At 56.6% G+C, this 57363-nt stretch carries 60 protein-coding genes and 1 pseudogene (1 of these 61 only partly in view); 56 read left to right on the top strand and 5 right to left on the bottom strand.

Going from position 1 to position 57363, the window contains the following annotated elements:
• From flhB to dut, 40 genes are all read left to right on the top strand, one after another.
• A protein-coding gene (gene flhB, locus C230_RS0113330) for a flagellar biosynthesis protein FlhB (protein WP_018132545.1) crosses the window boundary here: on the top strand, positions 1–432 show its final stretch. Its footprint begins 645 nt before the window's first position; the window shows 432 of its 1077 coding nt (coding positions 646–1077); its start codon lies beyond the left edge, outside the window; its stop codon occupies positions 430–432.
• A gap of 30 nt (positions 433–462) precedes the next feature.
• The gene (gene flhA / locus C230_RS0113325) at positions 463–2505 is read left to right on the top strand and encodes a flagellar biosynthesis protein FlhA (RefSeq protein WP_018132544.1); all 2043 of its coding nucleotides are present in this window, start codon (positions 463–465) and stop codon (positions 2503–2505) included.
• Positions 2502–3737: a flagellar biosynthesis protein FlhF gene (gene flhF, locus C230_RS0113320; protein ID WP_018132543.1), complete on the top strand. Its 1236-nt coding sequence runs from the start codon at positions 2502–2504 to the stop codon at positions 3735–3737. Before flhA ends, flhF begins: the two co-directional genes overlap by 4 nt.
• Positions 3730–4605 carry a MinD/ParA family protein gene (locus tag C230_RS0113315; RefSeq protein ID WP_018132542.1) on the top strand — a complete coding sequence of 292 codons (876 nt, stop codon included), beginning with the start codon at positions 3730–3732 and terminating at the stop codon, positions 4603–4605. The genes flhF and C230_RS0113315 overlap by 8 nt, the downstream gene beginning before the upstream one ends.
• 16 nt (positions 4606–4621) lie before the next feature.
• On the top strand, positions 4622–5686 hold the full coding sequence (locus C230_RS0113310; RefSeq protein ID WP_018132541.1) for a protein-glutamate methylesterase/protein-glutamine glutaminase: 1065 nt from the start codon (positions 4622–4624) through the stop codon (positions 5684–5686).
• 13 nt (positions 5687–5699) lie between these two features.
• Positions 5700–7757, top strand: a complete 2058-nt coding sequence (locus tag C230_RS0113305) for a chemotaxis protein CheA (protein ID WP_018132540.1) — start codon at positions 5700–5702, stop codon at positions 7755–7757.
• A 13-nt stretch (positions 7758–7770) separates the two neighbouring features.
• Complete coding sequence (locus tag C230_RS0113300; RefSeq protein ID WP_018132539.1) at positions 7771–8256, top strand: chemotaxis protein CheW; 486 nt, start codon at positions 7771–7773, stop codon at positions 8254–8256.
• Between the two features lies 1 nt (position 8257).
• Positions 8258–8878, top strand: a complete 621-nt coding sequence (locus C230_RS0113295; RefSeq protein WP_018132538.1) for a chemotaxis protein CheC — start codon at positions 8258–8260, stop codon at positions 8876–8878.
• Positions 8875–9354, top strand: a complete 480-nt coding sequence (locus C230_RS0113290; RefSeq protein WP_018132537.1) for a chemotaxis protein CheD — start codon at positions 8875–8877, stop codon at positions 9352–9354. Before C230_RS0113295 ends, C230_RS0113290 begins: the two co-directional genes overlap by 4 nt.
• Positions 9351–9731, top strand: coding sequence for a hypothetical protein (locus tag C230_RS0113285; protein WP_018132536.1), 381 nt, complete (start codon positions 9351–9353; stop codon positions 9729–9731). Before C230_RS0113290 ends, C230_RS0113285 begins: the two co-directional genes overlap by 4 nt.
• A gap of 15 nt (positions 9732–9746) precedes the next feature.
• On the top strand, positions 9747–10454 hold the full coding sequence (locus C230_RS20440; RefSeq protein ID WP_018132535.1) for a FliA/WhiG family RNA polymerase sigma factor: 708 nt from the start codon (positions 9747–9749) through the stop codon (positions 10452–10454).
• Positions 10455–10470: 16 nt separating this feature from the next.
• Positions 10471–11892 (top strand): DUF342 domain-containing protein, encoded by a 1422-nt coding sequence (locus C230_RS20435; protein WP_018132534.1) that lies wholly within the window; start codon positions 10471–10473, stop codon positions 11890–11892.
• Between the two features lie 113 nt (positions 11893–12005).
• On the top strand, positions 12006–12470 hold the full coding sequence (locus C230_RS0113270) for a hypothetical protein (protein ID WP_018132533.1): 465 nt from the start codon (positions 12006–12008) through the stop codon (positions 12468–12470).
• Entirely contained in the window at positions 12467–12925 is a 459-nt protein-coding gene (locus C230_RS20430) for an MltG/YceG/YrrL family protein (RefSeq protein WP_018132532.1), read from the top strand. Before C230_RS0113270 ends, C230_RS20430 begins: the two co-directional genes overlap by 4 nt.
• 188 nt (positions 12926–13113) lie before the next feature.
• Positions 13114–13815 carry a 30S ribosomal protein S2 gene (rpsB, locus tag C230_RS0113260; protein WP_026174312.1) on the top strand — a complete coding sequence of 234 codons (702 nt, stop codon included), beginning with the start codon at positions 13114–13116 and terminating at the stop codon, positions 13813–13815.
• Positions 13816–13918: 103 nt separating this feature from the next.
• Positions 13919–14569 (top strand): translation elongation factor Ts, encoded by a 651-nt coding sequence (gene tsf / locus C230_RS0113255; protein ID WP_018132530.1) that lies wholly within the window; start codon positions 13919–13921, stop codon positions 14567–14569.
• Positions 14570–14694: 125 nt separating this feature from the next.
• Positions 14695–15423 (top strand): UMP kinase, encoded by a 729-nt coding sequence (pyrH, locus tag C230_RS0113250; protein WP_018132529.1) that lies wholly within the window; start codon positions 14695–14697, stop codon positions 15421–15423.
• The gene (gene frr / locus C230_RS0113245) at positions 15420–15977 is read left to right on the top strand and encodes a ribosome recycling factor (RefSeq protein ID WP_018132528.1); all 558 of its coding nucleotides are present in this window, start codon (positions 15420–15422) and stop codon (positions 15975–15977) included. The genes pyrH and frr overlap by 4 nt, the downstream gene beginning before the upstream one ends.
• Positions 15978–16037: 60 nt before the next feature.
• Positions 16038–16799: an isoprenyl transferase gene (locus tag C230_RS0113240; protein WP_018132527.1), complete on the top strand. Its 762-nt coding sequence runs from the start codon at positions 16038–16040 to the stop codon at positions 16797–16799.
• 13 nt (positions 16800–16812) lie between these two features.
• The gene (locus tag C230_RS0113235; RefSeq protein ID WP_018132526.1) at positions 16813–17601 is read left to right on the top strand and encodes a phosphatidate cytidylyltransferase; all 789 of its coding nucleotides are present in this window, start codon (positions 16813–16815) and stop codon (positions 17599–17601) included.
• Positions 17602–17610: 9 nt separating this feature from the next.
• Positions 17611–18762 carry a 1-deoxy-D-xylulose-5-phosphate reductoisomerase gene (locus C230_RS0113230; protein WP_018132525.1) on the top strand — a complete coding sequence of 384 codons (1152 nt, stop codon included), beginning with the start codon at positions 17611–17613 and terminating at the stop codon, positions 18760–18762.
• Between the two features lie 57 nt (positions 18763–18819).
• On the top strand, positions 18820–20529 hold the full coding sequence (locus C230_RS0113225; protein ID WP_018132524.1) for a proline--tRNA ligase: 1710 nt from the start codon (positions 18820–18822) through the stop codon (positions 20527–20529).
• A 104-nt stretch (positions 20530–20633) separates the two neighbouring features.
• Positions 20634–21257 (top strand): glycosyltransferase family 2 protein, encoded by a 624-nt coding sequence (locus C230_RS0113220; RefSeq protein WP_018132523.1) that lies wholly within the window; start codon positions 20634–20636, stop codon positions 21255–21257.
• A gap of 236 nt (positions 21258–21493) precedes the next feature.
• The gene (locus C230_RS0113215) at positions 21494–25819 is read left to right on the top strand and encodes a PolC-type DNA polymerase III (protein WP_018132522.1); all 4326 of its coding nucleotides are present in this window, start codon (positions 21494–21496) and stop codon (positions 25817–25819) included.
• A gap of 145 nt (positions 25820–25964) precedes the next feature.
• On the top strand, positions 25965–26438 hold the full coding sequence (gene rimP / locus C230_RS0113210) for a ribosome maturation factor RimP (RefSeq protein ID WP_018132521.1): 474 nt from the start codon (positions 25965–25967) through the stop codon (positions 26436–26438).
• A 122-nt stretch (positions 26439–26560) separates the two neighbouring features.
• A complete protein-coding gene (gene nusA, locus C230_RS0113205; RefSeq protein ID WP_018132520.1) occupies positions 26561–27643 on the top strand; it encodes a transcription termination factor NusA in 1083 nt (360 codons plus the stop codon).
• A gap of 17 nt (positions 27644–27660) precedes the next feature.
• A complete protein-coding gene (gene rnpM, locus C230_RS0113200; RefSeq protein WP_018132519.1) occupies positions 27661–27939 on the top strand; it encodes an RNase P modulator RnpM in 279 nt (92 codons plus the stop codon).
• Positions 27932–28258, top strand: coding sequence for a L7Ae/L30e/S12e/Gadd45 family ribosomal protein (locus C230_RS0113195; RefSeq protein ID WP_018132518.1), 327 nt, complete (start codon positions 27932–27934; stop codon positions 28256–28258). Before rnpM ends, C230_RS0113195 begins: the two co-directional genes overlap by 8 nt.
• Positions 28251–30695: a translation initiation factor IF-2 gene (infB, locus tag C230_RS0113190; protein ID WP_018132517.1), complete on the top strand. Its 2445-nt coding sequence runs from the start codon at positions 28251–28253 to the stop codon at positions 30693–30695. The genes C230_RS0113195 and infB overlap by 8 nt, the downstream gene beginning before the upstream one ends.
• A gap of 118 nt (positions 30696–30813) precedes the next feature.
• Positions 30814–31170 (top strand): 30S ribosome-binding factor RbfA, encoded by a 357-nt coding sequence (rbfA, locus tag C230_RS0113185; RefSeq protein WP_018132516.1) that lies wholly within the window; start codon positions 30814–30816, stop codon positions 31168–31170.
• Between the two features lie 8 nt (positions 31171–31178).
• A complete protein-coding gene (locus C230_RS0113180; protein WP_040393601.1) occupies positions 31179–32144 on the top strand; it encodes a DHH family phosphoesterase in 966 nt (321 codons plus the stop codon).
• Positions 32141–33055, top strand: a complete 915-nt coding sequence (gene truB, locus C230_RS0113175; RefSeq protein ID WP_018132514.1) for a tRNA pseudouridine(55) synthase TruB — start codon at positions 32141–32143, stop codon at positions 33053–33055. Before C230_RS0113180 ends, truB begins: the two co-directional genes overlap by 4 nt.
• 32 nt (positions 33056–33087) lie before the next feature.
• Entirely contained in the window at positions 33088–34041 is a 954-nt protein-coding gene (locus C230_RS20425; RefSeq protein WP_018132513.1) for a bifunctional riboflavin kinase/FAD synthetase, read from the top strand.
• Positions 34042–34245: 204 nt separating this feature from the next.
• Positions 34246–34476: a hypothetical protein gene (locus C230_RS20420; RefSeq protein ID WP_018132512.1), complete on the top strand. Its 231-nt coding sequence runs from the start codon at positions 34246–34248 to the stop codon at positions 34474–34476.
• Positions 34448–34699 carry a hypothetical protein gene (locus C230_RS0113160; RefSeq protein ID WP_211208031.1) on the top strand — a complete coding sequence of 84 codons (252 nt, stop codon included), beginning with the start codon at positions 34448–34450 and terminating at the stop codon, positions 34697–34699. Before C230_RS20420 ends, C230_RS0113160 begins: the two co-directional genes overlap by 29 nt.
• Before the next feature lie 74 nt (positions 34700–34773).
• Positions 34774–35043 (top strand): 30S ribosomal protein S15, encoded by a 270-nt coding sequence (rpsO, locus tag C230_RS0113155; RefSeq protein WP_018132510.1) that lies wholly within the window; start codon positions 34774–34776, stop codon positions 35041–35043.
• Between the two features lie 144 nt (positions 35044–35187).
• Entirely contained in the window at positions 35188–37413 is a 2226-nt protein-coding gene (gene pnp / locus C230_RS20415) for a polyribonucleotide nucleotidyltransferase (RefSeq protein WP_018132509.1), read from the top strand.
• A gap of 89 nt (positions 37414–37502) precedes the next feature.
• Complete coding sequence (locus C230_RS0113145; protein ID WP_018132508.1) at positions 37503–38441, top strand: polysaccharide deacetylase family protein; 939 nt, start codon at positions 37503–37505, stop codon at positions 38439–38441.
• Positions 38442–38538: 97 nt separating this feature from the next.
• A complete protein-coding gene (locus tag C230_RS0113140; protein WP_018132507.1) occupies positions 38539–39744 on the top strand; it encodes a M16 family metallopeptidase in 1206 nt (401 codons plus the stop codon).
• Positions 39745–39837: 93 nt separating this feature from the next.
• Positions 39838–40299: a dUTP diphosphatase gene (gene dut, locus C230_RS0113135; RefSeq protein ID WP_018132506.1), complete on the top strand. Its 462-nt coding sequence runs from the start codon at positions 39838–39840 to the stop codon at positions 40297–40299.
• A 231-nt stretch (positions 40300–40530) separates the two neighbouring features.
• Here the strand turns inward: dut and C230_RS23405 are convergent, their stop codons facing one another.
• A complete protein-coding gene (locus C230_RS23405) occupies positions 40531–40614 on the bottom strand; it encodes a putative holin-like toxin (RefSeq protein ID WP_281168952.1) in 84 nt (27 codons plus the stop codon).
• Between the two features lie 289 nt (positions 40615–40903).
• Here C230_RS23405 and C230_RS0113125 point away from each other — a divergent pair, with 289 nt between their 5' ends.
• The 11 genes from C230_RS0113125 to C230_RS22630 all read left to right on the top strand — a co-directional run bounded on the left by C230_RS0113125 (position 40904) and on the right by C230_RS22630 (position 52175).
• Positions 40904–41161 (top strand): YlmC/YmxH family sporulation protein, encoded by a 258-nt coding sequence (locus C230_RS0113125; RefSeq protein WP_018132505.1) that lies wholly within the window; start codon positions 40904–40906, stop codon positions 41159–41161.
• Positions 41162–41330: 169 nt separating this feature from the next.
• Positions 41331–42209, top strand: coding sequence for a dipicolinate synthase subunit DpsA (dpsA, locus tag C230_RS0113120; RefSeq protein ID WP_018132504.1), 879 nt, complete (start codon positions 41331–41333; stop codon positions 42207–42209).
• Positions 42210–42224: 15 nt separating this feature from the next.
• Positions 42225–42818, top strand: a complete 594-nt coding sequence (locus C230_RS0113115) for a dipicolinate synthase subunit B (protein ID WP_018132503.1) — start codon at positions 42225–42227, stop codon at positions 42816–42818.
• Positions 42819–43003: 185 nt separating this feature from the next.
• Positions 43004–44041, top strand: a complete 1038-nt coding sequence (locus C230_RS0113110) for an aspartate-semialdehyde dehydrogenase (RefSeq protein WP_026174308.1) — start codon at positions 43004–43006, stop codon at positions 44039–44041.
• A 12-nt stretch (positions 44042–44053) separates the two neighbouring features.
• Entirely contained in the window at positions 44054–45268 is a 1215-nt protein-coding gene (dapG, locus tag C230_RS0113105; protein ID WP_018132501.1) for an aspartate kinase, read from the top strand.
• Between the two features lie 111 nt (positions 45269–45379).
• Positions 45380–46270: a 4-hydroxy-tetrahydrodipicolinate synthase gene (gene dapA / locus C230_RS20410; protein WP_018132500.1), complete on the top strand. Its 891-nt coding sequence runs from the start codon at positions 45380–45382 to the stop codon at positions 46268–46270.
• A gap of 243 nt (positions 46271–46513) precedes the next feature.
• Positions 46514–48181, top strand: a complete 1668-nt coding sequence (locus C230_RS0113095) for a ribonuclease J (RefSeq protein ID WP_018132499.1) — start codon at positions 46514–46516, stop codon at positions 48179–48181.
• Between the two features lie 103 nt (positions 48182–48284).
• Positions 48285–49070 carry a ClpP family protease gene (locus C230_RS0113090; RefSeq protein ID WP_018132498.1) on the top strand — a complete coding sequence of 262 codons (786 nt, stop codon included), beginning with the start codon at positions 48285–48287 and terminating at the stop codon, positions 49068–49070.
• Complete coding sequence (locus C230_RS0113085) at positions 49070–49312, top strand: YlzJ-like family protein (RefSeq protein ID WP_018132497.1); 243 nt, start codon at positions 49070–49072, stop codon at positions 49310–49312. Before C230_RS0113090 ends, C230_RS0113085 begins: the two co-directional genes overlap by 1 nt.
• Positions 49313–49455: 143 nt before the next feature.
• The gene (locus tag C230_RS0113080; RefSeq protein WP_018132496.1) at positions 49456–51831 is read left to right on the top strand and encodes an FtsK/SpoIIIE family DNA translocase; all 2376 of its coding nucleotides are present in this window, start codon (positions 49456–49458) and stop codon (positions 51829–51831) included.
• 62 nt (positions 51832–51893) lie between these two features.
• Entirely contained in the window at positions 51894–52175 is a 282-nt protein-coding gene (locus C230_RS22630) for a hypothetical protein (protein WP_156807459.1), read from the top strand.
• A 159-nt stretch (positions 52176–52334) separates the two neighbouring features.
• Here the strand turns inward: C230_RS22630 and C230_RS0113065 are convergent, their stop codons facing one another.
• A complete protein-coding gene (locus C230_RS0113065) occupies positions 52335–52673 on the bottom strand; it encodes a hypothetical protein (protein ID WP_018132493.1) in 339 nt (112 codons plus the stop codon).
• Between the two features lie 289 nt (positions 52674–52962).
• On the opposite strand from C230_RS0113065, the gene nth reads away from it, so the two are divergent.
• Complete coding sequence (nth, locus tag C230_RS0113060; protein WP_018132492.1) at positions 52963–53613, top strand: endonuclease III; 651 nt, start codon at positions 52963–52965, stop codon at positions 53611–53613.
• A gap of 151 nt (positions 53614–53764) precedes the next feature.
• On the opposite strand, the gene C230_RS0113055 is transcribed toward nth, so the two are convergent.
• On the bottom strand, positions 53765–54316 hold the full coding sequence (locus C230_RS0113055; RefSeq protein WP_018132491.1) for a hypothetical protein: 552 nt from the start codon (positions 54314–54316) through the stop codon (positions 53765–53767).
• Between the two features lie 119 nt (positions 54317–54435).
• Here C230_RS0113055 and C230_RS0113050 point away from each other — a divergent pair, with 119 nt between their 5' ends.
• Positions 54436–54810: a Lin0512 family protein gene (locus C230_RS0113050; protein ID WP_018132490.1), complete on the top strand. Its 375-nt coding sequence runs from the start codon at positions 54436–54438 to the stop codon at positions 54808–54810.
• Complete coding sequence (locus C230_RS0113045) at positions 54807–55592, top strand: SDR family NAD(P)-dependent oxidoreductase (RefSeq protein WP_018132489.1); 786 nt, start codon at positions 54807–54809, stop codon at positions 55590–55592. Before C230_RS0113050 ends, C230_RS0113045 begins: the two co-directional genes overlap by 4 nt.
• 45 nt (positions 55593–55637) lie before the next feature.
• Here the strand turns inward: C230_RS0113045 and C230_RS0113040 are convergent, their stop codons facing one another.
• Both C230_RS0113040 and C230_RS0113035 read right to left on the bottom strand, forming a co-directional pair.
• Entirely contained in the window at positions 55638–56021 is a 384-nt protein-coding gene (locus tag C230_RS0113040) for a hypothetical protein (protein ID WP_018132488.1), read from the bottom strand.
• The gene (locus C230_RS0113035) at positions 56011–56619 is read right to left on the bottom strand and encodes a DsbA family oxidoreductase (protein ID WP_018132487.1); all 609 of its coding nucleotides are present in this window, start codon (positions 56617–56619) and stop codon (positions 56011–56013) included. Before C230_RS0113035 ends, C230_RS0113040 begins: the two co-directional genes overlap by 11 nt.
• A 101-nt stretch (positions 56620–56720) precedes the next feature.
• On the opposite strand from C230_RS0113035, the gene C230_RS0113030 reads away from it, so the two are divergent.
• Complete coding sequence (locus C230_RS0113030; RefSeq protein WP_018132486.1) at positions 56721–56918, top strand: cold shock domain-containing protein; 198 nt, start codon at positions 56721–56723, stop codon at positions 56916–56918.
• Positions 56919–57190: 272 nt separating this feature from the next.
• Positions 57191–57363 (top strand): annotated as a pseudogene (locus C230_RS23400) (IS110 family transposase); the annotation flags it as partial.

Genomic DNA, 57363 nt, shown 5'->3' with positions numbered 1-57363 from the left:
CAGCGCTATGAGCACGAGCGCAGTTTGCGCATGAGCAAGCAGGAACTGAAAGAGGAGTTCAAAAAGACGGAGGGGAACCCGACGATCAAAAGCAAAATCAAGGAGCGGCAGCGGGCGCTGGCGATGCGGCGGATGATGCATGACGTGCCGAAAGCGGATGTAGTGATCACCAACCCGACCCATTTTGCCGTGGCGATTCAATATGACGGAGAGCGAATGGAAGCGCCGGTCGTGCTGGCCAAGGGAACCGATGAACTGGCACAGCGGATCAAACAGGTGGCGCGGGAAAACGGCGTCACGCTGGTGGAGAACAAGCCGCTTGCGCAGACGCTCTACAAAACGGTCGAGATTGGCGAAATGATTCCGCAAGAGTTGTTTCAGGCGGTGGCCGAAGTGCTGGCATACGTGTACCGATTGAAGCGAAAGGTTTAACGACCGACGCAGGAAAGGAGGGAAAATCGGATGAGACCGTCCGATCTGGGAGTGATCCTGGGGATTCTGGGAATCGTCGTGATGCTGGTGATTCCGCTGCCGACATGGCTGCTCGATTTTCTGCTGATCATCAACCTCAGCCTGTCCCTGACCATTTTGCTGGTGGCGATGAATACGAAGGAGCCGCTGCAGTTTGCCGTGTTTCCGTCGCTTTTGCTGATCACCACCCTGTTCCGGCTGGGGCTCAACGTATCGTCCACCCGCCTGATCCTCAGCCGCGGGGAAGCGGGCAATGTGATCCACACGTTCGGCGATTTTGTGATCGGGGGCAATGCGGTTGTCGGCTTTATCGTATTTTTGATTCTGGTTGTCATTCAATTTATCGTGATTACGAAAGGCGCCGAGCGGGTGGCGGAGGTGGCAGCCCGGTTTACGCTCGATGCGATGCCGGGCAAACAGATCAGCATCGACGCTGACCTGAACTCCGGCCTGATCACGGAAAAAGAGGCCCGCGAGCGGCGGCAGACGATCGAGCGGGAAGCCGATTTTTACGGAGCGATGGACGGGGCCAGCAAGTTTGTCAAAGGGGACGCGATCGCTTCGATCATCATCGTCATCATCAACATCATCGGCGGTTTTGTGATCGGGATGACAATGAACAACAAAGGAATGGACTTTACGCAGGTGATGCAGCACTACACCCTGCTGTCGGTTGGGGACGGTCTGGTGTCGCAAATTCCCGCCCTGCTGATTTCGACAGCCACCGGTCTGGTCGTTACCCGGGCTGCATCGGACAGCAATCTGAGCCAGGACGTGATGCGGCAGATGCTGGCCTATCCGAAAATGCTGTACGTGGTTGCCGGCCTGCTTGTATTGTTGGGATTGCTTACGCCGATCAGTCCGCTGACGACCTTGCCGATTGCCGTGTTGGTGGCTTTTGGCGGATACCGCATCCAACAGACGAAGACGGCGGAGGAGAACAAGCGGCAGGAGCAGGTGGCGGAAGCGGAGCAGGCGGAAGTGCGGAGTCCGGAAAGTGTCGTCAACTTGACGCACGTCGATCCGATCGAATTCGAATTCGGCTATGCGCTGATTCCGCTGGCCGACGCGAACCAGGGCGGCGATCTGCTCGACCGGGTGATCATGATCCGCCGGCAACTGGCACTGGAGCTCGGCGTCGTCATCCCGGTGATCCGGATTCGCGACAACATCCAGCTTCGCCCGAACGAATATGTCATCAAAATCAAAGGCAACGAAGTGGCGAAAGGGGAGCTTTTGCTCGATCATTATCTGGCGATGAGTCCGGGGATCGACGATCCGAATGTGTTCGGCATCGAAACGAAAGAACCGGCGTTCGGCTTGCCCGCTTTGTGGATCACCGACGAGGTGAGGGAAATCGCGGAAATGTCCGGCTATACGGTGGTCGATCCGGCGTCGGTGGTGGCAACTCACCTGACGGAAGTGCTGAAGCGGCATGCGCATGAGTTGTTGGGACGCCAGGAGACGAAGCAACTGATCGATTCGCTGAAAAACAATTATCCGGCGCTGGTGGAAGAGGTGGTGCCGAACGTTTTTGCGATCGGCGACATCCAAAAAGTGCTGGCCAACCTGTTGCGGGAAAAAGTCTCGATCCGCGACCTGGTCACCATCCTCGAGACGATGGCGGATGCGGCGTCGTACACGAAAGATCCCGATTTGCTGACCGAGTATGTCAGGGCTGCTCTCGCAAGGCAGATCACGCACCAATACCGGACGCCCGGTCAGCCGTTGACGGTCATCAGCCTGTCGCCGTCGGTGGAAAAGCTGATTCTCGACCACATCCAGCACTCGGAACACGGTTCCTATCTGGTTCTGGATCCGAGCGTATCGCAGAAAATCTACCAATCGCTAAACGAGCAAATTCAATACTTGACTGCAACCGGCAACACGCCGATCGTCCTGACATCGCCGAATGTCCGCATGCATTTCCGGCGGCTGGTGGAACGGGTGCTGCCCGACTTGCCGGTGCTGTCCTACAATGAACTGGAACCATCGGTTGAAGTGAAAAGCGGAGGGACGGTGAACATCGGATGATTGTCAAACGGTATGTAGTGAAGGATATGCCGGAGGCGCTGGCGAAGATCCGGCAGGATCTGGGGCATGACGCAGTGATCCTCAGCTCAAAGAAAATCAGGCAGCGAGGGTGGCTAGGCCTTTTTTTCACAACGCAGCTGGAAGTGGTGGCGGCCGTTAACGATGCTCCGCCCGTTGCCCCGCAGAAGCGGAAAGCAGCGGAAGCGAACGGCCAATCGCCGCAAGTGGACAAAAAGCATGTCGTCGGCGGGCATATGCCTGTCCAGCATCCCATTGCCGGACATACCGTTGCCGGTGCAAATCCGCCGCATCCGGCGGCGCCGTCGCTGCTCTTGAACGGGCGGCAGGCAGCCGGCGGGGAATCCGAAATTTTGCAGGAAGTGCAGGAACTGCGGATGATCCTGGGCAAATTTTTGCAGCAAAATTCCGGGCTGCTGCCCGCCCCGCTTGAAAAAATCCGCTCTGAGTTGCTGGCCAACGATGTGTCGTCCGAGTTCGCCGAGCGGTTGATTTTCAATTTGCTGAAAGAAAATGATCCGGTTGACCGGCTTCCGGAACAAGAATTTCGCCGTCACCTGACGAAATTAATCAGTAAGGAATTTAATGATGGGCTGCTGCCCGCACCGCTCTCCCCTGCTTCTCGGGTGGTGGCGTTCGTCGGCCCGACCGGTGTCGGCAAGACGACGACGATCGCCAAAATTGCAGCCGAGGAGTTGTTGAAGAACAAACGGAAAGTCGGCTTCATTACAACCGACACTTTCCGCATCGCAGCGGTCGATCAACTGAAAACGTATGCGAATATTTTGCAAATCCCGGTCGAGGTGGTGTTTTCCGCCGGCGAGATCGGGCAGGCGATCGGCAGGTTGCAGGACCGCGACCTGATCCTGATCGACACCGCCGGCAGAAATTATGGAGATCCGGCATGGGTGGAGCAACTGAACGAATTGCTGAACGCAGCGCAGCCCGATGAAACTTGCCTGGTCCTCTCGCTGACGACGAAAGCGGTCGATTTGGAGCAGATTGTCGGCAATTTCCAGGCCGTGGAGATCGACAAGTTCATTTTCACCAAACTGGATGAAACCCAAAGTTACGGTGCGATTTACAATCTGACACAACGCTACAAAAAACCGCTGGCCTATCTGACAACCGGCCAGAATGTGCCCGACGACATCGAAGTGGCGACGCCCGAACGAATTGCCGGATTGGTGGCAGGGGAGAAGCAGTATGTATGACCAAGCGGAGCGTCTTCGGCGACTTTTGCAGCCCGACCGCAGCTCGTTACGGCCGGCGACTCGCGTGATTACCGTCACCAGCGGCAAGGGCGGTGTCGGCAAATCGAACCTATCGTTAAATTTCGCCCTGGGGCTCGCCGCCGCCAACAAAAGAGTGGTGGTGTTGGATGCGGATGTCGGATTTGCCAACATCGACGTGCTGCTCGGCAGATCCCCGCGCCATACGCTGGCCGACCTCGTCAGGCAAAGGGCGACGATCTGGGACATTTTGCAGGCGGGTCCGCTGGGGATTCATTATATCGCCGGCGGATCGGGATTACAGGATCTGATCAATCTGCAGGGTGAACAGTTGAATTATCTGGTCGATCAATTGGAGGGACTGCAGGGCTTTGCCGATTACCTGATCATCGACACCGGAGCCGGTCTGAGCGAAGGGACGCTGCGATTTATTTTATCGGCCGACGAGGTAATCGTCGTCAGCACCCCGGAACCGACCGCGATCACCGATGCGTACGCGTTGATCAAGCTGGTGGCCAGCCAGAACGCAAACAAAAACATTCAACTGGTGATCAACCGGGCCGTTTCCCCGCAGGAAGCCAGACAGACGGCGGAGAAGCTTGCACTGGTGGCGAAACGGTTTCTCAATCTCGAGTTGCAGACGCTCGGCTATGTGCTCGATGATCCGCAAGTCCAGAAGGCGGTGAAGGAGCAGGTTCCGTTTTTTATCCGCTATCCGCATTCGACTGCCAGCCGCTGTATCGAGCAACTGGTGAACCAACAGATCAAGAACGGATTGGCGGGGGTGCCGGCCGATTCCGGAATCAAATCGTTTCTGTCCCGGATGGTTTCGATATTCCGCAACAGGTGATGACAGGGGGACACCGATGAAACCGATTCGCGTGCTTGTGGTAGACGATTCCGCGCTGATGCGGCAGATGATCAGCGATATTTTGCAATCCGACCCGGACATCCGGGTGATCGCGACCGCTCGCAACGGCAAGGATGCGCTGGACGTGCTGTCGCAGCAGCAGGTTGATATCGTGACACTGGATATCGAAATGCCTGTACTGGGCGGATTGGAGACACTGCCGGAGATTCTCCGCTCGTACCGGCTACCTGTGATTATGCTGAGCAGTTTGACGGCCGCGGGCGCCGACACCACGATCCGGGCGCTGGAATTGGGAGCGTTTGACTTTATCGCGAAACCTTCCGGTTCGATTTCGCTCGATTTGGCGAAAGTCCGCGACGAACTGATCCGCAAAGTGAAAACGGCGGCCTACCGCAAGCAAGCTTTCGATCCCGGCAGGAAGCTTTCCAGTTTGCCGGGTAAAGTGAGGCAGCAGAAAAAGGACCTCGTCCCGGCCGCTTCCGGGAACATCAAAGCGGTTGTGGCGATCGGCACTTCCACCGGTGGTCCCCGCGCCTTGCAGAGTGTGTTGACCGGACTGCCGGCCGATCTGGATGCGGCGGTCGTGGTGGTGCAGCATATGCCGCCCGGTTTCACCAAATCGCTTGCCAACCGACTGGACCAAATCTGCGAGCTGCGTGTGCATGAGGCGGCGCACGGCCAGGAGCTGGAACCGGGGCATGTATATATAGCGCCAGGAGACTACCATATGCGGGTGGAGAATTCCGGCAAGCGATTGGTCGTCCAATTGGATCAAACCCCTCCGCTTGGCGGCCATCGGCCGGCCGTCGACCGCCTGTTTCGGTCGGTCGCCGCGCTGCAAGGGGTCGCCTTGCAGGCGGTTATTTTGACAGGTATGGGAAACGATGGAGCGGAGGGGTTGAAACTGATCAAACAGGCGGGCGGCAGGACGATCTCGGAAGCGAAGGAGACCTGCGTCGTCTACGGCATGCCGAAAACGGCGGCGGAGACCGGGTGTGTCGACGCGGTGGTGCCGCTGCACCAGGTGGCGGCGCAAATCCTCAGCTTCTTACACCAATAGGAGGTGACGACCGATGGACATGAGCCAGTATATGGAGATTTTCATTGAAGAATCAAAAGAGCATTTGCAGGCAATAAACGACAACTTGCTGGCGCTGGAACAATCCCCGCAGGATCTCGAAATCGTCAATTTGGTTTTCCGCTCCGCCCATACGTTAAAAGGCATGGCGGCGACGATGGGGTTTGAGAAAATGGCCCATCTGACGCACGAGATGGAAAACGGCCTCGATCTGATGAGAAACAACAAGCTGCCGGTAACCGAGCCGGTGATGGACGCACTGTTTCGCTGCGTCGACATCTTGGAAGCGCAATTGGCGTCGATTATGGAAACGGGTACCGATGCGTCGGTGGAGATCGGGCCTGTGCTGGAAAATCTGGCGGCTGTCGTGAAAGGAAAGCCCGCGGCCGCGTCTCTTCCGGCGGCATCGAGCCGCGATGGGACCGAATTGGGGTTGACGTTCAATCAATATGAACAAACGGTGATCCGGCAATCGTTGGCAAACGGTAAGCAGGTGTATGCCGTGCGAGTGCTGCTCGACCCCAGCTGCGTTCTTCGCTCGGCTCGCGCGTTTATGGTGTTTCAGGCGTACGAACAGCTGGGGGAGATCATTAAGTCGGAACCATCTGTCCAGGATATCGAGGAAGAAAAGTTTGAACAGGCATTTCTGATCGTTCTGATCACCGATGCGGAGCAGCAGGCGATACGGCAAACCGGGTTGAACGTGTCCGAGGTGGCGCGCGTCGACGTGGAAAAAATCAACCTGGCGGCACTGCAAGTTCAACAAGCCAGTGCGGAAGCGGCCGCCGCGACGGCAACCGGTGAAGTGGCCAGCCACTCGAACGGGACAGGCGAGCAAGCTGTTGCCTTCGAACAATCGGCTAACGACAAGCAGCAGGTGGAAATCAGAAAGTTGTCGGCAGGCAAGTCGGTTCGGGTGGATATCGAGCGGCTGGACATCCTGATGAACCTGTTCAGCGAGCTGGTGATCGACAAGACGCGGTTGGAACAGATCGCAAGGGAGCTGAATCACCCGGAATTGGTTGAAACGGTCGAACATATGTCACGGGTCAGCACGGATCTCCAGTCGATTGTCATGACCATCCGGATGGTGCCGGTGGAAACGGTGTTTAACCGGTTCCCGCGGATGGTTCGCGACTTGGCGAAAGATCTGAACAAAAAAGTGGAGTTTGAGATTCACGGAGCGGAAACGGAATTGGATCGCACCGTGATTGACGAAATCGGCGATCCGCTGGTGCATATTCTGCGTAATGCACTCGACCACGGGCTGGAGACACCGGAAGAGCGGATTCGGACTGGCAAAAGCGAAGTCGGCAAGCTGCAACTGACCGCCTATCATTCCGGCAATCATGTGTTTATTGAAATCGCTGACGACGGCCGGGGAATCGACCGCCGCAAAATTTTGCAAAAAGCGGTCGAGCGGGGCCTGATCGATGCGGCACGGACGGAAGGTCTGAGTGATGAGCAGGTGTTCGATTTTATGTTCAGGCCGGGATTCAGTACAGCCGACAAAATTTCCGACGTGTCCGGCCGCGGCGTCGGACTGGATGTAGTGAAAAGCAAGATCGAATCGCTTGGCGGCCGGGTGGTGGTACACTCCGTGCCGGGAGAAGGAACCAGGTTCATCATCCAATTGCCGCTGACGCTTTCGATCATCCAGGCGATGCTCGTGCAGATCAACGACGAGAAATATGCGATACCGTTAACTTCGATCATCGAAACGGCTAACCTGAAGCGGCATGAGATCAAGAGCGTACATGGTCAGATGGTGATGGATTTTCGCGGCCGGGTGGTGCCGCTGGTCGATCTGGAACGCGTCTTTTCGATCCCCCGCTCGGAAGCGAAGCGGGACGACCAGGAAAACGTCGTGATCGTCCGCAAGGGGGACAAACTGGCGGCGCTGGTGGTCGATTCGTTCATCGGCCAGCAGGAAGTCGTTTTGAAATCGTTGGGGAAATACCTGGCGGGAGGGATCTTTGGCATCTCCGGTTCGACCATTCTCGGCGACGGACAAGTGGCGCTGATCCTCGATTGCAATGCACTGATTCCCTAAGGAGGCGTTTCGAATGCTGAATCAACAAGCGGTTGAAAAGGGCATGCCGGAACACAAATATATCGTGTTTCGGCTGGGGGACGAAGAGTACGGCGTGGAAGTCAACCAGGTTCGCTCAATCGAGCGAATGCAGCGGATTACACGGGTTCCCAACACCCCGGCGTTTGTCAAAGGGGTGATCAACCTGCGGGGGGTGGTGACTCCGGTAATCGATTTGCGCACCCGCTTCGGTCTTGGAACGGAAACCTATACGGACACCACCCGGATTATTATCGTGGCGGTCAACGAGATGGAAGTCGGCCTGATTGTCGATTCGGCCAACGATGTGATCGACATCTCGTCCGATTCGATCGAGCCGCCGCCGGAAATCGTCGGCGGGGTGCGCGCCGCCTATCTGGAAGGGGTGGCCAAACTGCAAGACCGCCTGCTCATCCTGTTGAATCTGGAAAAAGTGTTGAACGAAGAAGAACTGCAGCAACTGCATGTGATGGAGAACTGAAATGGCGGGCCGCTTGTTCGAGTTAGACGACTTCCAGCTTAGCGTCCTGCGTGAAATCGGCAACATCGGGGCGGGGCATGCCGCCACTGCCCTGTCTGTTCTGATGCAGAAGCATATTGAAATGAACGTGCCGCGGGTGCATGTGGTGTCCATTCAAGAGATCGATGAAGTGATCGGCGGGGCAGAGCAGCTTGTGGTCGGCGTCTATCTGCGGGTCGAAGGCGAGATTCCGGGCAGCATGTTTCTCATGCTGAAGATGGAAAGCGCGAACATGCTGCTGCAAATTTTGACTGGCAGCCACCAGCCGGTTGATTCGTTTTCCGAACTGGAAATGTCCGCTTTGATGGAGGTTGGAAATATCCTGGCCGGTTCCTATCTGTCCGCTTTTTCCGATTTTACGAAAACGAATCTGCACGCGTCCGTGCCGGCGATTGCGGTGGACATGGCGGGCGCCTTGATCAATGCGGTGCTGCTTCACATCGGCATGTACAGCGACAGGGCGCTGGTGGTGGACACCGAGTTCCGGCAAGGCAGCGAGAACGTCGAAAGCCACTTTTTCTTCGTGCCGGATCACGGGTCGGTCGAAACGATATTCAAGTTATTGGGAGTTGATTTTGCTTGAATATCATCAAAGTGGGAATGGCCGACATGAACGTGGCCTGCAGCCCGGACGTGCTGCGAACGGTCGGACTCGGCTCGTGCGTTGGCGTCGCGATTATCGACCTGTCCTGCAAAGTGGCCGGTCTCGCCCACATCATGCTGCCGGCAGCGGGCCGATTGGACGTGGAGAATCCTGCCAAATATGCGGATACCGCCGTCCCGCTGCTCGTTCAGAAAATGCAGCAACAGGGCGCCTGCCTCAACAGAATGATTGCCAAGCTGGCCGGCGGTGCGCAAATGTTTACCAACCTCAACCAAAGCGATTTGATCAGGGTCGGACCGCGCAATGTGGAGGCGGTGAAAACGGTGCTGGATCAGTTGCGGATTCCCGTACGCGGCGAAGACACGGGCGGTAACGCGGGCAGAACGATCGATTTTTCGGCTGCCGATGGATCGTTGACGATTCGCACGGTGGCGCAAGGGGTCAAGACGATATGAAACAGGCGAGGCGGTCGTGGCAAAGGCGTTTTCTGTGGATGGCGGCCGGCGGCGGATTTGCGATCGGTCTGGCCGGGAGCCTCTTGGCAGGGAATTTGCTGTGGACCAGTTTGCAACGGGGATTGGTCGGATTCGTTTTGTTGTTTGCTGTCGCTTGGGCGCTGCAGCGGCTGCTGGCGATCGCTGCCGCAACCGGCGGTCCGGAAGCGAACGGACAGGCGGCGGGAACCCGTTTTGACGTTTCGCTGCCGCCAGAATTATCCGAGATTCCTCCGTCTGGGGCCGATTTTCAGCCCTGGGTGATCGACGGCCAGGCGGCACTGCGCGATGATCGGATTGAGGAGATTGTGCAAGCGGTACGCGCCATGAAAGACTAACGGAGGTGGGCGAAGATGAGCGAGACCCTGGAAAAGTATTTGCCGCTCGTTCACCGGGTTGTCAACCGCGTCGCGAAAGGGATGCCCGCGCATGTTCCGCGCGAAGATCTGATCAGTTTTGGCACGCTCGGGCTGATCAGCGCGATGGAACGATTTCAGCCGGAAAAAGGGGTCAAGTTTGAGACGTTCGCCACATGGAGAATCCGGGGCGCCGTGCTCGACGGCATTCGCGAGATGGATTGGGTACCGCGGCAGGTGCGCCAGTGGGCGAAGGAAATCGAGCGGGCCTACGCGGCGGTGGAAACGCACAAGGCGGAGTCTGCAAGCGACCAGGAAGTGGCTGATTGGCTGGGAATCAGCGTGCAGGAATTTCACAGGCGGATGGCCCAGGTTTCGCTGGGGTCGGTGGCGTCGCTGGAAGAAGCGTTTCATCCGGCCGGCGACGATGCGGGCTATCACGATCTGCTGCCCGACCCGACAGCGGAGGATCCGAGCGTCCGGCTGACCCGGGAGGAACTGCGGGAGGTGCTGGAACAGGCGATCAACCGTCTGCCTGAGAAGGAAAAGCTCGTCATCGCATTGTATTATTATGAAGAACTGTCGATCAAGGAAATCGCCGAGATTCTGGAGGTCACCTCTGCAAGAATTTCGCAACTGCACAGCAAAGCGATATGCCGGCTGCGAGGGGCGCTGAGCCGGAGGAGACAGGACTTGAAGCTGTAGCATAGGGGGGACCGGCATGCAGCCTATGGAAGAAAAAAGCTGGTGGAACAATCAAGCGAAGGTTTATATCGAAGACGGCGGCTTGACCGGGGTGCTTGTAATGCAATCGGCTCCTCCCGACGGACTGGTCCTGTCGCTGCAAGGATTGTGCGAGTATCTGCAAAATGCGGGCATTCAGTATGGTATCGACAGCGCACTTTGCCAGGAAATCGTCAACACCCCCGGCTTGTATGTGAACGAACGGCTGCCTGTCGCCAAAGGCAAGCAGCCTGTACAGGGGCAGGACGCCCGGATCGAGGTGTATGTGGAAGAGGACGGAGAACGGAAACCGAAAGTCCTGGAGGACGGACGGGTTGATTTTTTTGATATGGGGATCGTCAAGCTTGTGAAAAAAGGACAAGTGCTGGCGGTTCGCGTTCCGCCTACCCCGGCGCAGGACGGAGTGGCGGTCACCGGACACCCGATCCCGGGCAAGCCAGGGCGCGACTACCGGCTGCCGCAAGGACAAAATACGGTGATCGAACAGGACGGATGTACGCTGGTTGCGGCAACCGACGGACATGTGGTGTATCGCCCGAAAGATAACAAGATTCACGTGTTTGACGAATATGTGGTGGCGAAGGACGTCGATTTTTCCGTCGGTAATATTGAGTTTACCGGCTCGGTCCGCGTATTGGGCAATGTGCAGCCGGGTTTCAAGATCATTGCGGAAGGCGATGTGGAGATTCACGGATACATGGATGCGGCGCTGATTGAAGCGGGCGGCAATGTGACGATTCGCGGTGGCGTGCAAGGGCGCAACAAGGGCGTGATTCGGGCGGGCGGAAATTTGCGCACTCCATTTATCCAGTATGCGTTGGTCGATATCGGAGGCAGTTGCCTGGTCGGGGAAAGCATTATGCACAGCCAGATCAACGCCGGTTCGAAGATCGTGATGGAAGGCCGGCGAGCGGTGATCGTCGGGGGAATCGTCCGGGCGGGGGAAGCGGTCGTGACACGCGTGCTCGGCTCGCCGATGGCCACCCCGACCGAAGTCGAGGTTGGCGTGCATCCCCATTTGCGGACCGAATTGGTGTCGATCAGCGAATCATTGAAGAAAGTGGGCGCCGACATCGACAAAACGCAAAAAGCGATCACGCTGCTCGAGCAGATGGCTACGGCGGGAGGCAAGCTGCCGGCGGACAAAGCGGCGCTGCTGAAAAAATTGAAAATCACGCTCGAGCATTACAAAGTGGAAGAGGAGGAGCTGCTGTTCCGCCGCTCGGAGATCGAACTCGTTTTGCAGGATGTGAAGAGCGCGCACGTGCAGGTGATCGAAGCGGTGCATCCCGGCGTGAAAGTGGCGATCAGCCACTACGCGCATTATGTCCGCGACCCGCTTGCGAAGGTTTGTTTCGTATTGCGGGATGCGGAGGTGCGGGCGGTGCCGCTCTCGTGAACCATTTTTTGCCCGCTATATGGGACCCATTAAAGTGATCGGAGTAAGCTTCGGAGTTTGGCCTCACTTTGATGGGGATGCTGTCGCGCTATAATCTAGAAGGAGAGGGTGCTTTGGACAGCAAACTGTTTTTGTTCATAACGCTCTGTGGGATTGGAATCGTGCTCTATGCTGCCGTCAAAGGCAAGCCCGATGCAGTCGGCGCGTCCCACCGGGAACTGGAAGCCAGCCTGCAGGCGTTTATGGATGAACTCGAGAAGGAAAATCAGTATCTGATCGACACGATCGAAAAATTGCAGAGCGAACTGCAATCTGAAATCAACCTGAACCGGCGGCGGATCGAGCAGTTGGAAGCGAAAATCGCGGAGTTTCAGCTGCAGGGCGGAACTGACAGGGGCCGTTCGGTGCCGCAGCCTTTGGAAGCGATGCCCGCGCTTGTGTTTAACGAACATTACAGCCGCGTGGTGACAATGATAAAGGAAGGACGCGCGCCGGAACAGATCGCGAAGGATACGGGGATCGGACTGGGAGAGATTCAAATGATTTGCAATCTGATCAAACAGGGGAACGCCGTATGATTCAAAATCGCAACTTTTTGTTCGGCCTTGGCACAGGACTGATCGCCACGTCGATTGTATATGGGGTTTCCGACCTGGTCCGCTCGCAGCCGGCGGTGATCCCGCAGCCTTCTCCCGCAACAACGTCTGCGAAGTCTGTTGACAATCATGCTGCCGGCCGCGAAAATTCGAATGCAAACAACCAACCCTCGTCGGCAAACCAACAAACGGCCGTCCCGCAGCCACAAGCTCCGGCTGCCGCTCCATCTTCTGCCAAGGTCAAGGTGGAAATCAAAAAAGGAATGACGGCGGCGGAAATCGCCGATCTGCTTGTGAAGTCAGGTGTCATAGCTGACGCGAATGCATTTCTCAACACCGCGCAGGAAAAAGTGAAGCAGATCCGGGTTGGCGTCTACGAGTTGCCGGTCAACGGGGATTACCAACAGATTTTGGCGATCATCACCAAGGACGCTTAGTTCCGGCAAATGGCCCAAGCGGGGATGGGACAATTTTTCTTTGTTTTTTCTTGCATGACATTTGTTGGCTATGGTATAGTATCACATGGTGTTACTACACACGCTGCAAGACCGTGGCGAAGGTGCCCGGACGGGTGTCGCGCGGGATGAAGGCGGCGGCGGAAAAAACCATGAAAGGGGGCGAGGATATGGCGATCATCTCCATGAAGCAGCTTCTGGAGGCGGGTGTCCACTTCGGCCATCAGACGCGCCGTTGGAACCCGAAAATGGCTCGCTACATCTTCACCGAACGGAACGGCATTTACATCATCGACCTGCAAAAGACGGTCAAAAAAGTGGAAGAAGCGTACAACTTCGTGCGCGATCTGGCAGCGGAAGGAAAAACGATCCTGTTCGTCGGCACCAAGAAACAGGCGCAAGAGTCTGTGAAAGAGGAAGCGGAACGCTCCAGCATGTTCTATGTGAACCAGCGCTGGCTGGGCGGCACGCTGACCAACTTCGGGACGATCCGCAAGCGGATTGAGCGTTTGCACGAACTGGAGCGCATGCAGGAAGACGGTACGTTTGATGTTCTGCCGAAAAAGGAAGTCATCAAACTGAAAAAGGAAATGGAACGGCTTGAGAAGTTCCTCGGCGGGATCAAAGGCATGAAGAGTCTGCCTGGCGCACTCTTCATCATCGATCCCCGGAAAGAACGTATCGCGGTGGCGGAAGCCCGCAAGCTTGGCATCCCGATCGTCGGCATTGTTGACACCAACTGTGATCCGGACGAAATCGACTATGTGATTCCGGGTAACGACGATGCGATTCGCGCCGTGAAACTGCTGACTTCCAAAATTGCCGATGCGGTGATCGAAGGTACGCAAGGCAACGACGAACAAACTGCTTAAAGGTGCATGAAGGGGGTGCGGTAGGGTTGGACGACCCTGGCACCCCTTTTGTATGGGACTCGACGACGCATGGGTATGATTTTTACATAAGGAGGGCTTTTCAATGGCGATTACAGCAAACGATGTGAAAGTGCTGCGCGAGAGAACCGGCGCCGGCATGATGGATTGCAAAAAAGCGCTGGCCGACGCGAACGGAGACATGGAAAAAGCGATTGAACTGCTGCGCGAACGCGGGCTCGCCGCTGCTGCGAAAAAAGCGGGCCGCATCGCGGCGGAAGGGATCGTCGATTCCTACATTCATATGGGCGGTAAAATCGGCGTGTTGGTGGAAGTGAACTGCGAGACCGACTTTGTCGCGAAAACGGACGAATTCCGCACGTTTGTAAAAGATGTGGCGATGCACATCGCGGCCGCCAAGCCGTTGTACGTGAGCCGGGAAGAAGTTCCGGCGGAAGTGGTGGAAAAGGAAAAGGAAATCCTGCGGGCGCAAACCCTGAATGAAGGAAAGCCGGAGAACATTGTGGACAAAATCGTGGAAGGCCGCATCGACAAGTTCTTCAAGGACGTCTGCCTGCTGGAGCAACCGTTCGTGAAGAATCCGGATCAAACGATCCAGGAACTCTTGAACGAGAAAATCGCGAAAATCGGGGAAAAAATTTCGATTCGCCGGTTTGTTCGCTATGAAATGGGCGAAGGCCTCGAGAAGAAGCAGGACAACTTCGTGGAAGAGGTCATGGCGCAAGCGAAAATCTAACGAGAGGCACATAGGGAACACAACAGGGTGTTCCCTTTTTTCCAGCCTGGTGAAACGATTCGCTTTTCGTTGGGCTGGAGGAGTTGGCAGATTTTACGTAGAATCTAAGATGTGGAGGATGAAAGATGCTGCAACCCAAATACAAACGGGTCGTGCTGAAATTGAGCGGCGAAGCGCTAGCGGGTCCGGCCGGTTACGGCATCGACGCGGGGGTTATCAATTCGATCGCTTCCCAGATCAAGGAAGTTGTGGAACTGGGATCGGAAGTGGCGATCGTCGTCGGCGGCGGCAACATCTGGCGCGGAGTGGCCGGCAGCGCGCAGGGCATTGATCGGGCAACCGCCGACTATATGGGGATGCTGGCGACCGTCATCAATTCGCTGGCGCTGCAGGACGCCCTCGAAAAACACGGTGTGCAAACCCGTGTGCAAACCTCGATTGAAATGCGCCAGGTAGCCGAGCCGTACATCCGCCGCCGGGCCATCCGCCATTTGGAAAAGAAGCGCGTCGTCATCTTTGCGGCGGGGACGGGCAACCCGTTTTTTTCGACCGATACGACCGCCGCTTTGCGGGCGGCCGAAATCGAGGCGGAAGTCATCCTGATGGCAAAAAACAAGGTGGACGGGGTGTACGATTCCGATCCGCGCACCAATCCGAACGCCGTCAAGTACCGGGAACTGGACTACCTCGAGGTGCTCAACAAAGGGTTGGGCGTGATGGATTCCACCGCCACGTCACTGTGCATGGACAACAACATGCAGATCATCGTCTTCAATATCTCGGAAGAAGGCAATATCAAGCGGGTCGTTTTGGGTGAAGATATCGGAACTGTTGTACGGGGGGGACAAAAATGATGCAAGATCTGATGAAAAACATGGAGGAGCGCATGGACAAAGCGCTTGCCAACCTGAAAAAGGAATTTGTGACAATTCGCGCCGGCCGCGCCAATCCGGCCATTCTTGACAAGGTGCAGGTCGAATATTACGGTTCGACGATGCCGATCAACCAGTTGGCGAGCGTTCACGCGCCGGAACCGCGACTGTTGGTGATTACGCCTTGGGACAAAGGTGCGTTAGGGGAGATCGAACGGGCGATTCTCAAATCCGAACTGGGCCTGACACCGTCCAATGACGGATCGGTCATTCGCATCGCGATTCCGCCCCTGACTGAACAAAGACGCCAGGAACTGGCGAAAGTTGCCCGCAAGATGGCGGAGGAAGCGCGTGTGGCCGTCCGCAACATTCGCCGGGACATCAACGAGGACATCAAAAAACTGGAAAAATCGGGCGACATCTCGGAGGACGAAAGCCGTCGCGCGCAGGAGAAAGTGCAGGCCACAACCGATCGCTATATTGGGGAAATCGACAAGCTGCTGGCCGCCAAGGAAGAAGAAATCATGGAAGTGTAACCTCGACGAAACCCCCTTTGTCGCAAGGGGGGTTAGTTCTATTCCGGGGGACTGACGACGATGAACCTGAAAAATTTTTTTGTGCGCAAGGAAACGGGGAATCTCGCGGAATTGATGGAAGAAGGGGTCCCTTATCACGTGGCGGTGATCATGGATGGCAACGGGCGCTGGGCGAAAAAGCGCGGCCTGCCGCGCATCGCGGGCCATCGGGCCGGCATGGAAAGCGTCAAGAGCATCACCCGGGCGGCTGACGAGATCGGCATCCGGATTCTCACCCTGTACGCGTTTTCCACCGAAAATTGGAAACGGCCGGTGCAGGAAGTCGATTTTTTGATGCGGCTACCACAAGAGTTTCTGTTGATGGAATTGGACACGCTGATCAAAAAGAATGTGCGCCTGCAGATCCTGGGCGATGTCAGTGCGCTTCCTTCGCACACGCGGGAGTCCGTGCTGGAAGCGGTGGACAAGACGGCCAGCAATACGGGGATGCTGCTGAATATAGCGCTCAATTACGGAAGCCGGGCGGAACTGCTGGCAGCGATCAAACAAATCGCGGCCGACGTCCGTTCAGGCAGCCTGACGATCGATCAGATCAACGAGGAAGCGGTCAATTCCCGCTTGCTGACCAGAGGGATCCCTGATCCCGACTTGCTGATTCGCACCAGCGGCGAGCTGCGGTTGAGCAATTTTTTGCTGTGGCAGTGCGCGTATACCGAGCTGTGGTTCACCGATGTGCTGTGGCCCGATTTTACGAAAGAACATTTTTACGAAGCGATTCGTGCATATCAAAAACGGGGTCGGCGCTTTGGAGGACTCAAATAGGAGTGAGCCGTGGATGTTGTACGAGCGAGTTCTGACCGGCATCGTCGGCGGGGCCGTTTTTTTGGCGGCCGTGGTTGCGGGAGGCGCGTGGTTTGCCGGACTCATCGTGATATTGGGGCTGATCGGATTTGCTGAACTGCTGCGGATGAAGGGACACCGCTATTTTGAGATTCCCGCTTTGGCCGGGTTTGTATTGACAGCGGCCTGGCTGTTCTGCGGGACAGGTTGGCTGCAGGCCTGGCCCGGTGTGCTGCTGTGGACAGTCTTTGGATTTTTGCTTTTGACGGTGATTCTGAAAAACCGCTATACATTCGGCGATGTGTCGTTTCTTTTTGTCGGCACGCTGTACGTCGGCCTGTCCTTTCACTATGTGTTGCAGGTCAGGGATTTGCCGGATGGGCTGCTGTTGTTCATGTTTCTACTGCTGTGCATTTGGGCGACTGACACCGGCGCCTATTTTATCGGCCGGGCGTTGAAAGGCCCGAAAATCTGGCCGGCCATTTCGCCGAACAAAACGGTGTCGGGCACGGTCGCGGGACTGGCGGCGGCCGCTTTGACGGGCGCCGTGTTCTTTGCGGTGGCGGGCGGCGGGCATCCGCTTGCGCAATGGGTGGTGACCGCGCTGGTGATTTCCGTGTCCGGACAGCTCGGGGATTTTGTCGAATCGGGCATCAAACGGTCGTTTGACGTGAAGGATTCAGGCCGGATTTTGCCGGGGCATGGCGGTGTTCTGGACCGCTTTGACAGCTTGCTATTTGCGGCGCCGATTGCGTATCATGTACTTGTATGGTTTCGGTTTTGAGGTGACAGAATGCCAAAAAAACTGGCGATTTTGGGGTCTACAGGTTCGATCGGGACGCAAACGCTGGATGTGGTCGCATCGCATCCGGATGAATTTGAAGTGGTGGCGTTGGCGGCCGGTGCGAATTTGACTCGCTTGTTTGAACAAATCGAACGGTTTCGCCCCGCGCTCGTTTCCGTCGCGACGCCCGAACTGGCTGCCAAAGTGAAGGAGCGGTTCGGCAAGGCCGTGCAGGTGGAGGCGGGACAAGCCGGTCTGCAGGCGGTGGCCACTTGTCCGGAAGCGGACATCGTGCTGACAGCGGTGGTTGGTACGATGGGGCTGCGGCCGACGCTGGAGGCGATTGCGGCGGGCAAGGACATCGCCTTGGCCAACAAGGAGACGCTTGTTGCGGCCGGCCATCTGGTGACCGATCTGGCTGCAAGGCGCGGCTGCCGGATTTTGCCGGTGGACAGCGAACACTCGGCGATTTTTCAATGCGTACACGGAGAGCAGACGAAGGAAGTCAGGCGGATTCTGTTGACCGCTTCCGGCGGCGCGTTCCGCGACAAAAAGCGGGAAGAAATGGCGCGGGCGACGCGGGAAGATGCATTGGCCCATCCGAACTGGTCAATGGGGGCGAAAATCACGGTCGACTCGGCGACGTTAATGAACAAAGGGTTGGAAGTGATCGAAGCCCACTGGTTGTTCGGATTGCCATACGAGCGAATTGAGGTGCTGATCCATCCACAAAGCATCGTCCATTCCCTGGTCGAGTTCCAGGACCGGTCGGTCTTGGCGCAGCTCGGGACGCCGGATATGCGGGTGCCGATTCAATATGCGCTGTCTTATCCGCGGCGCCTGGCAGCCGATTGGCCGTCGCTCGATCTGCTGGCCGTCGGAACGCTCACGTTTCGGGAACCCGATTGGGACCGGTTTCCCATCTTGGGGCTGGCGTATCAGGCGGGGAAAACGGGAGGCAGCATGCCGGCCGTTTTGAACGCGGCGAACGAAGCGGCTGTTGACCTGTTCTTGCAGGAGAAAATCGGCTTTCTCGAGATCGAGAAAACGTTGCTCGGCGTGATTGAACAGCACGATCCGGTCGGCAATCCAAGTTTGGACGAGATTTTGTTTTACGACAGGTGGGCGCGCGAAATGGCGCGTCGGCTGGCTTTGCGATAAAAAGACGAGGAATCCGCGGGGGTGCGGAGTCGATGTGTGATCGAAGGAGGAATGACGATGCGGCAAAGTACATATTTGGTACCGACACTGAGGGAAGCGCCGGCGGAAGCGGAAGCGGTCAGCCACAAGCTGATGCTGCGGGCCGGATTTATCCGCCAGCTGGCGGCCGGGATCTATACATATTTGCCTTTGGGCTGGCGCGTATTGCGGAAAGTGGAGACGATCGTGCGGGAGGAGATGGACCGGGCGGGGGCACAGGAGATTTTGATGCCGGCGATGCAGCCCGCCGAACTGTGGCAGGAATCCGGCCGGTATCAGGTGTACGGCCCGGAACTGATTCGCTTGAAAGACCGGCATGATCGGGAATTTGCGCTCGGTCCGACGCACGAAGAAGTCGTGACGACATTGGTCCGCAACGAGGTGCGCTCGTACCGCAAGCTGCCGATCAACCTGTACCAGATTCAAACCAAGTTCCGCGATGAACGGCGGCCGCGGTTCGGGTTGCTGCGCGGGCGGGAATTTCTGATGAAGGACGCGTATTCGTTCGACCTCGATTGGGAAGGGCTGGATCGCTCGTACTGGGCGATGTATGACGCGTACAACCGGATTTTTACCCGGTGCTGTCTCAACTTCCGGGCGGTGGAAGCGGATGCCGGCGCGATCGGTGGCGAAGGCGGCACGCATGAATTCATGGTGCTGGCCGATATCGGGGAGGACACGATCGCAACCTGCACGAACTGCGACTATGCGGCGAACCTGGAAAAGGCGGAAGCGGCTCCCGGCCGGCAGGAGTACCAGGAAGTAACGGTCAGCAAATATGAAAAATTCCATACGCCCGCCATCCGGACGATCGAACAGTTGACCGAGTCGCTTGGGATTGAACCGCAGCAGCTGATCAAGACGCTGATCTACCTGGCGGACGGTCAGCCGGTTGCCGTGGTTGTGCGGGGGGATCACGAGGTCAACGAGATTAAGGTCAAAAATTATTTGGGCGCGGATCACGTCGAGCTGGCCGATGCGGAAACCACGCAAAAAGTGACGGGGGCGCCGGTCGGGTTTGCGGGTCCCGTCGGTTTGACGATTCCGATTTTGGTCGATCAGGAAGTGGCCGCCATGCTGTTCGGGATCAGCGGGGCGAACGAGCGGGATTACCATCTGAAAAATGTCCGCCCGGGCCGCGATTTCCCGCTCGAGAAAACAGGGGATTTCCGCAATGTGGTGGAAGGCGACCGCTGTCCGCGTTGTGAGGGCACGTTGAAATTTTACCGAGGGATCGAAGTCGGGCACGTGTTCAAACTGGGGACCAAATACAGCGAGATCCTGGGTGCCAAGTACCTGGATGCGAACGGGCAAGAACAGGTGATGATCATGGGCTGTTACGGCATCGGCATCTCCCGCGTGCTGTCGGCGATCGTCGAGCAGCATCACGATGAGAACGGCATGATCTGGCCACTGCCGGTGGCTCCTTTCCACGTGCATCTGATCCCTGTCTCGGTCAAGGATGAAACGCAGATGAAACTGGCGGAAGAACTGTATGGCCGCCTGCGGTCGGCGGGGGTCGAGGTGCTGCTGGACGACAGGGACGAACGGCCCGGCGTCAAGTTTAAGGATGCCGACCTGATCGGAATTCCGATTCGCCTGACGGTCGGCAAGGGCGCGGCGGAAGGGCGCGTCGAATACAAGGAACGGAAGACGGGTAAGCAGCAGGAATTGACGGTTGACGATGCTTGCACTCGCATCGTCGAACTGGTGAAGGCAAGCGTCTAGGCAAGGGTGGACTGATGGGCAGCGGCTGCAAAACGGATGAAAAACGCGGCGTGTGGGCAGAACAGTAGTAGCAAAAATACCCGAAAAAGCGAGTGGATGGCAACGTGAACACGTTGATGATTCCGGCTTACAATGAAGCTGCCAACATTGCCGGCGTCTTGCAAGTGGTTGCGGACATGCCCGATTTTCACGACATCATCGTGGTGGATGACGGTTCAACCGACTCGACGGCGGAGGTGGCGGCGTCGTTCGGTGTGCGCGTCATCCGCCTCGCGCAAAACCAGGGGAAGGGAGGGGCAATCGCTGCCGGTCTCAAGGCAAGCGACAGCCCTTTTCTTACCTTGTTGGACGCCGACCTGGTCGGCTTGCAGCCAAAGCATGTCCGGTTGCTTGCACAGCCTGTTTTGAACGGGGAAGCCGCCATGTCGATGGGCATCTTCACTTCCGGCCGGCTGCCCACCGACTGGGCGCAAAAAATCGCCCCTTCCATAACAGGACAACGGGTGTTGCGGCGCGAATTACTAGAGAGCATGCCTGATTTGGAAAACACGCGCTTTGGTGTCGATCTGGCGCTGACCAAGCATGCGAAGCGGCTCAATGTCCCGGTTGTGGAAGTCTTGCTGCAGGATCTGACGCAAAAGATGAAGGAAGAGAAACTGGGGCTCGCCCGCGGAGCGGCAGCCCGCCTGAAAATGTACTGGGAGATCTTGCGAGTGATCGGAAAGTAGCAAGCGGAAATCGGGGCCCCCACAAAGCGAGACCTGGCGCTTTAGCGCCATGGCGAGACTCGTGCCCTTTGGGTGCAAAGCGAGACCTGGCGCAATAGCCCACCCCACTAAGTGCAAGCACTTAGCGGGGGCCCCGGCGCCATGGCGAGACTCGTGCCCTCTTGGTACAAAGCAATCAGAATACGCTCCAACGCTTTGCGTCACTTTGTGGGGTATCTTTGGGAGGGGGTTGACCTTTGAGTTTGGTGGAAACCAATGGGAAACGTCTGTCCGAGTTTCGCGAGCTGCTGGGATGGGAGGATCCGGCCGTGCTGCAGCATGCGGAGCGGGCAATGGTGGAAAAAGTGATCGTCTCCCGTTCCAGGCAGCAGGTGGTGATCTGCCTTGCAGTCCTGGACCGGTTGCCGCCGGATGTCTACCGGCAGATCACGCAGGCGCTTCGCCAGCGGCTGCCGTTGCAAGCCGCCATCCAAACGCGCTTTCGCTACCCGGCTGACGTGGCCAATCTGGAAAAATGGGTCGAGGCCTATTGGAACCTCAGCATCGAAACGGTCTGCGCCAGCGATCCGGTGTCCGCCAACGCGCTGCGGCAGGCGGAAAGGGCTGTCACAGGCAACCAGATTGCGGTTGCGCTGATCGACCAACTGGCTCTCGAGCGCATGCAGAAAAAAGGCATCTCGTCCGCTTTGGAAAAATGGTTTCGGGACGAAGTCGGTCTGATGGTGCAAATCTGCTTCCAGCTGGATGAACAGGCGCAGGAGAAAGTAGAGTCGATCCGGCAAAAGGCGATCGAGCAGGAACAGACACTGCTCGAACAGATGCGGCAAGCGATCGCGGAAGAGGAGAAGGAAAATGAGGCGGAGCCGCCAGCGGCCGAACCGCCCGCTCCCGAAAAATTGGCGATCGGCCGCGAAATCGACGACCCGCTCAGCGAGATCCGATTAATCGGCGACGAAATGCGGAAAGTGGCGGTCAAAGGCAAAGTGTTCAGCCTCGAGACGCGGGAACTGGCCAGCGGCCGGACGCTTTTTCAGTTCAATATCACCGATTTTACCGACTCGATCATGTGCAAGATATTCGCTAAAGAAGGCAAACAGCTGGACACCCTCAAACTGCTGGCAGACGGCAAGTGGGTGCAGGTACGCGGCTCGGTCCAGTTTGACACGTTCGCCAAGGAACTCGTGCTGATCGTGCAGGATCTGTTTGAGATCGAGCCGCCCGCCCGCAAGGATACGGCGGCGGAAAAGCGGGTCGAGCTGCACCTGCATACGCAGATGAGCGCCCTCGACGGGGTGACGCCGGTCAAGGAACTGGTGGCGCAGGCGGCGAAATGGGGCCATCCGGCGATCGCCATCACCGACCATGGGGTGGTTCAGTCGTTCCCGGAGGCTTACAGCGCCGCCAAAAAAGCGGGCATCAAGTGCATTTTGGGACTGGAAGCGTATGTCGTCGATGACGGTGTGCCGATTGTGTACAATCTGTCGGAGGCCAACGACTGCCCGATCGATGCGGATACGCCGTACGTCGTGTTTGACACGGAGACGACCGGCCTGAACGCGGCGGAAAATACGCTGATCGAAATCGCGGCGGTCAAAATGAAAGGATCGGAGATCCTTGAAGAGTGGACGACGCTGATCGATCCGGAAATGGAAATTTCTCCGAAAATCACCGAACTGACCGGCATCACCAACGAGATGGTGAATGGGCAGCCGAAACTGGCGGAAGCGCTGCCCAAATTCCGCGAGTTTGTGGGAGACGCCGTGCTCGTGGCGCACAACGCGGAATTCGACCTCGGCTTTATCTCGGTCTGCGCATCGCGGATCGGCATGCCGAAATGGACCAATCCGGTGCTCGACACGCTGCCGTTGGCCCGCAAGCTGTATCCGTCGGAGAAAAATTACAAGCTGAAAACGCTGACGCAAAAATTTGGCGTCGAGCTGGTCAACCACCACCGCGCATTGGACGACACGGTGGCGCTCGCCAAGGTCTTTCAGCATATGCTGAAAGACATGAAAGAACGCGGGATGGACCGGCTGTCCCGTCTGAACGAAAACGACGGCGATATCGACTACTCGAAAATGCGCCCGTTTCACGCGACGATTTTGGTACGCAACAAAACGGGACTGAAAAATTTGTACAAAATCGTGTCCGAGTCGCATGTGAACTATTTTTACCGGCATCCCCGGGTGCCCCGCAGCCTGCTCGTGAAATACCGGGAAGGGCTGCTGGTCGGGACCGCCTGCCAGCAAGGGGAGCTGTTCCAGGCGATTTTGCGCGGGAAAAACGAGCAGGAACTGCAGGAGATCGCCAAATTTTACGATTATCTGGAAATCCAGCCGCTTGTGCATTACAAACCTCTATTGAAAAACGAGTCGGTCTCCTCGCTCGAATCGGTCAAGGAGTATCACCGGCAGATCCTGGAGATCGGCAGGCAGCTCGACAAGCCGGTGGTGGCGACGGGGGACGTCCATTTTCTCAACCCGGAAGACGAAATCTACCGCGACGTGTTCCTGCAATCGGTCGGCGACGCGCAGGCAGGCGACCAGCCGCCGCTGTACTTTATGACGACGGATGAGATGCTGGCCGCTTTTTCCTATCTGGGTGAAGAGGCGGCGAAGCGGATCGTGGTCGACAATCCCCGCCTGATCGCCGAGCAGATCGATGACGTCAGCCCGATCCCGGACAAATTGTACACGCCTGTGATCGAAGGGGCGGATGACGAACTGCGCAACATGTGCTACGATACGGCACGCAGGCTGTATGGCGATCCGCTGCCGGAAATCGTCGAAAAGCGGTTGGAAAAAGAATTGAACTCGATCATTACGCACGGATTTGCCGTGATCTATCTGATCTCGTCGCGGCTGGTCAAAAAATCGCTGTCAGACGGCTACCTGGTCGGTTCGCGCGGATCGGTCGGATCTTCGCTGGTCGCCACATTTTCGGAAATCACGGAGGTCAATCCGCTGCCGCCTCATTACCTCTGCCCGTCCTGCAAATACAGCGAGTTTATCGCGGACGGTTCGGTCGGCTCCGGATTCGACCTGCCGGACAAAGACTGTCCGAAATGCGGCACCAAACTGAAAAAAGACGGGCAGGACATCCCGTTCGAAACGTTCCTCGGCTTCAAAGGGGACAAGGTCCCCGATATCGACCTCAATTTTTCGGGTGAATACCAGCCGCGCGCGCACAAGTACACGCAGGAACTGTTCGGCGTCGACAACGTCTACCGGGCCGGGACGATCGCCACGGTGGCGGAAAAAACGGCTTTCGGCTACGTGAAAAAATATGCGGAGGAAAAAGGACTCAATCTGCGCAGTGCGGAGATCACCCGCCTGGTGAACGGCTGCACAGGCATCAAGCGGACGACCGGCCAGCATCCGGGCGGCATCATCGTCGTGCCCGACTACATGGACATTTACGATTGCTGTCCGATTCAATATCCGGCAGACGACAGCAGTTCGGAGTGGCGGACGACCCATTTTGACTTCCATTCGATTCACGATAATCTGCTGAAGCTGGACATCCTCGGGCACGACGATCCGACCGTGATCCGCATGCTGCAGGATTTGACCGGCATCGATCCGAAAACGATCCCGACGGACGATCCGAAAGTCATGTCGCTGTTCAGCAGCACGGAAGCACTTGGCGTCACGCCGGAACAGATCCGCTCGAAAACGGGCACCTACGGGATCCCGGAATTCGGCACCAAGTTCGTGCGCCAGATGCTGGAAGAGACGAAACCGAGCACGTTCGCCGAACTGGTTCAGATCTCCGGTCTGTCGCACGGCACCGACGTCTGGCTGAACAACGCGCAGGAACTGATCCGCAAGGGAATCTGCAAACTGTCCGATGTGATCGGATGCCGCGACGACATCATGGTCTACCTGATCTACCAGGGGCTGGAACCGAGCCGCGCGTTCAAAATCATGGAGTCGGTGCGGAAAGGGAAAGGCGTCTCGCCGGAAGACGAGGAATACATGAAATCGTTCGGCGTGCCCGATTGGTACATCTGGTCGTGCAAGCAGATCAAATACATGTTCCCGAAGGCGCACGCCGCGGCGTACGTGCTGATGGCTGTGCGGATCGCCTGGTTTAAGGTGTACCGGCCGTTGGAATTTTATGCGACCTATTTTTCCGTGCGGGCGGATGACTTCGACCTCGAATTGATGTGTCAGGGCTACCAGGCCATCTGGAAAAAGATTGAAGAGATCGAAGCGAAAGGGTTATCGGCCACGCCCAAGGAAAAAGCGCTGCACACTGTCCTTGAATTGGCACTGGAGATGACGGCGCGGGGCTACAAGTTCTATCCGCTTGATCTCTACAAGTCGGACGCGATCAAATTCCAGGTGCTGGAGGACGGCTTGCTGCCGCCGTTCGGGGCGCTTGCCGGCGTCGGCGAGTCGGCCGCCAAAGGCATCGTCGCGGCGAGGGAAGAAGGCCCGTTTTTGTCAGTGGAAGACCTGCAGCAGCGGTCCCGTGTTTCGAAAACGGTGATCGAACTGCTGCAGGGGTTCGGCTGCCTGAAAGACCTGCCGGAGACCAACCAGCTCAGTTTGTTCTGACCGTTTGCTCTGAACGGCTTGCTTAAGATGCTTGCCCGTGCTATAATAATAAAGGTATATTAGGTGATATTGCCGATCTTCGAGAGTGGGGAAACCCACTCTTTCGATATTATATAAGGGTTGCAGAATGCCCAGGAGGGATTACATGTCGAAATCCAGAGTGGTAGAGATTGTGGAACAACTGGTGACGCCGATCGTCGCGGCAGAAGGGCTTGAACTGGTGGATGTCGAGTACGCGAAGGAAGGGGCCAATTGGTTTCTGCGGATCTTCATCGACAAGCCGGGCGGCGTCGATATTGAAGATTGCGGCCGCGTCAGCGAGGCGTTATCCGGCAAACTGGATGAAGTGGATCCGATACCGACCAGCTATTTCCTGGAAGTGTCCTCTCCGGGTGCGGAGCGTCCGTTGAAGAAACCGTCCGATTTTGTAAGGGCAATCGGCAAACAGGTACATATCACCACGTATGAACCGGTCGATGGCAAAAAAGAATTCAACGGCGAACTGGTCTCCTATGACGGTGAGTGGCTTGTGGTGGCCGAATTGCAAAAAACGGTGCGCAAACAATGCCACATTCCGCTCAATAAGATTGCGGGCGCGCGTTTGTCTGTTACCTTTTAAAATGCGGCTCCGCGAAAAGCACCTCGTTATCCGTACGGCGGCACCCATGGTACCTGGCCGCGCAATGGCGGGAGGTGTTGCGGAGGTGATCATCCTTGATCAGAAGGAGGAGAAACGGCTTTATGAACGTCGATTTTATCGAGGCGCTGGAAGCTCTCGAACGGGAAAAAGGGATCAAAAAAGATGTGCTGATCGAAGCGATCGAAGCGGCGCTGATCTCCGGTTACAAGCGGAATTTCAATTCGGCCGCGAACGTCCGTGTCGACATCAACCGGCAGACGGGGGACGTCAAAGTGTTCGCCCGCAAGCAGGTGGTGGAGGAGCCGGAGGATCCGCGGCTGGAAATCTCGCTGGATGCGGCGGAGCAGATCGATCCGGGCATCCAGATCGGGGACATTGTCGAGATTGAGGTGACGCCGCGCGATTTCGGCCGGATTGCCGCCCAGACCGCCAAACAGGTGGTGACGCAGCGGATCCGGGAAGCGGAACGGGGTTTGATCTATTCCGAATTTATCGATCGCGAGGAAGATATTGTGACCGGCGTCGTCCAGCGGCAGGACGCCCGCAACTACTATGTCGACCTTGGCAAGGTCGAGGCGGTGCTGCCGTTTGCCGAAGTGATACCGGGGGAGAAGTTTAAACAAAACGATCGCATCAAGACATATATTACAAAAGTCGAGAAGACGACCAAAGGGCCGCAAGTTCTCGTGTCGCGCACGCATCCTGGGCTTTTGAAGCGGTTGTTCGAACTGGAAGTGCCGGAAATTTACGAGGGCGTCGTCGAGATCAAATCTGTGTCACGGGAAGCGGGCCAGCGGTCGAAGATTGCGGTGCACACAAAAAATCCGGACGTCGATCCGGTGGGAGCATGCGTCGGTCCGCGCGGCGCCCGCGTGCAGGCGATCGTCAACGAACTAAAAGGCGAGAAAATCGACATCGTCCGCTGGAGCAGCGATTTGGCCGAATTTGTGGCCAATTCACTGTCACCGGCGAAAGTCGTCAAAGTGGATGTGGAAGAATCGGAAAAAGTCGCCCGCGTCGTCGTACCCGATTACCAGCTTTCGCTGGCGATCGGCAAAGAGGGGCAAAACGCCCGCCTGGCGGCCAAACTGACCGGGTGCAAGATCGATATCAAGAGCGAATCGCAGATGGGGCCTGCAGCTGACGATCCGGAACTTGACATTGAGCATGAGGTTGAACGGTAAAGGCGGGGGGATTTCCAATGACGCAGAAAAAAATCCCGCTTCGCAAATGTGTCGGCTGCCAGGAAATGAAACCGAAGCGCGAACTGATTCGCGTGGTGCACAGTCCGGATGATCAGGTGTTCCTCGACCCGACCGGGAAGAAAGCGGGGCGAGGCGCTTATCTATGCAAGTCGCTTGCCTGTTTCCAAATCGCGAAAAAGAAAAAAGCGTTGGACCGTTCCCTGAAAATCACCGTGTCCGACGAAGTGTACCGGCAGTTGGAAAGCGATTTGGCAACGGTGAAAGCAGATGGATAAACGGGTATTCAACCTGTTGGGATTGGCGATGAGAGCCGGAGCGGTGGTGACGGGAGACGAAGCGTGCCTGGCGCGGATTCGCGCCGGCAAGGCGGCGTTAACCGTGGTTGCCCAGGATGCGGGCCCGAACACCAAAAAGAAGTACCGCGACAAATGCCGCACTTATCAGGTTCCGCTGGTGGAAATCGGCACCAAACAGGAACTCGGCAGGGCATTGGGCAAGATCGAGCGGGCGGTCGCCGTGGTGGTGAACCAGGGCTTCGCCGGACGGATTTTGCAGTTGTCAAGGGAACAAATCGGGGGTGAAGCATGTGAGTAAGATACGTGTGTACGAATACGCAAAACAGATGAACATGTCGAGCAAGGAAATCATAACGATTTTGAATCGGTTGCACATACAGGTCAACAATCACATGAGCGTGATGGATCCGGAGATGATTGCCGCCGTTGAAGGATTCATGGCGGACGTGAAGAGCCGGGCGCAGGCGAAGCAGGAGACCGAACAGGCGGCGAAGGACAAACGGGCGCAACAGGGACAGGAGCAGGGGCAGCAGGCGCACGGCCAGGAGCCGCGCAAGCAGAACCAGGGACAAAAGCACGGAAAACGGCCGCATGACCATATGAAAGAGCAGGCAAACCGGCCGTCCGGACAGGGCCACCGACGGGACGACGGCAAGCCGCAGGGCAGCCGGAACCGCGGACATGCCCAGGGACAGGGCAACCGTCCGCAAGCACAGGCGGCTGCACAGGCGAATCGTCCGCAGGCGCAGCAGCGGCCGACAGTGGCGCACGCGCAGAAAGCGGACGCGATCGTCGAGGAAGTGTTGGATGATCCGCGTTACACCCGGGGCGAAAAGATCGCCAAGAAACCGAAGCAAGGTCCGCAGGGAGCGAAAGACAACCGGAAGCCCGTAGGGCCGCAAAACAACCGCAACGCAAAAGGCGGCAGAGTCAACCAGCAGCGGCCGCAACCGCAGCAGCAAGCTCCCAAGCAGCCGGAAGGCCCGAAAAAAATCGAAATCGAAGGGCCGATGACGGTCGGCGAATTCGCCAAACTGATCAAGCGCGAGCCGTCGGAAGTGATCAAAAAGCTGTTGTTCCTCGGTATTATGGCGACGATCAACCAGGAGATCGACACCGACGCGATCGAACTGGTGGCGAGTGACTACGACATCGAAGTGGTCGTCAAGGAACCGGTTGACGAAGAAGCGCTGGAAATGCTGATCGAAGAGGCGGATCCGGCCAAACTGGTCGAGCGTCCGCCGATCGTCACGATCATGGGCCACGTGGACCACGGGAAAACGACGCTGCTTGACGCGATCCGCGAAACCAACGTCACCGCGCAGGAAGCGGGCGGTATCACCCAGCACATCGGCGCTTACCAGGTGGAAATCAACGGCAAGAAGATTACGTTTCTCGATACGCCGGGCCACGCCGCGTTTACGAGCATGCGGGCACGGGGTGCGCAGGTGACCGACATTACCGTGCTTGTGGTTGCGGCCGATGACGGTGTGATGCCGCAGACGGTGGAAGCGATCAACCACGCGAAAGCGGCGAACGTGCCGATCATCGTAGCGATCAACAAGATGGACAAACCGGACGCCAACCCGGACCGTGTGCGCCAGGAGCTGACCGAATACGGACTGGTGGCCGAGGAGTGGGGCGGCGACACGATTTTTGTGCCGATCTCAGCGAAGAAAAAAGAAGGTCTCGAAAATCTGCTGGAGATGATCCTGCTGGTGGCGGAAATGGCCGAGTTGAAAGCGGATCCGACAGCCCGGCCGCGCGGCACCGTGATTGAGGCGGAGCTTGACAAGGGACGCGGACCGGTCGCCACCGTGCTGGTGCAAAACGGGACGTTGCGCGTCGGTGATGTTGTGGTGGCGGGCACCACGTACGGCAAGGTGCGGGCGATGGTAAACGACCGCGGCCGCCGCGTGAAAGAGGCGGGTCCGTCCTATCCGGTGGAAATCCTCGGACTGAACGATGTGCCGAGCGCCGGCGATTTGTTTGTCGTGTACGATGATGAGCGCAAGGCGAGAGCGCTGATCGAGAAGCGGATCGCAAGGCAGCGCCAGGAGCAACTGAACGCGCAAACCCGCGTGACGCTGGAGGATCTGTACAAACAGATTCAGGAAGGCGAAATGAAAGAGCTGAACGTAATTATCAAGGCGGACGTGCAAGGATCGGTGGAAGCGCTGACCGGCGCGCTGGAAAAGATCGATGTGGCGGGCGTCCGGGTACGCGTCATCCACAAGGGTGTCGGTGCGATCACCGAGTCGGATATCCTGCTGGCGACTGCCTCGAACGCGATCGTCATCGGCTTTAACGTCCGGCCCGAACCGAACGCGGCGAAAATGGCCGAATCGGAAAAAGTCGACATCCGCTTGTACCGGGTGATTTACAATGCGATCGAGGAACTGGAAGCGGCCATGAAAGGGTTGCTCGATCCGGAATACAAGGAAGTCGTGGTCGGCCGCCTGGAAGTGCGGCAAACGTTCCACGTGTCGAAAATCGGCACGATCGCCGGCTGCTATGTGACAGACGGCAAGATCACCCGCAATTCGGAAGTTCGCTTGATCCGCAACGGAATCGTTGTATACGAAGGCAAGCTGGAATCGCTCAAACGCTTTAAGGATGATGTGCGTGAGGTGGCGGCAGGTTACGAGTGCGGTCTGACTTTGGAAAACTTCAATGACATCAAGGAAGGCGACATCATTGAAGCGTTTGTGATGGAAGCGGTGAAAGTTCAGTAACACAAGCGAATTCAATTTGGAAGCACCCGGTAGCAGTCGCAGCCAGGCGGACCGGGTTTCTTCCGTTCCTTGCAAAGCTTTTTCTTCACTTTTTGGGGTGTCTTAGGAGGTGTTTCGCATGGGGAAAATTCGTGTCGGCCGTGTCGGCGAACAACTGAAAAAAGAGATCTCCGACATCATCCGCAACGAACTGAAAGATCCCCGCGTCGGGTTTGTTACGGTGACGGGCGTGGAAGTCAGCGGTGACCTGCAGATCGCCAAGGTCTATGTGTCGGTCCTCGGCTCCGAGCAAGCCAAACAGGATACTTTGGAGGCATTGCGGAAAGCGACCGGATTTATCCGCAGCGAGGTGGGACGGCGAATCCGGTTGCGGCTGACGCCGGAGATCCTGTTCGAGCTGGACACCTCGCTCGAGTACAGCACGAGAATCCAGGAGGTCTTGCGGGAGATTAACTCCGACCGGGAGGAATCGTAGTGGACAAAATGCGCATGATGCAGGAGGCGGCCGATTTTCTCCGGCGGCATGACGATTTTTTGCTGCTGACGCACGTCCAGCCCGACGGGGACGCGCTCGGTTCCACGCTCGGCTTCGCCCATCTGCTGCATATGTTGGGCAAACGGTTTACGGTTGCAGTGGAGGAACCGGTGCCCGACAGGTTTCGCTTTTTGCCGCTGGCGGACGCCGTGCGGTTGGCTGCCGAGATCCCGCGCCCATTTGCCAGCGTTGTGGCGCTGGATTGCGGCGATTTGAAGCGGTTGGGGAGCTGTGCAGCATTGGTGGCAGAAGACGCCTGCCTGCTGAATATCGACCATCATAAAACGAACGATCAGTTTGGGCAGATCAATCTGGTGGATGCGGACGCGGCCGCCACCTCGCAAATCGTCTACAATCTGGCCCGATTCATGAACGTGGCGATCGACCGGAAGATGGCCACCTGCCTGTATACGGGGCTTTTGACCGATACGGGAGGATTCCGCTATAGCAATACGACTGTCGAGGTGCACCACATGGCGGCCGACCTGTTGGCGCACGGAGTCGCTCCCTACGATGTGGCGGAACGGGCGCTGGAAACGTTGACCTGGTCCCAGGTGCAACTGATTCGGGAGGGATTGGCCGGCCTCAAGCGGGACGATTCCGGGCAAATCGCCTGGATCGCGGTCAATCGCGAGCAGCTCGCGCGGGCGGGAGCGACCGATCAGGACACGGAAGGGCTGGTTGCGTACGCCCGCAACATTCAGGGCGTGGAAGTCGGCATTCTGTTCCGGGAACAAGCGGACGGCACGATCAAAGTCAGCCTGCGTTCGAAACGGCGGGTGGACGTGGGGGAAATCGCCCTGTTGTTCGGCGGGGGCGGACATGCGCGGGCCGCCGGGTGCATTCTGGAAGGACCGATTGAACAAGCGGCGTTGGCGGTGCTGGCGAAAGTGAGAGAAGCGGTCGGATCATGAACGGAATCCTGGTGATCGACAAACCGAAAGGCATGACGTCGCAGCAGGTGGTGGGCCGAGTCAAAAAGATTCTCGGCGTGAAGAAGGTCGGCCATACCGGAACGCTCGATCCCGATGTGGACGGCGTGCTCCCGTTGTGCATCGGGCAGGCCACCCGCCTCGCCGAATACCTGCTCGACCAGAGCAAAGCGTACGCAGCCGAACTGACGCTCGGGTACTCGACCGACACGCAGGACGCATCGGGCGAAATCGTCGAACGGGTGGCGCATGTGTCTGTGACGGAGGCGGAAATTCGGGCGGCATTCGACAAATTTTGCGGTGAGATTGAACAGGTTCCACCGGCGTTTTCCGCGCTCAAAATCAACGGCCGGCGGGCTTACGACCTGGCCCGGCAAGGGGAGCGGGTGGCGCTGCCTCCGCGCAGGGTGACGATCTACGAGCTCGCGATTACGGAACTGGAATTGGACTGCGAGCTGCCGCGGGTCCGGTTCCGCGTGGAATGTTCAAAAGGCACCTATGTGCGGACGCTTTGCCACGACATCGGACAAACGCTTGGGATTCCCGCCCATATGTCGCGGTTGACGCGCACCCGTTCGGGTCCTTTCACGCTGCAGATGGCCCATTCGCTCGACGTGATCGGGCAGGCGGCAGCGGAAGGGCGGATCGCGGATTATCTGTTGCCGCCGTCGGTTGCTGTGGCCGATTTTCCGTGCTATGTCGTGACCGACAGACAGGCGAGACGGGTGTTCAACGGACTGGAGATGTCGTTTTCCGCCGCCGGACAGGAACGGGAAACGGGGGAACGAATCCGGCTCGAATCGGCCAGCGGCCAATTGCTGGCGATCTACCGGGTGGTGGACAGCGACGGACAGACGATCCGCACAAAGCCGGAGAAAGTGTTCAACGCGTGAAGGTTGGGTACAAGGAGCAGGAGGGCATAGCGGTGAAGACAGTTCGAATTGCAGGAATAGCGGGTAACCAGCCGTTCGAACCGAGCGTGATGGCGCTCGGCAATTTTGACGGAGTACATAAAGGGCATCGGCAGATAGTCCGGGAAGCGGGCGAACTAGCCAGGCAAAAAGGCGTCAGTCTGTCGGTCATGACATTCGATCCGCATCCGCGGCAAGTGTTGGGAGCGGGCGCCAACTATGATCGGCAATTGACCCCTTTGCCGATCAAGCTGCAGGCGCTTGCGGAGCTGGGAGTGGAGATTTGTTACGTTGTGCAGTTTGACGAGCGGTTTGCCGCCATCCCGGCGGACCGGTTTGTGGCCGATTTTCTCGCGCGGATGAACGCGACCGCGATCGTCGTCGGGTTTGACTACCGGTTTGGGGCTGGCGGGCGGGCCGATGCTTCCGTCTTGCGGGAATTGGCGGAACGGTTCGGCAAAACGGTGCATGTGGTGCAGGCTGTGAATCTCTATGGGGAGAAAGTTTCTTCCTCGTTTATCCGGGAGAAACTGCTGTTGGGAGAAGTGAAGCTGGCAGCCGAGCTGCTCGGCAAACCTTACGCGGTGGTTGGAGAGGTTGTCCGGGGGGAAGGACGCGGCAAGCTGCTCGGATTTCCGACTGCCAATGTGGAACCGCTGTACAAATTTGTGCTGCCGCGCACCGGCGTCTATTTGATCAGGGCGCATCTGCTGGATTCGCAAGAAACACGCTACGGCGTGATGAATATCGGCTTCAAGCCGACGTTTCACGACTTGGAGGAAGGGGTCACGCTGGAGGCCCACCTGTTCGATTTTTCCGGGAATTTGTACCACCGGCAAATCCGCATCGAGTTTCTCGATTTCCTGCGGTCGGAGAAAAAATTCAACTCCGCCCGCGACCTGATCGCCCAGATTCAGGCGGATGTGCAGGAAGCGAAACGGCGGCTGGCAAACAGCCCCACGAAGTGAAGCGATGCTTTGCGGTGCGCTGCGATTGCTGGAGACGGCCGCTTCGTGAGCGGGTTTTTGCATAAGACAACCAAAAAGCGGCATAGACTGGAAGCAATCGAGTGCTGTCTGGTTTACTCCCGCCGCAATCTATGCTATACTACAACCTGGTATGAACGGACACTTGTCTTGACAGCACATCCTGGCTGCAAGGGGAGATGTGCCGTGAAATACCCGTCCGTTGACTCGCGTGATGCCCGTCTTTTTCAACTGTGCCGGGAGATCGCCCGCATCTGTATCAGCGAAGAGTTCCAGCGCCTGAACCGCGAAATGGTCAAGTTGTACCGGAAAAACGGCATAACCGATCCGCACCTCGTTGCCTTTCAGGACACGCTGTTTTCGCTGTTTGTCGAGACTGACCGTTATTTTGAAGGTTCGACCGAACCTTTCAACTGACATGAAAGTGATCGTCACGGTGCATGCGAAGCAGAGGCTGCATGAGGAGCGACAACGAGGGATTCGCGTGGAAGACATCGTGCGGGCGGCAAACCAGATTCCCGGCAGCGTACCGATAGCCACCCGCTTTCGCGGGTTTGTGTCACTATCGGGGCGCACGTTTGACATTGTGGCAAAGGACATTGCCCAAGGAAGATTGGTCATTACCGTCATCGGAAAGTGAACCTCTGCGCGGATTTCGAGTACCTCGACGATTTCTGGGCTGAGGGGATATTATCGAAAAGGAGGTGGCGTACCATGTCGTTGTCCGCTGAACAAAAACAGGCTTTGATCGACGAGTTCAAGGTGCATGAAAACGACACCGGATCGCCGGAAGTGCAAATCGCGATCCTGACCAACAAGATCAACTACCTGAACGAGCATTTGCGCGTTCACAAGAAGGATCACCACTCTCGCCGTGGCCTTCTGAAAATGGTCGGACATCGCCGGAACTTGTTGAACTACCTTCGCAAGAAGGATATCAACCGGTACCGTGCGGTGGTGGAAAAACTGGGCCTGCGGAAATAACCAGGAAGCGGGGAACGCCACCCGCTTCCTGTTTTTTGCATGAAAAAGAAGGAAATACTGTGGCTATGCCGAAATGTATTTGTTTGTGTACATGTTTTTTGAATCTGTTGCGGAAGAGATGTTGAAGGGAGGCTTATTGCCTACATGCAGGAAACTGTCACACCACAGGTTTTTGAAATAGACCTTGCGGGCAGAAAACTGACGATTGAGACAGGCAAGTTTGCGAAACAGGCAAACGCAGCTGTGATGGTTCGCTACGGGGAAACGGTGGTGCTGGCCACTGTCACGGCCTCGAAGGAGCCGAAGGACCTGGATTTTTTTCCGTTGACTGTCAACTATGAGGAACGGCTGTATGCGGTCGGGAAAATCCCCGGCGGCTTTATCAAACGGGAAGGCCGTCCGAGTGAAAAGGCGATTTTGGCGAGCCGATTGATTGACCGTCCGATCCGCCCGCTGTTTCCGGAAGGATTTCGGAACGAGGTGCAAATCGTCGACATCGTGATGTCGGTCGACCAGGATTGTGCTCCGGAAATTGCTGCGATGATTGGCACCTCGGCGGCGCTGATGATCTCCGATGTACCGTTTGAAGGGCCGATCGCCGGCGTGATCGTTGGCAGGATCGACGGGCAGTTCGTGATCAACCCGACTGTCGAGCAGGAAGCGAAAAGCGACATGCATTTGACGGTAGCGGGCACGAAAGACGCGATCGTGATGGTAGAAGCGGGCGCCAACGAGGTGCCGGAAGAAGTGATGCTGGAAGCGATCATGTTCGGCCACGAAGAAATCAAGCGGCTGGTCGCCTTCCAGGAAGAAATTCAGCGCGCCGTCGGCAAACCGAAAATGGAAGTGGTGCTGCACGCGGTGGATCAGACGATCGACCAGCAGGTCCGCGCGTATGCGACCGAGAAGCTGAAAGCGGCGATCCGCACGCCGGAAAAACAGGCCCGCGAAGACGCGATCCATGCGGTAAAAGAAGAGACGGTGGCGTACTTCCAAGAAAACGATCCGGAACTGACGGAACAGCAAATTGCTGATATTAACGAAGTTCTGTACAACATCGTGAAGGAAGAGGTACGCCGGGCGATTATTTTCGAAGGGATTCGCCCGGATGGCAGAGCGCTTGACGAAGTCCGGCCGATCACCAGTGAAGTGGGAATTTTGCCGCGGACGCACGGTTCCGGTCTGTTCACGCGCGGGCAGACACAGGCGCTGTCCGTCTGCACGCTGGGCGCGTTGGGCGACGTGCAGATCCTGGACGGGCTTGATCTGGAAGAGACGAAACGGTTCATGCACCATTACAATTTTCCGCCGTTTTCTGTCGGCGAAGCGCGGCCGATCCGGGCTCCCGGCCGGCGGGAAATCGGCCACGGGGCATTGGGCGAACGGGCGCTGGAACCGGTGATTCCGTCGGAAGACGAGTTCCCGTATACCATTCGCCTGGTGTCCGAAGTGCTGGAATCGAACGGCTCCACGTCGCAGGCCAGCATCTGCGCTTCCTGCCTGGCGATGATGGATGCCGGGGTGCCGATCAAGGCTCCCGTTGCCGGGGTTGCGATGGGTCTGGTGGCGGAAGGGGACCGGTTTGCCGTGTTGACTGACATCCAGGGCATGGAAGATCACCTGGGCGATATGGACTTCAAGGTGGCGGGCACTGCGAACGGCGTCACCGCTCTGCAGATGGATATCAAAATCAAGGGCCTCAGCCGGGAAATCCTCAAACAGGCGCTGGAACAGGCGCATCGCGGCCGGATGCACATCCTCGGCAAGATGCTGGAAGTGATCGACAAGCCGCGCGAACAGTTGTCCAAGTATGCACCGCGGATCATCACGCTGAAGATTCATCCGGACAAGATTCGCGAAGTGATTGGACCGGGCGGCCGCGTGATCAACAAGATCATCGAAGAAACCGGCGTGAAAATCGACATTGAACAGGACGGCCGGATCTACATCGCCACCACCGACAGCGAAGCAGGCGAGAAAGCCCGCTCGATGATCGAGGCGATCGTTCGTGAGGTGGAAGTCGGCTGCATCTACAACGGTCGCGTCACCCGAGTGGAAAAATATGGGGCGTTCGTGGAAGTGCTGCCTGGCAAGGAAGGGCTCGTCCACATCTCGCATCTGGCGGAAGAACGGGTGGAAAAGACGGAAGATGTGGTGAAAGTCGGCGATCACATCATGGTGAAAGTGACTGACATCGATCCGCAGGGGCGGGTCAATCTGTCGCGGAAAGCCGCCTTGCGGGAACTGCGCGGCGAACCGCCGGAGCCGCCTGCGCCGTCTGCGAGAAGGGAACGGGACGGCCGGCACGGACGCGGTGAGCGGGACCGCGAACGAGATCGCGTGTCCCACCGAACCGAACACAAGCAATAGTTGGAAAAGGGTCAGCTATCTGGCTCTTTTCCATTTTTTTTGCGCAAACTAAGCCAGGCGAAAAAGCTGTCAGAGAGGGAGGAATTTGCATGCGATCGTATGTTGTCGCCAGCTTGTTGGCCGCTTTCTTGGGGATCACTCTGCAGACCGCTACGGGGCAGCCGGCAGGTGTTCAACCGCAAGCGGCTTCGGTGCAATCGATATCGCGCGAAGATTTGCAACACGAGGCCGCCAGGCGCTATCAAAAGCCGATCGACGCGGTGGTCAGCAAAGCGGGCAAACCGAACATCATCCCGGAGTTGAACGGGATCGAGCTGGATGTGGAAGCGACAGCGGAAAACATGAGAAAAATGGGCGGACGCGGTCCCGAGTGCTACATCTACCGGCAGATTCTGCCGAAAGTGAAGATGAGCGATTTTCCCAACCTACCGGTCTATCAGGGGAACCCGCACAAACAGGAAATGGCGTTAATGGTCAACGTGGCATGGGGAACCGAGTATCTCGACGGCATTCTGCAGGTGTTGAGGGAAAACGGGGTGAAGGCGACGTTCTTTCTCGACGGGTCATGGCTCAAAAAAAATCCGGATGCCGCCAAACGAATTGTGGCGGAAGGCCATGAGATCGGCAACCACGCGTACACGCATCCCGATATGGCTGCCCTACCGCCGGCGAAACAGGCGGAGCAAATTGCCAAAACGCAGGAGGAAATCCGCAAGGTACTCGGCGTACAAAGCAAGTGGTTCGCTCCGCCGTCCGGTTCCTACAACGAGACCACCGTAAAAATCGCAAGGGAGCACGGCATGGGCACCGTCTTGTGGACGCTTGATACGGTCGATTGGCGCCGACCGTCGCAAGCGGAGATTATCAGGCGGATTGTTCCGAACGCGAAAAACGGGGCGCTCGTGTTGATGCATCCGACCGAACCAACTTTAGGCGCGCTGCGTACTCTAGTACCAGACCTGAAGCAAAAGGGGTTCCAATTGGTTACGGTCAGTGAACTGCTGTCGCCGATCCGCAAGGTCCAATAAATTCATTGTAGGAACTCCTTTCCTTTGCTATATTGTATGACAGGCACAGGTTAAAAGGAGGATGTCATTGTTTTACCAGGGGAGATTAAGGAACGGGATGCAACTCGTTGTGGAAGAGATTCCGTCCGTTCGGTCCGTATCGCTGGGCGTATGGGTACATACGGGCTCGCGCGACGAGAATCAGGCCACGAACGGGATTTCGCATTTTATCGAACATATGATGTTCAAGGGAACCGACAAGCGGACAGCCAGGCAAATCGCCGAGCTGTTTGACGGGATCGGCGGCCAGGTGAATGCGTTTACGTCAAAGGAATACACCTGCTATTACGCGAAGGTGTTGGACGAACATTTTGAACTGGCGCTGGAAACGCTGGCCGATATGTTGATTCACTCGAATTTTGCGCCGGAGGAACTGGCGAAAGAACGGAAAGTGATCATCGAGGAAATCAAAATGTACGAAGATACGCCGGACGATCAGGTGCACGACCTGCTGGCGCTGACGATGTTTCCGGACCATACGCTCGGGTATACGATTTTGGGGCCGGAATCGAATCTGCTGTCGTTTACGCGCGATGATTTGCTGTCGTACCTGAACGCCCGCTATACTCCGGACAATATGGTGTTGGCGGTAGCCGGCAATGTGCGGGCGGAAGTTGTACACAAAGCGGCCGAGCAATGGTTCTCCGAGCTGAACGGCCAGCGGGTGGAGACGACCCATATCCCGCCCGTATTTGAGGCGAACAAGCAGGTTCGACGGAAAGCGACCGAACAGGCTCACATCTGTCTTGCAGCACAAGGGTTTGCTTTTGATGACCCGCAGATGTATCCGCTGATCCTGTTGAATAATATCGTCGGCGGCAGTTCCAGCTCCCGGCTGTTCCAGGAGATTCGCGAAGAGCGCGGGATGGCGTATTCGGTCTACAGCTTCTATTCGTCTTATCGTGACAGCGGAGCATTCGGCGTTTATACCGGCACGTCCCCGGAACAGGCGCAGCAAGTGGTCGATTTGATCGGCAAGATATTGGCTCAACTCGCGAGCGAAGGGATTACAACGGCAGAACTGCAGAAAGCGAAAGAACAGGTGAAAGGTTCGCTGATGCTGTCGCTGGAGAGCACCAGTTCGCGGATGAGCCGCCTCGGCAAAAATCAGCTGCTGCTTGGCAAACAAATCACCCTGGATGAGACGATCCGCCGGATCAACGATGTGACGCTGGATGAGATCCGGGAAGTGGCGGAAAAAGTGTGCAGCGGTCCGCTGGCGATGGCTGCGATCGGGCCGTTTGACGATTTGCGGCTGCCGTAGTACCACAGGCAATGATGCAAAGCTTTTGCGGTCAATACCGATTCCTTCGCTGGGGACCAAAAATTGTCGAGTCAGGATTAAGAGGTGCAGGTTGTGGAGCGAAAGTTGCAAGTGTCGGTGAAAAAAGTGTCCCCGTTGATCGGGGAGCGATTTCCGTTGCCCTATTACGCAACTCCCGGCGCGGCCGGTATGGATTTGTGCGCATGTCTGGACGAGCCGGTGGTGGTTCCGCCGGGCGGGAAGGTGCGCATCCCGACCGGCATTGCGATTCAACTGCCTTCCCCCGCTTACGTGGCGCTCGTGTTTCCGCGCAGCGGGCTGGCCAGCAAGCACGGCATCAATCTGGCGAATTCGGTCGGCGTGATCGACAGCGATTATACCGGCGAAATCCAATGTGTCGTCGTCAACCAGGAACAGACCATGTATACGATTCAACCGGGCGAACGGATCGCCCAGTTGGTGATTCTGCCGGTGCTGCAGGCGGATCTGCGGCTGGTCGACGAATTGCAGCCGACCGAGCGTGGTTCCGGCGGTTTTGGCTCGACGGGCAAATAAACGGATCAAGCAGGAAACGACGGGTATCTCCCGCCCTTCCCAGTCAACGTTGATGTCTGTCGCCGGCTTCACAGTAAGGAATGCGACGGTCAGGTTCTCCGCCCGGGAAGCAGGGTTTCGCAACCGGTACTTGGCCGTCACCCAGGGAGCGTATAGTCGCCCCTAAGGGGCCGGCTCAACTGACCAAAATGAGTAGGTCACCTTGGTGTTGTCAAAAAGCTCAAGGGTGACCTACTTCTTTTTTCTGTCAGACAGTATCGTCGCCACCAAGATCCCGAATACGATCATCAGGGACAGTGCCTCGTATACTGTCATGGCCCCACCCCCTTTCCGTCAGGGGATGAGTCGGTCACGCTTGAGGAGCCGCTTCTATTGTACAGGGATATTATACTAACGGAAGGTTCGCCTCTACAATCCTCCTAACCACGCTAATTTCTTCGGGATCATCATTTAACCGAACAGCCGAATGTGCTTTCGCCGATGTTTGGAAACCGAGCCATTCGTCACTTTCCCACACCGTCCGTTTCAGGACTTTTTGCCCGCTCCGGCGCATACAAAATAACGGAACGTTCTGTGCGAATGATCGTTGCGGAGGTGGATGCGCATGCGACTCAGCGAGTTGGCGGGCCGGGAACTGATCGACTTACATAACGGGCAAAAAATCGGGCAACTGCATGATGCCGATCTGTGGATCGATACGGAAACGGGGAAGATCGGCTATCTGATTTTGCCGGAAAACGTCCGGCGTTTCGGATTTGGCAAGAAACAGGACGAACAGTCGGTGCCGTGGGAAGCGGTGCGAAAAATCGGAGCGGACATGATCCTGCTGGATCTCAACCACAAGCAGTCGGATCGCAAGTGAGGCGCCGTGCAGGTTGTCACCAACGTCTGGGCGTTTGCATAGTATGCAGCACGTGCAACGAACCGGCGCGGGAGCAAGCCAGACTGGCGCCGATTTACGCTTTTGAAACAGATTTTACCTTGAATTTTCGCCTGTTTCGCGTACAATGATGTGAAAGGGGTCAGTCACCATGTTAACAGGTATTAAGATGGCGTTCCTGGGCGGAGACGCGCGGATCATCGAAGTGATTCAGCACGCCCTCGATTTGGACGCCTCCGTGTACCTGATCGGATTTGACGACCTGGAACTGAAGATGGCAGACGCTGTGAAAACCAACCTGTCAGTCGATGTTCTGCAGGATTTGGATGCACTGATCCTGCCGGTCACCGGAATGAGCGAGGATTGGACGATCAGCTCCCGCTATTCCGCTCGGCCGGTTGTGTTGACCGACGAGCATTTTGCCGCCCTCTCGAAAAAATGCAAGATTTTCACCGGCATCGCCCGGACCGTCCTGACGGAAGCGTGCCGCCGGCACGGATTGAAGCTGATCAAGCTGATGGAACTGGATGAAGTGGCCATTTTGAACTCGATTCCATCGGCCGAAGGGGCCATTCAAATGGCGATGGAAAACACCGATTTTACCATTCATGGTTCCGATGTGGCGGTGCTCGGCTTCGGCCGTTGCGGCATGACGATCGCCCGCATGTGTGCCGGGATCGGGGCGAGAGTGAAGGTCGGGGCGCGCAAAGAATCCGATCTTGCGAGAATCTATGAGATGGGGTTTCAGGCGTTCCCGCTGTCCCAGATCAACCGGGAGCTGCAGCAGGTGGATATCGTGTTTAACACGATTCCCGCACCGGTCGTCACATCGGAAGTTTTGTCCCGCATGCAGAAAACGTGCGTCATCATCGACATCGCGTCGAGTCCGGGCGGCACCGATTTCCGGTTTGCCGAAAAAAGAGGCATCAAAGCGCTGCTTGCTCCCAGCCTGCCAGGGATCGTTGCACCCAAGACGGCGGGCCAGATCATGGCCAAAACGATCTGCCGGCTCGTTTTGGATCACGCATAGCCTGGGGGGAACAGCATGGAACTGAAGGGCAAGACGATCGGTGTTGCAATCACCGGTTCTCATTGCACATACGACGAGATTCGCCCGGTCATGAAAAAGTTGGTCGAGTTAGGGGTGAACGTCATCCCGATTGTTTCCTATACGGTGCAAACCACCGATACCCGCTTCGCGCAAGCGGACGCCTGGATTGCGGAAATCGAGCAGATCACCGGTCGCAAGCCGATCACTTCGATCGTCGAGGCGGAACCGCTGGGCCCTAGCAGGCTGCTGGACGCCCTGTTGATCGCCCCCTGCACAGGCAACACGATCTCCCGGTTGGCGAACGCGATGACCGATTCGCCCGTTTTGATGGCTGCGAAAGCGACGATGCGCAATGATCGGCCGGTGGTCTTGGCGATCTCGACCAATGACGGTTTGGGGTTGAACATGTCGAACATTGCAAAATTAATGTCCGCAAAGAATATTTTTATGGTACCATTTGGTCAGGATGATCCCTTTAAAAAGATGAACTCCCTGGTGGCGAACATGGACCTGGTCTACGCCACATTGGAAGCTGCACTGGAGAAGAAACAACTGCAGCCCGTTCTGATCGAACGATATAAAAAGTAGACTGCGCCGGCATAACCGGGAGCCAGGTGCAATGCTATGGGGAGCTGTCAGGCTCCCCGTCATGGCGCGACTGGCGCGAAACGGCCGGCGTGTATTGGTACTCTGCACAAGCTGCAAAAATTTCGTTGATCGGCAGGGTGTTCGAGCCACGGTCGGCGAAAAGTATGTTGAAGGAGTTGCTGTTGATGGAGAGGAAAAAGCTTTACAATGTAGCAGTCGTTGGGGCTACAGGTGCGGTTGGACAAAAGATGTTGGAGACGCTCGAAAAACGTAGCTTTCCGGTGGGGGAACTGCGTCCTTTGGCGTCCGCCAGATCGGCAGGACAACAGGTAACCTTCCAAGGCAACACGTACACCGTTCAAGAAGCGACTCCGGAAGCGTTTGTCGGTATCGATTTTGCCCTGTTTTCCGCAGGCGGATCTGTCTCCGAAAAACTGGCTCCGGCGGCTGTCGAGCGGGGAGCGGTGGTGATCGACAACACCAGCGCGTTCCGGATGCTGCCGGAAGTTCCTCTCGTCGTGCCGGAAGTCAACGCTCATAAAATTTCGCAGCACAGAGGCATCATCGCCAACCCGAACTGCTCCACCATTCAGATGGTGGTGGCCCTCAAGCCGATTTATGATGCCTACGGAATCGACCGAATCATCGTTTCGACGTATCAGGCGGTCTCCGGTTCCGGCCAAGCGGCGATTGATGAACTGCGCGAGCAGACGCGGGCTGTGCTGGACCGACAACCGGCTAACCCGCAGGTGCTGCCGGTGAAATCCCTGCCGAAACATCACCCAATCGCCTTCAATGCGATTCCGCAGATCGATGTGTTCGAAGAAAATGGGTTCACCCGCGAAGAGATGAAAATGGTGAACGAAACGCGCAAGATTTTTGGCGACGATTCGATTCAGATCACGGCCACGTGCGTCCGGATCCCCGTTTTCTACGGACATTCCGAGTCGGTCTATGTGGAAACGCGCAAGCCGTTTGACCTGGCGGAAGTACGGTCGCTGCTGGAATCGGCGCCGGGCGTCAAAGTGGTCGACAACCTGGCGGAACAGGAATATCCGATGGCAATCGATGCGGAAGGCCGGTACGACACATTTGTCGGCAGGATTCGCCGCGATCTGTTCCATCCGCGCGGCCTGAACATGTGGATCGTATCGGATAACGTGCTGAAAGGAGCCGCTCTGAACGCGGTACAAATAGCCGAATATATGGTGAAATCCAAGTAACAGGAGGACCCAATGCGAATCATCGTGCAAAAATTTGGCGGGACCTCGGTGGCGACCCGCGAAAATCGGCTGCTCGCAATCGGTCATATTGAAGACGCCATGAAAGCCGGTTATCAGGTTGTGGTCGTCGTGTCCGCGATGGGGCGCAAGGGAGACCCGTATGCAACCGATACTCTGCTCGGGCTGTTGGATCCGCAGGATGAGTGCGCGAGCCGGGAAAGAGATCTCTTAATGTCATGCGGTGAACTGATCTCCGCTGTCGTCTTTTCCTCCATGCTGAGAGGGCGCGGCTATGACAACTGCGTGCTGACCGGCGCGCAGGCGGGGATCTTGACCAATTCTGACCATTCCAACGCGCAGATTATCTCAGTTACTCCTACGCGGATTTTGCAGGAATTAGAACAAGGAAAAGTGGTGATTGTTGCGGGTTTCCAGGGTGCCGCTGAAAACGGCGACATCACGACGCTCGGCCGCGGCGGCAGCGATACCACGGCGACGGCCCTGGGGGTCGCGCTGAACGCCGAGTACGTGGATATTTTTACCGATGTGGACGGAATTATGACAGCCGATCCGCGAGTGGTAAACGATGCCCGCAAACTGCACACCGTCACTTACGCGGAAATTTGCAATCTGGCCTATTCGGGCGCCAAGGTGATTCACCCACGGGCGGTTGAAATCGCCATGCAGAAAAATATCCCGGTGCGCGTCCGTTCCACCCTGTCGAAAGACGACGGAACGCTGATCGTCAGCCAGGCCGAACTGGACCGGATGGAACCGCGCGCGATGCGGGATCAGGTGCTGACGGGCATCACGCATACGGCCAACCTCACACAGGTGCAGGTGAACTGCGCCCCGACCGGCGGCAACCAGTTGAAAGTGTTCCAGGCGATGGCGGACAATCGGATTTCGGTCGATTTTATTTCGGTCACGCCGACCGGCGTCGCTTTTACCGTGCCCAACCAGGACAGCGAAAAAGCGGCTGCTATTTTGCGGAACGCCGGGTTTGATCCGGCGCTGTTGCCCAACTGTGCGAAAGTCTCGGCCGTCGGTGCCGGTATCGCCGGTGTGCCGGGCGTGATGGCAACCATTATGGAGGCGCTGACCGAGGAGGGGATCGAAGTCCTGCAGTCGGCCGACTCGCATACGACGATCTGGTGCCTCGTTCGCGAGGAGGACATGGTGAAGGCTGTGCGCGCCCTGCACGCGAAGTTCAGGTTACATGCATAACGCTTGCGGGCATGTGAATCAAGGGTGATCAGTCAACCATCAGTGGTTTGGCGTACTTTTTGGGCATCTTAAAAAACGAATTCGGGATTTTACTCTTAGGTGGTGGACCGATTGGATTTTGGCAGAATGGTTACCGCAATGGTGACCCCCTTCAATGATCAGCTGCAAATCGATTACGGGCGTTTGGAGAGGCTGGTGGAACACCTCTTGCAGACCGGCACCGAGTCGCTGGTGGTAGTCGGAACGACAGGTGAGTCGCCGACCTTGTCGCACGACGAAAAGCTCGATCTGTTCAAAAAAGTGGTCGAACTGGTCGACGGCCGAGCGAAAGTGATCGCCGGCACAGGTACGAACGACACGGCTGCTTCCGTCCGTCTCTCGAAAGAGGCGGAGCAGTGCGGGGTCGACGGGCTGCTGGTCGTTTCTCCGTACTACAACAAACCTTCACAGGAGGGGCTGTATCGCCATTTTCAGGCGATCGCCGAAGCGACCCCGCTGCCGAACATGATCTACAATATCCCGGGCCGTACGGCGGTCAACATCGAAGTGTCCACGCTGGCGCGTCTGGCGGAGATTCCGAACATCGTGGCGGTCAAAGAATCGCCGGCCGATTTTGGCCAGGTGTTGAAACTGATGGCCAACAAACCGCGAAATCTGACCGTCTATTCGGGTGACGACAAACTGCTGCTGCCGTTTTTGGCGCTGGGCGGATATGGGATCGTTTCCGTCGCTTCGCATGTGGTCGGCCTGCCGATGAAACGAATGATCGACCGGTTTGTTACCGGCGACATGGTGGGAGCGGCCGAACTGCACAATCGGCTGTTGCCGATTTTTGAAGCATTGTTCCTGATGCCGAGCCCGGCCCCGGTGAAAGCGGCGCTCCATCTGATCGGCGTCCCGGTGGGCGGCGTCCGTTTGCCGCTGGTGGAAGCGGATGAAAACATGGTCGGGCTGCTGCGTGAACTGCTTGCGGAGTGGCACCCGGAACTACTCGCCTCGTAATGGGTGGTGAACAGTCTGGCTGTTGCTGGCCGGAGGCCGCATGAACCGATTTTTTCTGTGGATTTCTCATGAGCCTGTACAGGCTCTTTTTTTCATCTGCGCATACTAGTACGGATAGAATCTTGTGTCAGCGACAGAGGTTCATGTATAATAATGCCAAGTGACTGGTGCGGGTTTTTGGTAAACACGAACTGGGGGCAACACACGAACGAATGTACGAGCAATCAAGATGGAGGTGTAGTTTTGAGCAAGACACACAACAAATTGTCGATCATCCCGTTGGGCGGAGTTGGCGAGATCGGCAAAAATATGACGGTTTATGCGTACGGGAACGACATCATCGTGATCGATGCCGGCCTGAAATTTCCGGAAGAGGAAATGCTGGGCATCGACATCGTGATTCCTGATATTACGTACCTGGTTGAGAACAAGGCGAAGGTGCGGGGCGTTTTCCTTACCCACGGACACGAGGATCATATCGGCGGACTGCCTTATCTGTTGAAGCATCTGCAGGTTCCCGTCTATGGGACGCGGCTGACGCTCGGCCTGGTCGAAGGGAAACTACGGGAACACGGCCTGCTGGAAACCGCCAAACTGAACGTCATCACCAACCAGAGCGTAATCCAATGCGGCGACTTCACCGTCAGCGCATTTCACAACAACCACAGCATTCCAGACACTGTAGGCTTTGCGATTGACACCCCGGAGGGCGTGATCGTCCATACGGGCGATTTCAAGTTCGATTTCACACCGGTAGACGGGCGTCCGGCCGATTTTTACAAGCTGGCAGAACTGGGGCAGAGGGGCGTGCTCGCGCTGCTGTCTGACAGCACCAATGCGGAGCGGCCGGGGTACACCATGTCGGAACGGGTGGTCGGGCAGACGATCAACGACTGTTTCGCGACGGCGGAGCGGCGGATTATTATCGCCACGTTCGCTTCCAACTTGCATCGAATCCAGCAGATCATCGACGCGGCTGAAAAATTTGGCCGCAAGCTGGCGGTCGTTGGCCGCAGCATGGTCAACAACATCACGATTGCCCACGATCTCGGTTATCTGCGGATCAAGCCGGGCACGCTGATCGATCCGGATGAGTTGAATAAGCTGCCCGCCGATAAAATCGCGATTCTGTCGACCGGCAGCCAGGGCGAGCCGATGTCGGCGCTCACCCGGATGGCGCGGGCGACCCACCGCAAAGTGGAAGTGATGCCGGGCGACACGGTGATCATCGCTTCGTCACCGATCCCGGGCAATGAAAAATTTATCTCTCGTACAATCGACCAGTTGTTTCGAATTGGCGCCAACGTGATTTACCAAGCTGTTTCCGGCGTGCACGTGTCAGGTCACGGAAGTCAGGAAGAATTGAAACTCATGTTGAGTTTGGTTCGGCCAAAATACTTCATCCCTGTTCACGGCGAATACCGCATGTTGAAACGTCATGCCGAACTGGCAGTCGGTACTGGCGTTAATCCTGACCATATTTTTATCGTCGACATCGGCGATTCGGTCGAATTCCAGGGTGGCAGAGCGCGGTTAGGCCCGAAATACACGGCCGGCAACGTGCTGATCGATGGACTGGGCGTCGGCGATGTCGGCAATATCGTCCTGCGCGACCGGAAGCTGCTGTCGCAAGACGGCATTTTGGTCGTGGTGGTCACCCTGTCGAAACAGGACGGCACCATTCTGTCCGGCCCCGACATTATTTCCCGCGGTTTTGTGTATGTCCGGGAGTCGGAGGAACTGCTGGAAGAGGCGAACAAGATCGTGATGCAAACACTCGGCAAAATGGTGGCCGAAAATGTCAACGAGTGGTCTTCCCTGAAAAACGGCGTGCGCGACGCGCTGGGACGCTACCTCTATGAACAGACCCGCCGCCGGCCGATGATTCTGCCGATCATCATGGAAGTGTAGACAGGGAGCAGACAAGCCTGATGGAAACATCAGGCTTTTTTTGTATGCAATCGCGACGGCTGAATCATACTACACGCGAGAAGGGAAAAGGAGTGACCAGTCGATGAACAACGACAACTGGATGCTGCGCTATATCAACAACACCCCGCCTGCTCCGGAAGTGCCCGTTCCGCCGGCGCCTGCCCCCGTGCCGAAGGATGACAGACGCAACCCGCTCGTTGAAAATCTCGAAACGCTCGGTCAGACGCAGGTGGCGTCGGCGGATCAATCGAATATTTTTTGCATCACGGTGATCGGACAGGTAGAAGGCCACATGGTGTTGCCGCCCCAGAACAAAACCACGAAATACGAACACATCATTCCGCAGCTGGTGGCGGCCGAACAAAATGACAAAATCGAAGGGATTCTGGTGATTTTGAACACGGTTGGCGGCGATGTGGAAGCCGGTCTGGCCATCGCCGAGATGATCGCGTCGCTGTCCAAGCCCACCGTTACGCTGGTACTGGGCGGCGGCCATTCGATCGGAGTGCCGATCGCTGTGGCTTCCGACTATTCCTTCATCAGTGAGACCGCGACGATGACGATCCACCCGATCCGGTTGACCGGTCTCGTGATCGGGGTGCCGCAATCGTTCGAGTATCTGGAGAAAATGCAGGAGCGGGTGATCCGGTTTGTCACTAAACATTCCCGCATCAGTGAGGAAAAATTCCGCGAGCTGATGCTGAAAACCGGCGAACTGGCCCGCGACATCGGCACGACTGTCGTCGGCAAGGACGCGGTCGAATACGGACTGATCGACCAGATCGGCGGATTAGGAGATGCAATCAAGAAGCTGAACGAACTGATCGAACAGTACCGTCAAAACAAAACGATGGGAGTTGTCCAATAATGCTCCATTGGGCGGCGATCCCGCTAGAAACGGTGCTGGAAGGGTACGATTCGATGGAATGCAACTGGATGGAAACCGAGTATCAAGGTGTGAAAATGCTCGTCGAACCGTGCGGGCAGGGGTGCGGCCGAGTGGTACGTTTGTTGTCGCCCAACCCGTACGACTACCTGAAACCGAATCTTGCTCCCGGTTCGATTGTTCCGCTCTTTCAACCGGAACAGGCGATTGCGAAACAATCGTAAAGTGGCAAATCCATCTGTTTGGCAGGAAATTGCGCCCGCGTGCAGAAACAATTGGGTACGGCAAGATCGCTGCGACAGCACCTTCCAGGTGTTGTTTGTTTGCGCATCCGGCTTACTGCCATTTTTCAATTGGAGCGGGAAATATGGGGAAACGGAAAAGAAGCGGTACGGGGAAAGGCAAACAATTGATCAAATATGAAATTCTGGGACTTTGTCTGCTGGCTACGGCCGGTCTGACATTGGCCGGGATGGGCTGGGTAGGCAAACTGATCGCGTACCTGTTCATGTTTGTGGCGGGAAATTGGCACTGGATGATCGGGCTGTATTTGATTTACGCCGCTTTGTATATGATGATTAAGCGGTTGCCGCTGCGGTTGTCGGTCCGACAAGGCGGGATCGTCCTCTTGATGCTGGTGGTGTTGACCTGGAGTCACCTGAACCTTTATACATCGCTCGTCGCTGCATCGGGGAGAGAACCCGATTTGCTGGCGGTGACAATGAACAAGATCAGCACCTTGCATGACGCCTTTTCGGGAAAACCGGGCGTGAAGGGGGCCGCCCCTCCAAACGCCGGGGGTGGTTTGGTCGGCTATGCGGTTTTTATGGTAATGCACAGGCTGTTTGACACTGCCGGAACCGTATTTGTGCTGACGATTCTGGCGACCGTGTCGCTCACGATGATCACTGGCAAATCGATCGTGGCGGGGCTCGGCAAGATCGGCCGGGTAATCGCGAATCGGGCCCGGATTGTCAAATCTGAGATAAAAGAAGCGTGGGAATTGCTGAAACCGGATCCGGTGGAGCGAACGGCCGATTCGAAACCAAAAGCCCCCCGGCAGCAGGCCTCTTCCGAGCAGACGGCGGCAGCCGCCCAAGCGGGCGTGCTTGAAGATACGCTCCCTTTAAAAATCAGGGACTTTGCCGACCAACTGCAGGGAGAAGGGAGACTTGGCCAGGACAAACCACCGGCCGCCGGTGAGCGGACGTCCGCTCAAATCACCGTCAGGTATAAAGAGCGCAGTCTGCCAAAACCGGTGAAGGAACCGCTTCCCGACTACGAAACAACCGAGCCGCTGGTGCTGCAAATGCAAACGCACGATGACGCGTACGAACTGCCGCCTTTGTCTCTATTGGAAGCGCCTTACGGGCCGCGCACGGGCGGCGACCGCAAGGACCTCGAGGCGAATGCCCTGAAATTGCAGGAAACGCTTGCCAGCTTCGGTGTGCAGGTAAAAGTGACGGAGGCCCATCGCGGACCGACGGTCACCCGCTACGAGATTCAACCGGCGGTCGGAGTGAAAGTATCGCGGATTGTCAACCTGGCGGACGATCTGGCGCTCGCTTTGGCAGCGAAGGACATCCGGATCGAGGCGCCGATTCCCGGCAAGGCGGCAGTGGGGATCGAGGTTCCCAACCGGGAAGTGGCAATCGTCACCTTGCGGGAAGTGATTGAATCGACGGAGTTTCAGACGGCCCCGTCGAAACTGTCGATCGCTTTGGGGCGGGACATTTCCGGCGCCCCGATCGTTGGCAATTTGGCGAAAATGCCCCATCTGCTGGTGGCGGGCGCGACCGGTTCCGGCAAATCGGTCTGTATCAACGGGATCATTACCTCGTTGCTGTACAAGGCAAAGCCGAGTGAAGTGAAGTTTATCATGATCGACCCGAAAATGGTCGAGTTGAACGTGTACAACGGTATTCCTCACCTGCTGGCACCGGTTGTGACCGACCCAAGACGGGCCGCCTACGCGCTAAAAAAAGTGGTGCAGGAAATGGAACACCGCTATGAGCTGTTTGCCAAAGAGGGAACCCGCAACCTGGAAGGGTACAACGTGATCATGCTGGAACGGGCGCAGCAGCCGCTGCCCTATATCGTGGTGATCATCGACGAGTTGGCCGATTTGATGATGGTTGCGCCCGGTGATGTGGAAGATGCGATCTGCCGTTTGGCGCAAATGGCGCGGGCTGCCGGCATCCACCTGATCCTTGCCACGCAGCGACCGTCCGTTGACGTGATCACCGGGGTGATCAAAGCGAACATCCCTTCCCGCATCGCATTTGCCGTTTCTTCGCAAATGGATTCGCGCACGATCCTCGATATGGGCGGGGCGGAAAAATTGTTGGGCCGCGGCGACATGCTGTACCTGCCGGTGGGGGAATCAAAGCCGATCCGCCTTCAGGGCGCATTTTTGTCAGAGGCGGAGGTGGAACGGCTGGTCTCGTACGCGAAACAGCAACAAACGGCCGCTTACCATCTGGATCTGACGGCGCCGCAAGAGGATGCAGCGGCCGATGATACGGAGCTGGATGCGCTGTTCTGGGAAGCGGTCAAATTGGTTGTCGAATCGGAACAAGCTTCCGTTTCTTTGATTCAGAGGCGGCTGAAAGTCGGCTATTCGCGGGCGGCCCGCTTGATCGACCAGATGGAGGAAAAAGGGATTGTCGGCCCGTTTGAAGGCTCGAAACCGCGTGAGGTACGGTTGACGAAAGAGCAACTGGCCGACATGTTGCAGGCCTAACTGACGTGCAAAGCCACAACCGCCACACATAACCGGGAAAATGTCACTGGTGCCCTCCCCCGGTGCGGCAACGACTTGCGGCATATCCGCAGGCGAACCCTTACTCGGGCGAATCAGGACTCGGCAAGCTGCTCATACTACGGAAAAAGAAATGGGGATCGGTCATGCGTTCGGAGAGTTCACGTGTGATCCATATATTTGAGATTCCGGAAACGGTTGCCCGGCATGTGCTCGAGGTACTGAAAAATGATCTGAAGGAATACGAGTCGTTGGACGAGGATTTTGGCGAAGGAACGAAGCATTCCATCCAATCGTTTGTCGCCGAACTGGAGAAGCATTTCTGAACAAGCGAAGGGGGATCTCGATGTATCCGGCGTGGATAGCTTGGGGCAACTGGATCGGGTACGGCACGCTTATCTTGGCGGTGGGGCTCATCTGGTACCTGGCCGCATACAGACGCCGCCGGCAAAAGCGGTGAAAAAGACCCGTGAGAACGGGCCTTTTTATTCCTGGGTGATCCCGATCACATAGGCGTGCGAGTAATTGATGTCCAGCCGGCGGGTCATCCGATACAAGGCGTAATTGATCGGCGCATGGCCATTTTTGTTCAGCGTGTCGAGAATCGTATAGACGGTGAAAGGTTCCTGCAGGCAGTTTTGGTATTCGGGGTCTGCCATCAGCAAATCGATCCAGTGATCGTTGTAATACTCGCCCAGCCGGTGTTGATACGCCCGTCGGTAGACGTCTTTGACCGTAAACGGCAATTTCAGGGCTTTCAGATAAATATCTAGTTGTAACAGCGCTTTCGCCACTTCCCGTTCATTTTCGGAACCTGACATCATAGGAAACACCTCTTTTTACACGATTGGTTTGTCAGTTTCCGACTGGAAGCCAACGATGCTCCGGCCCCATCATCAGACAACCATCGGGCTGCCGAAGAAGACTCATAATCCATCATATGCCGATTGCAAAGCCCGTATACCTACAAAAATGCATTTGTGTCTGTTTGCGCTGTGCCGGTGCGCGTTGAAGCGGTTGCAATGCCCGCTCTCAGGCGGAACAGGAATCAATCGATGTGAGCGGACGCTCCCAAGCGTTCTTTTTTTGTTTATAATAGACGCAGGTGATTGTATGAACAAAAAGACGGTCCGCAGGATTTTGGACACTCTAGCGGAAATGTTTCCTGAGGCACATTGCGAACTGCACCATTCCAATCCGTTTGAACTGTTGATCGCGGTTGTTTTGTCCGCTCAGGCCACCGACCGCAAGGTGAATGAGGTAACGAAAGAGCTGTTCAAGAAATATAAAACTCCCTGGGATTACGTTTCCGTTCCCTTGGCAGAACTGGAGAACGATATCAGGCATATCGGATTGTACCGCAGCAAGGCGAAGAACATTCAGGCATTGTGCAGAGCGTTGATTGAAGAACACAACGGGGAAGTGCCACGGGAGCATGAACAGCTGACCAAACTGGCCGGAGTCGGACGCAAGACTGCGAACGTGGTGGTGTCCAACGCCTTCGGTGTTCCCGCCATTGCCGTGGACACGCATGTGGAACGGGTGTCCAAACGCCTTGGCTTGGCGAACAAGAAAGACTCCGTTCTGGAAGTTGAGAAAAAGCTGATGAAGGCGGTTCCCAGAGAGGAATGGACGCAGACACACCACAGGCTGATTTTCTTTGGCAGGTATCATTGTAAGGCCCAGAAACCGGCGTGCGATTCCTGTCCGTTGGCGGACATTTGCAAAGAGCAAAACCGGACAAGGGGGAGGGGGGTATCCTGACCCTATTTCTTTTCCCATGTTGTGCGATCCCAAGGGGTCTCTCCTCGCAGCTCGACTTCACTTCCATGTTGGAAAACTTTATAATGTTGCAGTACAGACTGTTGGGCTCAGGCATGAGGGGAAAACGGCAGGAACGATTGAAAGACAAACATTAATAGTAAGAAAATCGAAAAGCGGCTGGAGTGTAACGAGGAACCGCTTGCTTGCGGTTGACCGTTTTTTGGAAGATAGCCAGATACTGATGAGCAGCCAGCCGGAAAGGCAGTCCTTGACACGCATGTTGATCGATGATGGTGAGTACTTTGAACCGCTGGGCCAGGAATCGATGCACCAGTTGGAAACCATTGGGGACCAGTTTGCCGGAACGAATCTCATCCGTAATCAACAGCGCACAACATCCGCCCGGCGATAAAATCCGTAAAGCTTCGCGCAGCATCTCCTGCTGTTCGGACCGATTCATCAAAAGCAGCGTGGCGGCATCAAGGCACAGCAGATGAATCAGGTTCTCCGGCAAGCGGCGCATGTATGGATACAGGTCTGGCACAGGATGATTCGGCTCGGTGCAGCGCAACAGCTCGTTCCCCACCCGATTCGCAACGGTCGAATCACGGAAGCCGTTGAACACGATGTCGAACGGGCGGGAATAATTCTCGATCACAAAGCGGGCGATCGTTTCATTCCATTGGTTGGCGGCAAGCAACATCCAGATTCAACTCCTCACTTCAAAATCGTATCCTGCGGTGAAGAATTCCGGGTGCAAGAAAATTTTAGCAAAAGGCTGTCTGATCGTCAAGAACATATGTTCGGAAAGGGGTGCTGTGAATGAAAGTGGTATTTGTCGAGATCGGGATGGGCGTCGATTTGCATGGCCAGGATGTGACGGAAGCTTGCGTGCGGGCTGCCCGAAATGCGATTCAACATAATTCGATGCCGGGGCTGCGGGAGTTTTTGCCCGGCCGGGATATCAACAACATGCGGGTCAATGTGAAGCTCGGAGTGCCGGCAGACGCCGACAAAGTGAACATTGAAAAAGTGAAGTCCGTTTTTCCATACGGGCAAGTGACTGTGGAGGTGGTACCCGGCGGATTGTTATGTTCGAGCGGTGTCGTTTTGCCGGATAAAGGGGATCGCAACGACCTGGTGTATATTGTGAACGCAGCGGTAGAAGTCGGCTACGAACCGGGTGATTCGGCATGAACCTGAAAGGCAGAGTCGCCCTGATTACCGGCGCTTCCAGCGGAATCGGTTGGGAAACGGCACTTGCGTTTGCTGCCAGGGGATCGTTGCTGGCGGTGGCTGCCCGTTCCCAACACAGGCTGCAAGAGTTGGCGGCGATCATCGAAAACAATGGAGGACAATGTCTACCCGTACCGGTCGACGTAACTGACCCGGGCTCAGTCTACACGATGGCGCAGAAGGTCATCGACCGTTACGGACGCATCGACGTCCTGGTCAATAATGCCGGTTTTGGCGTATTCGCGCCGGTGCTGGAAGCGGATATGCAGGATATCGTCGGGATGATGGATGTAAATTATTTTGGCGTGGTCCGTTGCATCCAGGCTGTTGTGCCGCACATGGTCAGACAAGCAAAGGGGTGTGTGGTGAACGTCGGTTCCATGGCCGGATTTGTGGCGGCGCCGACGCACGGCGGCTATGCGGCGACAAAATTTGCAGTGATCGGCTTGTCGGAGGCGTTGCGCGAGGAAGTGAGGGAACACGGCGTCAAGGTGATTACGATCAATCCGGGGCCGATTGACACCCCGTTTTTCGAACGGGCCGACATTCAAAAAATTCCGAGAGTGGCGCAGCGGTTCATGCAAAAACCGGACCGGGTGGCGCGGGCGATCGTGCGGGCGGTCGAGCAGGAAATTCCGCAGGTGATGGTACCGGGAGGCATGGCCCCGCTGGTCAAATTCAAAGCGTTGATGCCCACCTTGTTTGCCCGGGGAGCCGGCAGGCTGTACCGGAAACAAAAATAGCGAACAGCCGGATTTTCCCGTCTGCGGGAGGGCCGGCTGTTTGTTTCATGGAGCGAAGTGCGAATGTACGGAACCGTCCTGCAACAGTTTTCCCAAAAAAGCATACTGGCGTGGGCTTGTTTGGTACAGTTCCTGCAAGACCAGCGGAATGGCATTCGTTGTGTCGCCGAATTTTTGCCGCATAGGTTCGGTGATGTTTTTCAGCTCGAACTGGCAGCCGTTAAACTCAATCCCTTTTTCCAATGCGGCATAGGGAAACTTGCGGATCACCTTCAGCAAGAAATTGTGGTCGATATCCGAACAGAACAGGCTGTGGTTTTGTTCGGCATCAACGAACAAAACGCCGCGCGGGTGAAAATAGAAATCGTCCGGCTCTTCGACAAAAATCGTGTAGATCGACTGCACCGGGATCTGCTTGTCAGGCTTCATGCAAAAAAGATTCTCCCTGCTTGATAAAATTTTGCAACTGCTCCAATGACGGCATGTCCTTAAAATGATGGATCTGGATCGTTCGCCCATGTGCTGCATAAGTTGGGATCGTCCAAATTTTTTCGGCTGCGCTTCTGCGAAAATCGTCTTCCACCGCCTGCCGTCCTTGTCTGTCCAGGAACGCCGCCCGAAATTCCTCCACGTTCAGGCCAATCCGGCCGGCCGTTTCCAGAATCGTGTCGCGGTTGGAAATGTCTTTTCCTTCTTCCCATTTTTGACGAAACAGCTCGCGGCTGAATTCAAACTCCCGGTCCATCCGCTTGGCGATCTTCGTCGCTTCCTGCGCGGCACGCGTGCCTGTTGCGGGCGAGTCGAAGCGGATTGGCACGCCAAGTTCCCGCGCGATTCCGCTGGCGAACTGCTTGCCCTGTTCCTTATAGCCGGCCGGCTTGGGATCGACGACCGCATCGTCCGGCATCCGCCATGCGGCCAGTTCCACCTGAATTGGCTGTTTTTTCAACAATTGTTCCAGCATGACATGGGTAAGATAACAGTACGGGCAGTTGTAATCATAAAAATAGGTGAGTTGCTGATGCATCGGCTGCTCCCCTCTCTTTCTGCCTGAAATTTACTTTCATTCTGGATACTAGTAGAATGTCCGTAATGATCTATTTTTAATGTACCTGCAGGAGGTTTCCTATGCAAGGAAAAGTGAAATGGTTCAACGCAGAAAAAGGATATGGTTTTATCGAACGGGAAGACGGCGGCGACGTGTTCGTCCATTACTCCGCGATCCAGACGGAAGGTTTCAAAACACTGGAAGAGGGACAACTGGTCTCCTTTGACATCGTCGAAGGAACCCGCGGCCCGCAAGCCGCCAACGTGTTCAAGCTGTAAACCGATCCTCGGATCGCTTGCTTTTCCTGCGTGGGTAACGTCTGGCACCGGCATGATCCTTCGTTGGAAACGTAAGCGAACGTGGCTCCGAATCCAGGATTCGGAGCTTTTTGTTTGAGGATGATCGCCACCGCCCGGGCCGATACTAAACTCGGAAAGGAGCTATTCCTGTGATGAATTAAAATGCGGTTTGCAAAACAAAAAGCGCCTCCTGTATGCTGGGTCTCGGAATGGTTGACATTCACTGCCCTAATTAGAGGAGGACGCTCACTATGAAGTTTAACCAATCGAACAAACAAAATCAACGGATTTCGAGAATTTCTGAAACGACTCTGGTCATTGGAACCGACATCGCGAAACACAATCACGTCGCTCGTGCCTTTAATTACCGAGGCATCGAGCTCGGCAAGCGTTGCCTGTTCCAGAACGACGAAAATGGTCTGTT

Origin of the sequence: Effusibacillus pohliae DSM 22757 (assembly GCF_000376225.1) — a bacterium.
Lineage (GTDB): Bacteria > Bacillota > Bacilli > Tumebacillales > Effusibacillaceae > Effusibacillus > Effusibacillus pohliae.
The sequence above is the reverse complement of the archived record's forward strand: the minus strand, read 5'-3'. Positions and strand labels throughout refer to the sequence as shown.

Bases quoted from the DNA above. Each gene is read 5' to 3' on its own strand.
- C230_RS0113180 (WP_040393601.1), top strand. From the start codon at position 31,179: ATGCGCATGATGCAGGAGGCGGCCGATTTTCTCCGGCGGCATGACGAT.
- flhA (WP_018132544.1), top strand. From the start codon at position 463: ATGAGACCGTCCGATCTGGGAGTGATCCTGGGGATTCTGGGAATCGTC.
- C230_RS0113225 (WP_018132524.1), top strand. From the start codon at position 18,820: ATGCGGCAAAGTACATATTTGGTACCGACACTGAGGGAAGCGCCGGCG.
- nth (WP_018132492.1), top strand. From the start codon at position 52,963: ATGAACAAAAAGACGGTCCGCAGGATTTTGGACACTCTAGCGGAAATG.
- C230_RS0113240 (WP_018132527.1), top strand. From the start codon at position 16,038: ATGAACCTGAAAAATTTTTTTGTGCGCAAGGAAACGGGGAATCTCGCG.
- tsf (WP_018132530.1), top strand. From the start codon at position 13,919: ATGGCGATTACAGCAAACGATGTGAAAGTGCTGCGCGAGAGAACCGGC.
- nusA (WP_018132520.1), top strand. From the start codon at position 26,561: ATGAACGTCGATTTTATCGAGGCGCTGGAAGCTCTCGAACGGGAAAAA.
- rnpM (WP_018132519.1), top strand. From the start codon at position 27,661: ATGACGCAGAAAAAAATCCCGCTTCGCAAATGTGTCGGCTGCCAGGAA.
- C230_RS23405 (WP_281168952.1), bottom strand. From the start codon at position 40,614: ATGACAGTATACGAGGCACTGTCCCTGATGATCGTATTCGGGATCTTG.
- pyrH (WP_018132529.1), top strand. From the start codon at position 14,695: ATGCTGCAACCCAAATACAAACGGGTCGTGCTGAAATTGAGCGGCGAA.
- flhF (WP_018132543.1), top strand. From the start codon at position 2,502: ATGATTGTCAAACGGTATGTAGTGAAGGATATGCCGGAGGCGCTGGCG.
- C230_RS0113230 (WP_018132525.1), top strand. From the start codon at position 17,611: ATGCCAAAAAAACTGGCGATTTTGGGGTCTACAGGTTCGATCGGGACG.
- C230_RS0113035 (WP_018132487.1), bottom strand. From the start codon at position 56,619: ATGCATCAGCAACTCACCTATTTTTATGATTACAACTGCCCGTACTGT.
- C230_RS0113195 (WP_018132518.1), top strand. From the start codon at position 27,932: ATGGATAAACGGGTATTCAACCTGTTGGGATTGGCGATGAGAGCCGGA.
- C230_RS20430 (WP_018132532.1), top strand. From the start codon at position 12,467: ATGATTCAAAATCGCAACTTTTTGTTCGGCCTTGGCACAGGACTGATC.
- C230_RS0113050 (WP_018132490.1), top strand. From the start codon at position 54,436: ATGAAAGTGGTATTTGTCGAGATCGGGATGGGCGTCGATTTGCATGGC.
- dpsA (WP_018132504.1), top strand. From the start codon at position 41,331: ATGTTAACAGGTATTAAGATGGCGTTCCTGGGCGGAGACGCGCGGATC.
- C230_RS0113115 (WP_018132503.1), top strand. From the start codon at position 42,225: ATGGAACTGAAGGGCAAGACGATCGGTGTTGCAATCACCGGTTCTCAT.
- C230_RS0113305 (WP_018132540.1), top strand. From the start codon at position 5,700: ATGGACATGAGCCAGTATATGGAGATTTTCATTGAAGAATCAAAAGAG.
- rimP (WP_018132521.1), top strand. From the start codon at position 25,965: ATGTCGAAATCCAGAGTGGTAGAGATTGTGGAACAACTGGTGACGCCG.
- C230_RS0113065 (WP_018132493.1), bottom strand. From the start codon at position 52,673: ATGATGTCAGGTTCCGAAAATGAACGGGAAGTGGCGAAAGCGCTGTTA.
- C230_RS0113300 (WP_018132539.1), top strand. From the start codon at position 7,771: ATGCTGAATCAACAAGCGGTTGAAAAGGGCATGCCGGAACACAAATAT.
- C230_RS0113140 (WP_018132507.1), top strand. From the start codon at position 38,539: ATGCAACTCGTTGTGGAAGAGATTCCGTCCGTTCGGTCCGTATCGCTG.
- C230_RS0113315 (WP_018132542.1), top strand. From the start codon at position 3,730: ATGTATGACCAAGCGGAGCGTCTTCGGCGACTTTTGCAGCCCGACCGC.
- C230_RS0113145 (WP_018132508.1), top strand. From the start codon at position 37,503: ATGCGATCGTATGTTGTCGCCAGCTTGTTGGCCGCTTTCTTGGGGATC.
- rpsO (WP_018132510.1), top strand. From the start codon at position 34,774: ATGTCGTTGTCCGCTGAACAAAAACAGGCTTTGATCGACGAGTTCAAG.
- rpsB (WP_026174312.1), top strand. From the start codon at position 13,114: ATGGCGATCATCTCCATGAAGCAGCTTCTGGAGGCGGGTGTCCACTTC.
- C230_RS0113030 (WP_018132486.1), top strand. From the start codon at position 56,721: ATGCAAGGAAAAGTGAAATGGTTCAACGCAGAAAAAGGATATGGTTTT.
- rbfA (WP_018132516.1), top strand. From the start codon at position 30,814: ATGGGGAAAATTCGTGTCGGCCGTGTCGGCGAACAACTGAAAAAAGAG.
- C230_RS0113085 (WP_018132497.1), top strand. From the start codon at position 49,070: ATGCTCCATTGGGCGGCGATCCCGCTAGAAACGGTGCTGGAAGGGTAC.
- C230_RS0113125 (WP_018132505.1), top strand. From the start codon at position 40,904: ATGCGACTCAGCGAGTTGGCGGGCCGGGAACTGATCGACTTACATAAC.
- C230_RS0113110 (WP_026174308.1), top strand. From the start codon at position 43,004: ATGGAGAGGAAAAAGCTTTACAATGTAGCAGTCGTTGGGGCTACAGGT.
- C230_RS0113310 (WP_018132541.1), top strand. From the start codon at position 4,622: ATGAAACCGATTCGCGTGCTTGTGGTAGACGATTCCGCGCTGATGCGG.
- dapG (WP_018132501.1), top strand. From the start codon at position 44,054: ATGCGAATCATCGTGCAAAAATTTGGCGGGACCTCGGTGGCGACCCGC.
- C230_RS0113045 (WP_018132489.1), top strand. From the start codon at position 54,807: ATGAACCTGAAAGGCAGAGTCGCCCTGATTACCGGCGCTTCCAGCGGA.
- C230_RS0113235 (WP_018132526.1), top strand. From the start codon at position 16,813: ATGTTGTACGAGCGAGTTCTGACCGGCATCGTCGGCGGGGCCGTTTTT.
- frr (WP_018132528.1), top strand. From the start codon at position 15,420: ATGATGCAAGATCTGATGAAAAACATGGAGGAGCGCATGGACAAAGCG.
- C230_RS0113285 (WP_018132536.1), top strand. From the start codon at position 9,351: ATGAAACAGGCGAGGCGGTCGTGGCAAAGGCGTTTTCTGTGGATGGCG.
- C230_RS0113055 (WP_018132491.1), bottom strand. From the start codon at position 54,316: ATGTTGCTTGCCGCCAACCAATGGAATGAAACGATCGCCCGCTTTGTG.
- C230_RS20435 (WP_018132534.1), top strand. From the start codon at position 10,471: ATGCAGCCTATGGAAGAAAAAAGCTGGTGGAACAATCAAGCGAAGGTT.
- C230_RS0113295 (WP_018132538.1), top strand. From the start codon at position 8,258: ATGGCGGGCCGCTTGTTCGAGTTAGACGACTTCCAGCTTAGCGTCCTG.
- C230_RS20440 (WP_018132535.1), top strand. From the start codon at position 9,747: ATGAGCGAGACCCTGGAAAAGTATTTGCCGCTCGTTCACCGGGTTGTC.
- C230_RS0113080 (WP_018132496.1), top strand. From the start codon at position 49,456: ATGGGGAAACGGAAAAGAAGCGGTACGGGGAAAGGCAAACAATTGATC.
- pnp (WP_018132509.1), top strand. From the start codon at position 35,188: ATGCAGGAAACTGTCACACCACAGGTTTTTGAAATAGACCTTGCGGGC.
- truB (WP_018132514.1), top strand. From the start codon at position 32,141: ATGAACGGAATCCTGGTGATCGACAAACCGAAAGGCATGACGTCGCAG.
- C230_RS0113040 (WP_018132488.1), bottom strand. From the start codon at position 56,021: ATGAAGCCTGACAAGCAGATCCCGGTGCAGTCGATCTACACGATTTTT.
- C230_RS0113090 (WP_018132498.1), top strand. From the start codon at position 48,285: ATGAACAACGACAACTGGATGCTGCGCTATATCAACAACACCCCGCCT.